The following is a 57671-nucleotide window of genomic DNA, read 5'->3' as shown; positions in this document are numbered from 1 at the left end:
GCGGCGGATACTGCTGCAACCTGCTGAATCGGCGTGACGGATACTCCCTGTCCGAAAGCCGTAGTTGCTTGCTCCACCGGGCCCACTCTCTCAAGCGGGAATAAGATGCCTGTTCCCTCGCCTTGGAGATCAATCCCCGTTTTTTGTCCAAAACCAAAGTCTTTGATATATTTGAAAAGCTTTTCCTTTCCTAAGCGCTCGCCTAATTCAACAAACCCCGGGTTGCAGGAGTTCTGCACAACTTCCAGATACGTCTGCAGCCCGTGCCCGCCTCTTTTCCAGCACCGCAGTCTCGCTCCGTCCACTTCCGCATGCCCTTTATCATAAAATTGATCCCGTTTCAAATTTACTTTTTGCTCTTCAAGGGCTGCTGCAAGTGTAATAATTTTAAAGGTAGATCCCGGTTCATACGTGCTCCATACTGGCAGATTTCGATTGTAGACGGACGGATCAACAGATTGGTAATCAGCAGGGTCGAAGTCAGGCCTGCTAGACATCCCCAAAATTTCTCCGTTTTTGGGATTCATGGCTACAGCAATCATGCCGTCCGGATGATATTTGGCCTCAGCGTTATCAAGCTCTCTTTCCATTATCGTCTGGACCTTTGAATCAACCGTCAGCTTCATATCAAGCCCATCCTTAGGCGGCGTATAGTCATCCGCTTCATCAGGCATCTTCTTCCCCTTGGCATCTGTATAAAACTTAACAGAACCTTTTTCCCCTTTTAAATCATCGTCGTAATAGGCTTCAAGTCCAAGGAGCCCTTGGTTGTCAATTCCTGCAAATCCAAGCACATGAGATAAAAAGCTGCCGAACGGGTAATGACGGATACTGTCCTCCGCAACATACACACCTTTTAAATCAAGCGCTTTGATTTCTTTCGCCTTCTCATTTGAAATTTTTCTCCCTTCAGGAGTAATCTTTTCGATTGACGCTTTTTTTGTCACATGTTTATATACTTTTTCTTCTGACATATTGAGCACCGCCGCAAGCTGCTTGCTCGTTTTCATCGGATTCTGAACTTGGCGCGGCACGACGAATACGGTCGGCGCACTTTTATTTGTTGCGAGCTTCACACCATTCCGATCCAGAATCTCGCCTCTCTCCGGCTCAAACGGCAAGTTCCGGCTCCAGGAATCTTTCGCTAGCGAAGTCAGTTTTTCGCCCATCACAAACTGAACATACCCCAGCCTTGTATCAATGATCAGAAACACGATCACGCCAAAAAGCAAAACAAATAATAAACGTTTTCTAACCGTTACATTCGAGACGCGCAAGAGACCGTTCACTCCTTATTTAGGCTTGTTTCATTTTATGCCTGAATTTGGACAGGTAGAACGATGCTCCTCTGAAGGCATAAAAAAAGAAAGCCTGCATAACGACGGCTTTCTTTTTAATCAGGATTTTTAAACTTAACCTTGATTACGGTTTTGTCTTTGATTTCTTTGTCTTTCTTAACACTTTGGCTGACAGCGTAGCCTTGTCCGCTTACTTCAATATGAATTCCCGCGAGCTCGCCGTACTGCAGAACCTCTCTTCTCGACCAGCCTGTCATATCAGGCATTTTGATTTTGCCGCCCGTTTTCAGGAAGACCTTTTGATTGGTGAGAACTTCCTCATCCGCTTTCGGATACTGTTCTTTTACAGCGACATCACTGCCGATGACAATTGGTGTGAGATTCTCCTCTTTTGCTTTCTTTTGAGCAGCAGCTACCGTTTGATCTGTTAAATCAGGCATTGTCTGCGCTTTTGTTTCTTCCTTATCTGAGTCAGATTTTTCAGTTGGTTCGATGTTTAGGTAGTGCAGGCTATTTTTCATTGTTGGATTGAAGATTTCTGATACTGGATCTGAACTGCTTTGTCCTGCTTTTAGTTGCGGCTGCTGTACAGCAACATAAATTAAAAGCTCAGGATCATCTTTTGGCGCCATACCCATAAAAGAAAAGATATAGTTATCTGTGCCGTCTAAATATCCGCCTTTACCGGCTATTTGCGCAGTACCTGTTTTCCCGGCAACATCAAAACCTTCGATTTTATATGCTTGCCCTGTTCCGATTTTCGACGTAACAACTTCTCCCAATATATCCCGCACCTTTTTCGCTGTGCTTGCAGAAATTGGGGTTCCGGCTGATTCCGGCTTATTTTGATAAATAGTTTTATCTTTATCGGGATCAACGATATGGTCAATCACATAAGGTTTCATCATTTTGCCGTCATTTGCAATTGCCGTTGCGGCCTGAATCTGCTGAATTGGTGTGACCGCAGACGCTTGGCCATATGCAGTTGACGCCTTATCAAATTCATATTTAAAGTTGATTTTGCTGGAGACTTCTCCAGGCAAATCAATACCTGTTTTCTGGTAAAAATTGAATTTGTGCAAATATTGATTGAGGCGGTCATATCCCAGCTTTTCTTTCGCCAGTTTCGCAAAAGCGACATTCGACGACCTTAGGACGCCGTCATGATATGTTGTCGGACCCCAGCCTACACCGTTATTGTGATCCTTAACAGGTGCTCCGCCAACTTCAAATGTCCCTGATTTATATTTTTCGTTCGCATTAAACACGTTTTCCTGCATCGCAGCAGCAAGTGTAAAGATCTTCATCGTGGATCCGGGCTCATACGCATATGAAATCAAATCATTATAGTAGTTTGTCACATCGCGCTTGTTCGGATCAAAGCTTGGGCGCTGTCCCATGGCAAGGACTTTGCCCGTTTTCGGATCAACGACTGCGGCCATGATTTTTTTCGGATTATACTTTTGCGCCACTTTTGTCATGCTGTCTTCCAAAAAGGTTTGAATTTTCTGGTCAATGGTTAAATATACATTGTCACCATTTTTTGGCGCTGTAATTTTATTTTTGCTGTTCGGGAGCTCCCAGCCGGATTTGTCGCTTTCATATGTCACATATCCGTCCCGCTCCTTCAAATACTTATCCAGCACTTTTTCTAACCCCATCGCGCCGGAAATTTCATTTGTGTCTTGATCAACCTCGGCATAGCCGATTAAATTGGATGCAAAAACACCGTTTGGATAATAGCGTTTTGTATCCCGTAAAAATGAAATGCCCGGGAGTTTCAGCTTTTCGATTTTTTGCTTTTGCGAATACGTAATATCCCGGCCAGCTGAGCCAAACTCGACTTGTTTTGCATCCTCCTTATTTAAGATATCAAGGATGTCGGCCTTGTCCAAGTTTATCACTTTAGACAATGCTTCTGCCGTTTTTTCTTTGTTTACAACATGCTGAGGATGCTTGACATCAGTGGTCATTTTTTTATCGAGAATCGCAATCAGTTTATACGTCGCTGTGTCCTCTGCAATGACTTTTCCTTTTCGGTCTAAAATCGAGCCGCGGCTCGCTTCGATGGTCCGTTTCTTTTCATGCTGCTCTGTCGCTTTTGTCGCAAGCACTTCGCCGTTCGCTTTTCCGGTTATTTGAATATATGCCATTCTCCCCAGGATGACAAAGAAAAAGAGAGCGAAACAAATACTTAGAATCGCTGCTCCTCTATTCATAAATTTATTCTTTTTTGGCATTTGAATCATTCCTGTATGTTTTTCACTTTTTTATCTTTTAAATTCAAGCCGTTCTTTTTCGCAATGTCCATAATGCGCTGCGGTTTGCTTAAATCAGCAACGCTTTTTTCGAGGTCACCAATTTGCTTATTTTCGGATGAAATTTGCTCCTCAAGCTTTTGCACCTCAATATTGGTTTGATATGCCGCATACGCCTTCGATACGATCAAAAGCGATACGCTGAGCACCGCCGCAGCAAAGAGGACAAGAAGCACTTTTTCTCCGAGAGTAATGGAAGCCCTTTTCTTGACAATCACTTTTTTCTCAGGACTGATCGCATGCCGCTGCTGTTTCTCTGGTTGGTAAGCTAAATTGCTCATAGGCTGATGACCTCCTTTTAATTTTGCGTTCGCGTTTCGTTATTTTCTTTTTTCAGCAATCCGAAGCTTGGCAGAACGAGCCCGGTTGTTCTCTTCAAGCTCTTCTTGAGATGCCGTAATCGGTTTTCGTGTGATGAGCTTCAGCTCCGGTTCAAACTCTTCCGGTATAACAGGAAGTCCCGGAGGAAGTTCCGGAAGCGACGACTTTTCTTTAAAAGTGGTTTTGCAAATTCTGTCTTCTAGCGAGTGGAAGGTAATGACCGATACCCTGCCCCCTGGCTTCAGAACCTCAATTGCCTGCTCCAAAGCTTCTTCAAACACCCTAAGTTCATCGTTTACGGCAATTCTGATTGCCTGAAACACGCGTTTAGCGGGATGTCCGCCGCTCCTTCTCGCTGGAGCGGGAATCGCGTCTTTTATTAGATCGACCAGTTGGCCCGTAGTTTGAATAGGAGACTTCATTCTTGCCTCCTCAATTTTTCTGGCGATCTGTTTACTGAACTTCTCTTCTCCGTATTTAAAGAAAATACGGACGAGATCCTCATAGCGCCACTCATTAACGACTTCTTTCGCCGTAAGCGTAGCCGACTGGTCCATCCTCATGTCCAACGGTGCGTCATGATGGTAACTGAATCCGCGCTCCGGTGTATCCAACTGCGGAGAGGACACCCCTAAATCAAATAAAACACCGTCTACTTCTGTAATGCCTTGTTCATTCAAACATTCTTTTAAATACCTGAAATTGCTTTTCATCAGAATGAGCTGTCCTTTATAGTCGGACAACACTTCTTTAGCATGCTGTAATGCCGTATCATCTTGGTCAAAAGCGATTAAACGCCCCTTCTCGGATAACTGCTGCAATAAGTATGTACTGTGCCCAGCTCCGCCGAGTGTGCAGTCTACATATGTACCGTCCGGCTTAATATTGAGTCCGTCTACGGTTTCACGAAGAAGTACTGTCTTGTGTTGAAACATATTGTGTTGGTCCCACCTTTTATCAGGATGAATTGAAATTGTTTTTAGAGTGTTATACACGAAGAATCATTATATATCAAACCCAATCATGTTTTCAGCAATTTCAGCAAATGAATCTTCTTGCTCTTCTGTGTATTGTTCCCAAATTACTTTACTCCACAATTCAATTCGATTAGAAACCCCGATAACAACACATTCTTTTTCCAGTTTGGCGTAATTCAATAGAGATGATGCGATATTTACCCTGCCTTGCTTGTCCAGTTCGCATTCAGTCGCCCCTGAAAAGAAGAAACGGGTAAACGCGCGGGCATCTTTCTTTGTGAGAGGAAGAGCTTTTAGTTTTTCTTCAATTTGTTTCCATTCGTGCATAGGGTAGCCGAAGAGACATTGGTCAAGTCCTCTAGTCAGCACAAATTGCTCACCTAGGCCTTCTCTGAATTTAGCGGGTACGATCATGCGGCCTTTCGCATCGATGGTATGCTGATATTCACCCATAAACATGATCTCTTGCCCCACTTTCTCTCCTTAACTCACCACTATTCACCACTTCGCTCCACAACTTCATTTTACACTGTTTACCCATAAAAAAAAACCCTGAACTAGTCGGGGTTCTTTAAAACTTTATTTCAAAGTTTGACAACTTGATGTTGATTTTGAAAAGAAAATGGCAGATTCTTGAATGTCGTGAAGAATTTTGGACCGTACCTGTTCAAATAATACATGATATTCCAAATCCGTTCTTGCGGCGCAAGAAGCGGCTTAATGCTATTTTGAATTCTTTCATAATCCTTCAAGACGTAGCCTTCTTTTTCTTCAATTCGCTTCATCACCGTGCGCTCTAAGAATTGAAGCTGATCCTGTATAAAAGCGGCATTTTTCAGGAGTAAAGGTTCCAAGCTTTGATCAACCTTTAACGCCTCCTGCCGGACCGTTTTGTGAATCGCTTCAATTTGGCTTTTCGCCTGATCCATCACCGCCGTAAACTCTTCCGGAATCTGGCGCTCGAAGTATGTCTCTCTTTGATTCTCCGTTCCGCGCTCAATCGCGTCTTGTAATGAGATATTCCGTTCAACCAGTTTTTTCTCAATATGCCGCTCAAGTATCGTAATGTTCAGCCTTGGCATGACAGGAGGCATTTTGAAGCCCATCACCGCAAATGCCTGTTTGAGCTCGCCCCAATAATTGATTTCCCCAGGCCCTGCAATAAATGCTAAAGTCGGAATGAGAAATTCCTGCATTAACGGTCTCGTTACAACATTGTTGCTGAAACGCTCTGGATGTTCTTCCATATGTGTATGAAGTTCATCCCTCGTCCATCCTAGATCAAGCTCTTTGATGACAAATCGGCCGTTGTCTTTTTCAATTAAAAAACGCTCTTCTTCGTATTCATAAAACAGATTCGCCTGCTCTTTTCCGGACTCGATAATCGGTTTGTAGCCTGCTTGACGCATGAAGGCCTGCTGATCTGATACAGCGCGGGCGAGTTCATCATTTTCTCGAAGAATCTTTTGGAACATGGCCGTTTCCAGCTTTTTAATCCCCGGATCTCCAGAATTTAATAAAACTAAGCCCTCTTCTTGGAACAAATCCGCGATCAGCAGCTCAAAGAAGTCAGTAAACGTAACAGATTCCCTTAAACATCGTTTCACATTGTCGAGAAGTGTATTCGTATGGTCTGTTTCTTCAAAAGCGGCAAAAACATCATCTATCCACGCGGCACACTTTTCCTGATCAAGCGATGTACTCGCTGCTGATGATTTCTTCCAATACGACTGAGGCAGCTTTTTTTTCACAGGCCCATTCTCTTCAGATGTGTGAACAAAATTAATCTCATCCAAATCGTGGTCTTCTCCAGCCACCCAGAAGATTGGTATGACAGGCACTTGCAGTTCCTTTTCTTGTTGCTTTGCTAAAACAATGATTGAAATGATTTTATGTATGGTGTAAAGCGGTCCTGTTAAAAGTCCTGCCTGCTGTCCGCCGACTACAGCGGCACTTGACGGGTCCTTCAGCTTCTCAATAGCAGACTGCATCGCACTTGAACCGAATTTATTATGGTAAGAGGTTAAGTACGCCGCCAATTCCTCTCTTGCGAAAAACCGGGAAGATAAGTCTTCCAGTCTTTCTCGCCACATGTCCTTATGATGAATACTGTAATCAAAAAAAGAAGACATTTCTTCTTTGCCATCTATATAGTGCTGTACAAACACATTCTGATTTTTGATGGAAAGTTCAGTTAGCTGCATCTTCTAGAACTTCCTTTCTCCAATAAATAGTTAGTGATCCGAAATGAGTATAGCATGTTACCGAAAAAGCTCAAAAGACTTTGTTTGTATTTCGCTCCAATGCTTTGATGCTGCCATATAAAAACTCTAGGTGGACTGCATCAAGACCTTGAAGACTTGCTTCCTTCAATAAGTATCCGATAATGGCGTCAGCTTCCGTCTGCCGGCCTCCAATGACGTCAACCAACATGGATGAACGATTCTCTTTCGTTTGCCCACAAACGGCCTGAACCCGCTCCCAAGCCTTTTCTTCGTTTTCAAGTTTTAAAATGCGGCATGCCTCCTGAAATACCAGCTTCATAAAAGCCAGATAAGCTGGCGTTGCCAGCAGTTCTCCATTTTTCACCTGCAATAACGCAGTTAAAGGATTAATACACGCATTTACAATCAGCTTGCCCGTCAGCAGACGGTACCAATCCGTCTCATAATAAATCGGAAAATCCGAATGGTTATGCTGAAACATGATGTTCAGCCGGTCTGGTTCAGCATCGTCGAACGCGCTCCATTTTATCGCACCTAGGCCTGTATGATCAACAGCTGTATCCGATTTTCTTACAGCTCCGTGCTCAACGATTCCAACATAAATGGAATGGCCAACGTGCCAGTCTTTTAGGTCGTGGATATGCCCCATGCCGTTTTGCAAAAATAATATATTCGTCTTCCCGATTCGTTCAAGCGACGAAAAAACAGATTGAAGCTGATGCTGCTTCACTGTCACGACAAGCAGGTCAAAGTCCGAATTGATACTCGTGTCCGCACTGCAATCAGCCCTGAATTCCTCCCCGCCTTTATAAAGCCGGATTCCTTCAGACTGAATGGCCGCAGCCTGTTCTTGCCGCCTCGTCACAACAGTCACGTCGTGATAAAGTGACAAATAATAGGCGCATAAAAGACCGACGGAGCCTCCGCCGATAATTCCAATTTTCATGATGTCACACCCAATTTAGCATTTACGTATTATCATAGCAGAAGTAAGAAGAAATTACTTCTCAAAGATCCCATGTGCTTAAAATTAAAGTTTAAATATTTGGATTTTTTAAATAAAGCGTTTACAATATATGTAGAAACACCAAAGGGGGAGATTTGTTTGACAAAGGTAGAACGTCTGCTTATCAACTATAAAACGCTGGAAGAATTCAAGAAATTCAAAGAATACGGCATTCAGGAGCTTTCAATGCTTGAAGAACTTCAGGATAATATTATTGAAAATGACAGCACCTCGCCTTTTTACGGGATTTATTTTGGCGATAAACTTGTAGCACGAATGAGTCTGTATCAAGTTAACGGCAAATCGAATCCCTATTTTGACAACCGCCAGGATTATTTGGAGCTGTGGAAGCTTGAGGTTCTTCCGGGCTACCAGAACAGGGGATACGGGAGAGCCTTGGTTGAATTTGCAAAATCATTCAAAATGCCGATCCGGACAAATCCGAGAATGAAATCAGCGGAATTTTGGAACAAAATGAACTTTAAAACTGTTAAGTATGATATGGCGAGGGACAAAGGGGAAAACCCGCTCATCTGGCATCCTGATATGGATCACGAAATGACACCAGGAGAGTCTGCATAGAAATCAAAACAACCGGCCTATTCTTACTATAGGGCCGGTTCATTTCAGGCGTTTCTTTACGTTTCTTGAGCCGCTTTTTTCATTCTTCCGTCTTCCTTCGAAACAACCATTTTTCTGGCCCGATCCATGATATCGATCAGTGCCTTGTAATCCTCTTCTGTCATCTCTAGCTGATTCCGCAATGTCTGATTTTCACTCCGCAAATCCTCAAGCTCTTTTTGCAGCGATTGGATTTGCTCCCTCAATTTTTCCCTTTCAAGCTGAAATTCTTGTGCAGACGGCGCTTCTTTGAATTGTTCGAGAAATTGAATAACATCCTGAATGGACAAATCTCGTTTTCCTTCCGACGATGCCGAGGCAGTCTGCTTCATGGAATTCGGCATATTGACCGAATGAACGCCGATTTGCTTTCTCAGTTCTTTCCTTTGCTTTTTTGCAAGCTCTATACCTGACTGGTATTGTTTTCTCACATATGAGTTCCACCTGAAACCACAGGCTGCCGCGGTTCTGGTCAGCGCCCTTCCAACCTCCTCAAAGGCTGAAAGCTGTGTTCCTCCCTCTCGAATATGACGAAGCACCACTTCTGCCAGCAGCAAATCCTCATCCTGAGTCCAAGCATCTTGTCTTGTAATGGTCAAATTCAATCTCCCTCCATGTCAGCTTATTTATCTCATACATATGCCGGTAATAGATTAGATAGACTATTTGCACTCACAAATTTTCCGCAAGCTGACAGGAAGAGAAAAAGAAAAAGCGCAGGGCTTTCACCCCGCGCTTTTCTTATTAGTTACTTTTTACATTTATGTCTTTGCCGTTGTATGATCCGCATGCTTTGCATACACGGTGAGACAACTTCATCTCTCCGCATGACGGACATTCTGTCATACCAGGTACATTAAGTTTGAAATGTGTACGGCGCAATCTTTTCTTCATTTTAGAAGTTCTTCTAAAAGGTACAGCCATTATTCCCACCTCCTTAAAGAGTTAAGATTCATCATCTTGTTTTAAGAGCTTTTCAAGGGCTGCAAGTCTCGGATCAACTTGATTCTTCTTGTCTTCTTCCGAAATAACTTGCCAATCCTTTCCTTCTTGAGGAGCAGCTCCTTTTTCTTGTTCAGATTCACAAAAGATTTGCATAGGGATTTCTAAAAGAATTTCTTCTTTCACGATCGGAGTTAAGTCGATAGTATCGTCCTCAACAATGTGAACGTCATCATCTTCTATATCATCCGTGTGATGAAATATAAACAGTTCTTTTGTTGAAATTTCAAATGGATACGGGACATCAACGAGTGTTCTTGAGCATGGCAAAATCATTTCGCCTGAAATTGTAAAATCAAACGAAACCTGTTTGGATTTGATATCCGCTCTGCCCTTCACCCGGACGGGAGAAATGCGGCGAATGTCAGAATTCAGCTTTGTCAGCTCATTTAACTCAACTGTTTCATCAAACTCAAAACTTTGTTTTGGCATTTGATGCAGCTGATAAATCGTCCATTTCATTTGTATCACCTCAGGAAAGCAACAAACATGATTATAGCTTTTAAGATTGTTTTTGTCAATATTTTTTCTTTACAGCATAATGCTGCCATTGAAGTATCGTTGACAGCGGAATATGCTATGCATACACTTAAAACAAAAATAAGGCGTAAGAGTTTTCATTTGCAAATGTACCATACGTTTTTAAACATAGCAAGAAAGGCGGAAAAAATATGAAAGCTGTCGGATTGGTGGTTGAATATAATCCCTTTCATAACGGTCACCTTTATCATGCCCAAACAGCAAAGCGGCAAACCGGATGTGACACGGCTGTGGCGGTCATGAGCGGGCATTTTTTACAGCGCGGGGAACCCGCTGTTGTATCAAAATGGGCCCGAACAAAAATGGCGCTGCAAAGCGGAGTTGATCTTGTCATTGAGCTGCCTTATCTTTATGCCGTGCAAAAAGCAGACATTTTTGCACGCGGCAGTGTTTCCATCCTGAACGAACTTGAATGTGAGGCGCTGTTTTTCGGGAGTGAAAATGGGGATATCAAGCCTTTTTTAGAAACATCACAGCTTATTGATGAGCATAAACATATATTGAATGACCGAATTAAAGAAGAACTTAAAAAGGGGGCCAGTTACCCAGCAGCGGCGGCTATCGCCTTCAGCTCCATTTTGCATACTGAAAGTGCACTTGACTTGTCAAAACCAAATAACATTTTGGGATACCAGTATGTGACCTCGATTCTAACCGGGGGATATCCTATGAAACCTTATACTACGGCACGAATCTCTTCGGACTATCATGATGCCGATCTCCCTGAAGGCGAAAACCATATAGCAAGTGCCACAAGCATTAGAAAAGCGATGATTGGCCAGAATCTCGAAGCCTGCCTTCGTTTTCTCCCTGCTGCATCTGCACGTGAATTAGCAGCTTACCGCAAATCTTTCGGATTGTGGCATACACCTGAAAGCTACTTTTCTTACTTAAAATACAGCCTTTCAACTGTAACGGCACGGGAATTACAGCAAGTATACGAGGTGGAGGAAGGTTTAGAGCACAGAATTATTCGTTCGATCAGAAAATCCAGCTCCTATCAGGAATTTATGGAACTGCTGAAAACAAAACGCTATACGTGGACAAGGCTCCAGCGGATGAATACACACATTTTAACCAGAACAAAAAAACAGGATATGCAAAAGCTGCTTGACAACGATAAGGCGCCGTATATCAGGCTTCTCGGCATGACGAAAAAAGGACAGGCTTATTTATCCGAAAAGAAAAAAGCACTGTCTGTTCCGCTTGTCAGCAAACTGTCCTCTTTCTCCCATCCAGCTCTCGATCTGGACGTAAAAGCAAGCAGGATTTACAGCCTGCCGATAGAAGAGCCGCTGAGAACTGAGTTTGACCTACAGGAATACGGACATGCACCGATTCGATATGACGAAGATGAACAACACTTTTTAAATGTATAGAAAAAGCACCTGAGAATCAGGTGCTTTTCGCTTTCAGCTTATTCAAATAATCAATCGCATCCTGCATGGTATCAACAGGCACAATCTTCATATTTGAATCAATATCTTTTGCTGTTTTTACTGCGTTCTTATAATCGGAATTGCTGGCGCCGTTTTGATTTGGCGCGAAGAAAATGTCTTTTCCGGCTTTGTCTGCGGCGACGACTTTTTGATCAATGCCGCCGATCGGGCCTACTTTTCCGTCAACATCAATCGTACCTGTTCCCGCAATATCGTAGCCTTTTGTTTCGTCTGGTTTTGTCAGCTGATTATAGATTTCAAGGGACATCATTAACCCTGCTGACGGGCCGCCAATATTTTCGATTTCAAAATCAATATCAGGCTCTACCTTCACGTTTCTGTCTGTATAAAGCGAAACTCCGATTCCTGCCCGATCCGGCTCATCAGGAAATTGTTTTAACGTAAGGGTGACACGCTTTTCTTTTTCTTCTCTTTCGATCTTTAACGTGACTTTATCTCCCGCTTTTTTGCTGCTGATATAATCAATCAGCTTTTCAGCAGACTGATAGTTTTTGCCGTCTGCGCTGATGATTTTATCACCGACTTCTATTTTCCCTTTTGCCGGCATGTTTTCTACAACTGAGCTTGCGTATATGCCGTTAAAGGAATAGCTGACTTTTTTTCCTGCCTTTTGATAGGCGGCTATAACCGCATTTTCTTGCGAGCTTTTCATCATTTGGAGCTGTCTTTTCATATACTCCTTATCTGATTCGCCTTCCTCCTTAATGCTCTCATCAGGAACAATTTCATAATAAGGGTGCATCTTTGCCCACACATATGTAAATGGATTAGCCGGTCCCACTTTAACAGTCATTAAGGACAGACTTCCTTTTTCCGGGTAGCCTCCCTCCACTTTTATCAATGAAGCAAGCTCTGTCGCTTCTCCCGGTTTTGTAATATAGTATGGAAGTTTTATAAATGATAAAACGGCGATCAGTATGAGGATGACGAGCATCCAGCTAAAATGTTTTTTACGTAGCAAATTATGAGCCCTCCCAATTCTCTATTTCTTTTCTTATCTTGCTGATCATTCGGTTTGTCGCCTCTTCGCCTGCCGATATCATTTCTTCAATATTGGCAAACGAGCTTGAGCTGTATGTTTCAAGGGAAGGGCGAATCATGATATCTGCGGCAATTGTTTGATGCCGCACTAATTCATTTTGCAGTATATCCATACTTTGCATAATCACATCAAAAATATGCACTGCTGTTTCAGTTTTTCGAACCCTGGAAACATCCGAAGCGATGATAATATCAGCTCCCATGTCTTTCACAACAGAAACCGGAATTCGATCGACGACCGCGCCGTCTACAAGAAGGCGTCCGTCCAGCCGCTGCGGAATAAAGATACCCGGGATGCTGATGCTGGCCCTCACTGCATCTGACACTGATCCTTTTCGGAACACAATCTTTTCTCCCGTCTGTAGATCACACGCAACAATGCCCAGCGGGATTTGGAGCTCTTCAATCGGTTTTCCGAATGTATAGGCATGCACAAGCTGTCTGACGCGGTCACCTTTTAAAAAACCGAGCTTCGGCACCGTATAATCAGCATAAAGCCTTCGTTTAAAGGCTTTGGCTACTTTTTTCATCGTTGCCACGTCATGTCCGGCGGCATAAAAACTGCCCACCAAAGCGCCCATGCTGCTTCCTGCAATCATATCCACTTCAATTTGGTGCTTATGTAAACTGGAAAGCACACCGAGATGAGCAAGCCCTCTGGCCCCTCCCGATCCTAACGCTAACCCGATTTTAGGTTTGGCCAAAGCGTTAACCTCCTGCCTGAATTCCCTGTATACCGAATTCTATGGTCTAAACTGAACCCCTATGCTCGTATATTAGTACAAAGAATCAAGAGGACAGGTACTGCTTGGCCGTTTTACATCATACATTATTTTATCATGATATACATGTCATTGGGCATTTTTAGCATCGGGGAGGTAAGAATGAACTTGTCGAAGATTAATACACTTTTGATTGCCTCGTTTTTTCTTTTTTTAACAGCGACTGTCATCTCACATCCACAGGCCTCATTCGAAGCCTCTAAAACCGGGCTGTCTATGTGGTGGGAGGTTGTGTTTCCGTCATTGCTGCCATTTTTTATTCTGTCCGAACTCTTAATCGGCTTTGGCATTGTGCGGTTTGTCGGTGTTTTGCTTGAGCCTTTTATGCGGCCGATCTTTCGCGTGCCGGGTGTCGGCGGCTTCGTTCTTGCTATGGGAATGGCATCAGGAAACCCAGCGGGCGCAAAACTCACTGCCCGTCTGCGGCAGGAAAATCAGATTTCAAGAGTAGAGGCAGAACGGCTCGCGTCGTTTACCAATTCTTCAAACCCGCTCTTTATTTTCGGCGCTGTTGCCGTCGGTTTCTTTCAAAACGCATCACTAGGCATTTTATTAGCTTCTGCACACTATTTGGGGAATCTTGCCGTCGGTTTAACAATGCGCTCCTATGGCCGCAAGGAAGAGCAGCATCTCAGAAGAAAGAAAACGATACCTTTCCCTTCAGTCAAAGATGCTTTACACGCTCTTCATACCGCCAGACTTGCAGAAAAACGGCCCTTAGGTAAAATTTTAGGCGACGCCGTGACGTCTTCTGTTCAAACGCTTCTTATGGTAGGCGGCTTTATTATTTTATTTTCTGTCTTCAATCGGCTGTTGTCAGTGGTCCAGCTGACTGATGTTTTGTCTGTTTTCACAAAAGGAGCACTGACTTTGTTTCAGCTTCCGACTCAATTGGACATTCCGCTTTTATCAGGGATGTTTGAAATTACATTAGGCAGCAAGCTTGTCAGCGAGACAGATGTTTCTCTTCTGCAAAAAGCCATTATCGTCAGCTTTATTCTTGGGTTTAGCGGCTTTTCCGTACAAGCTCAGGTGGCAGGTATTTTATCGGAAACCGACATTAGATTTAAACCATTCTTTATCGCACGTTTGCTGCAGGGCGTTTATGCCGCTGTCTTCGTCATGCTTTTATGGAAACCTCTTTACACGGCATGGCATGATCCATATCAGTATGTATTTAAATCTCTTAACAGCAGTGACATGCCAACTGCCTTTATAAATGGCTGGAATCTGCTTGTGCAGATCGGACCTGCTGTCACACTATGCGCGCTGTTTACGTACATTATCATTTTTTCTTACAGACTGACAAACGGAACAAAAAAAGGATGAGTCAAAACCCTCATCCTTGTCTGAATTTTTGCTGAAGCGCCAGCTCTACTTCCGGCGGTACAAACTCTGATACCGAGCCGTTGTATCTCGCCACTTCTTTTACGATGCTTGAACTTAGAAACGAATATTGATTGTTTGTCATCATAAAAAATGTCTCGATGGATTCATCAAGCACACGGTTTACTGACGTCCCCTGCATCTCGTATTCAAAATCAGATACAGCTCTCAAGCCTCTTAAAATCGCTTTCGCATTTTTTCTTTTTGCATAATCAATTAACAGGCCTTGCGATGTTTCAACTGTTATGTTCGGAATGTCTTTTGTCACTTCTCTCAGAAGCTCACACCGTTCTTCCACACTGAACAAAGGCTTTTTTGAAGAATTATTCAGCACACATACATACACTTGTTCAAAAATATGCGCCCCGCGTTTGATGATGTCCAGATGCCCGTAGGTCACCGGATCAAAACTGCCGGGACAGACAGCTATACTCGCCACCTCACTACCCCCTCTTTTTATAAATCGCCACACCTGTTAACCCATAGGTTTCTTTTCTTGTCATCACAAGATCTCCTACGGTTTCGGGAAGCTCGACCTCTCTGTCATGCTCAGCGACGATAAAGCCGTCTTCTTCCAGCATTTGATATTCGTCAATCAGCGTTAAAAGTGCTTTCAGCTTTTGTTCCTTATACGGCGGATCGAGAAAAATTCCGCGAAAGCCGCTTTCTCTTTTAGCAGCAGCGTGCAAAGCACGTTCCGCATCATTGCGGTATACCTGTGCATGTTTTGTAAGCTCCAGCGTTTTCAAATTAGATTTTACCGTTTGAATCGCTTTAAAATCACGGTCAACGAATATACAATGCTCAAACCCGCGTGAAAGCGCTTCGATTCCAAGACCTCCGCTCCCTGCGAATAAGTCAAGTCCCCTGCCCCCGTCAAAATAAGGGCCGATCATATTGAAAATGGATTCCTTCACTTTGTCGGTTGTCGGTCTTGTTGATGTTCCGGGTACAGCCTTTAGTGAACGGCCTTTTTTTGATCCAGAAATTACTCTCATGTTCCACACCACTTTTTCTAAAAGCTATTTTGTTTCTTTATTCGGCCGGACGCCGCTATGTACATAGAAAAAAATCAATCCTATCTTAACATAAAGCATTCTTCCAAACAATGAACGCTAATCTTGATAAACAGGTGTATAGGCAGCATGATCCTTGTCCATACTATAAGCAACAGCATCTAGAGGATGTTGTTGCCAACCGCGGAGAAGACTTACGTTTCCCCATAAGTTCTTCCTCCGGTTTCTCCTCTCCCTTTGCCTTCTCCTTAACATATTAAGGAATAGAAGGACCCCGCAGATGCCTGCGGGGATTTTTTTATAGCTATATGCCGATTTTATAATCGTATTCTTTTGCCTTATCAAGCTTTGACTCGAATTCCAATTTTAAAAACGGTTTATAAGAAGGCTCCACTTTTTTCACAAATGAGTAAGACGCAATCTTGTCCATTGTTTTTTCAATTTGGTTCATATCACAGTACAGTACGACATATTTTAATCGTTTTGATACATAGTGCACATTCCCGAACTTCCTCAGCATTTTGCTCTGCTTTAGGGAGTGCAGATACACAACCATGCCCTGGCGCCTATTCTCCAATACAATCACCTGCCTGTTTTCTCTTATATGTAAAAGACGAGACGGCCAGTCTCGTCAGGACACTTTACATCCGCAGCTTCCGCCTGAACCGCAGCCGCCTCCGCATGAAGACAAACCGTCAAAATAAGGGTTCCCAGTCGGAACTTTCACATGCTCCGAAACAGCTGTCCCAATCTCAACGCTGACCTCATCAAGAATGGACTGGAGCTCATTTTCAGCTCTCTTGAAGTCAGCCACCTTATCGTTCAGGTCCAGCTCACGTTTGATCTCCCTCATTTTCCGGGATATTTCTCTATAGTCAGGATGATATTTGCCAAAACGCTGTACATCCTCATACTGCTCTTTTATTTTAATAAAAGAACGAATAATCCGCCCTGCCTCTTCATCTTCCTGGAGACGCTTGTAACAATTGCGGTAGTTCTCAGCCGTCTCCGACTGCAGAATCATCTCGGCAAGCTGCTGAGCTTCACTTTGAAGCCGCACGGATTCCATCGTCGCATACATAACATGCACCTCCAATTGTTAGTTTACCATGAAACCAGCCAATTGGAAAATGCTTAACCGCAGCCGTATACAAAACCTTATGTCCGCATGAAAAAAGACCCTTTTTCGGGGCCTTTTAATCTTTTGTCCGCATCGCTTGAAACATTTGCATCATCATTTGCGCCATTTGAATCCCGTTCGTAAACTGATTCACCCGATGCGGAATGGTTTTTTCATAAAAATTCATCATTTCAAGCTGAAAGGAGGGCAGATCATCCGGTTTTCTTGAAAGCCTGCGGTACCATATCGGCTGTTCTCTGATGAATCGTTTCCGTTCTTCGTTTGCTAAAATATATTCCTGAACCTCTTTGCGCATATGAGCTCCCCTTTTTTAATCCTTTCGAAAAGAAAAAGGATGCTGTCCAGAGCCTGGCTGAGAATGCTTCTGTCCGCTTCCGGAAAATGTATTAAGAAGGCTTTGCAACGATGAGATCGACTGGCTCATTTTATTGATTTGTTCGTTCATTTGATTGACATCCATCTTTTTCACCGCTGTCACCATTTTCGAGACAAAATCATTTTTTTGCGGTGTTTCAGGCACAGCTTCAGAAGCTTCTTCCGGTTCCCGATATGGATCCCAAATCGGGTCGCTCTCCCCGAAGAGGACCCAATTTTCATATACGTCCTGCCAGCTTCTTTGTTCTTTGCGCACTTCTTTTATCAGCTTGGGATGCTTTTTGACGAATTGTTTAAAGTCATTGATTGAATGATTGGCATGTTGATTCGCCACAATCCTCACCCCCTCCGAAAATCGTTACCTACTACAATGTATCGTTTTGTCGGGCATTGTGTTCGCCTATATTCATTCCCAAATGAATTTTTAGCGATATCCCTATACACTGGTGAAAAAGCCTGACTGAAGGGATGGGAAACGGCCTTATCTGTAAGCTATCAGCACATTCATTCAGACCAGCTTGTATGGAAATAGAAAAAGCCGGGAACCATTCGTCCGCGGCTTTCATTACCATCGCTTAATAAAATTTTGGGTGTAATATTTCCGGTCTACTCCGACACCAAGATGCGTATAATCTGAATTCAGAAGCGCTTTTCGATGGCCTTCGCTATTCAGCCAGCCTTCTACAGCGGCCGGACCGTCCACATAATTGTATGCGATATTTTCTCCCGCTTGCTGAAAGTCAACATGCCCTTCTTCTAAGCGGTCTTTCAGCGAGCCGTATTTTTTAGAGACATGGGAGAAATAATTATTTTCCTTCATATCCTCACTATGCCCAAATGCCACTTCCGCCGTTGGCTGATCCCACTCAAGCTTCGCAAGTCCATGTTTAACGCGTATGACATTCGTCAAATCAAGGATTTGCTTTTCGCTCGTTGTTTGGATCTTTTTCCATTTCTCATCTGAAACAGCTTTCGGTTTAATTAATTCCCCGCGGTACACTACCTCATAAGGTCTTTGCTTTACAAAGGTCTGCGCATCAAACGCCCTGATGCTGGATAGCTTCCCCTCAAATTTGTCCATATACAGCTGGACATACATCTTTCCTACCTTTACAGTCGGTCTTGTATTGATATCTTCTTCAGAAAATTCAAACCGATAGGAATTTCCTTTATACTCTACATTCACAAATGGTGCCACCTGGGTGGTCTTGAATACTTCGCCAGTTGATTCTCCAATTTTGAAAGGCTTGGCGTTAATATCATTACCCGCCGCGAATAATGTGACCACTTTATTGTTTAATACCCCGATTTGGATATATTGATCCTTCCCTTGATTGTATACCCACCAATCGTAATCATAAGCCGAAGGGTCAATACGTTCAGGTTCCCCAAGCTTTTTCGTTACTTCATCGGCGGGCTTGCCCATGAAGGACAATAACCCTGAAGTCGGCATATGTATTCGTTTGCCGCTTTGCGCTTCCTCATTCGACACCTGAGGCTCGCTGTCATTTGATTTCTTTTCAGGAACAGATCCATATTGAATAAACAGAACATAGGTTCCGCAGATAATCAAAAGGATAACCATTGCTCTCAATATATTTTTCAATCTATCACCCCCGTGGCGATTCACAATCTCTTGCTTACATCCCATTACAATACAGCCTATTTAACATGTCAAAGATTTATGTGTTAATGAAAAAAGCCTTCTTCTCTATTATCACCCTCGGAAATATCCGATAAGGCGCTGCCGGCACGTTCATTCGTTTGCTCAGATAAAGAAAGATCACCAAGCGTGACAATTCCAGTCAGTTTTTTATTTTTTGTAACTGGTATCCTTCTGAGCTGATGCGATGCCATCAAATGAAGAACCTCATCGACTGAAGCATCTTCCTCCACACTGACAGGTTTTTCGGTCATCGCGTCAGTGATTTTTTGCGAGTTCGGTTTTTTGATGGCGATTCCTCTTAATACGAGATCGCGGTCGGTTACGATGCCGACCAATGTTTCCCCGTCCTCATCAACTACCGGAATCGCTCCTACATTTGCGTCCTTCATCTTTACTGCAGCTTCATATACATTATCTAATACCGTGCAATATTGCAAGTCGGCTGTCATCAGATCTTTTATTTTTGTCATCCGTTTAACCTCCTTTAGTCTAGTGCTATTGTCGTCAAAATTTAATTTTTGCATACTTTCAAAAGAAGAAGATTCATTGAAAGTTTAACGCTTTCATACTATGATTGTCAGGAAAGGTAATTTTTATAAGGAGGGGTCAGTGTTGAAGTTTACTGAAAGCGGACTTGAAGGGGTTAAGGCTGAGCTCAGCTGGCTAGACGACTTAATGGAAAGCAAAGGTCTCATCAGAGCGGGTCAATGGGATTACGAGAGAGTCACCTATGACAAGAAGTTTTCGACGATTGAGGGTACGTTTTACCTGCGGATACAAGGCATTGCGGCAGAAGGCGATGTCGGAAGCGGGCGCGCCGTGATTCAATTAATGTCCCCTCTCCTAGGAAAGCATTACTACCCTCATGGAGTAGAATATGGAGAAACGGAAGAGTTTCCCGTACAGGTTGTGACAAAAAGCAAGGCACTGATTCAGGACATAGCCAACATGTTAAAAACAGTTCAAATGTAACGAAAAGGTACAGCATATTTCGCTGTACCTTTTATGATATCGTCTGCTGAATATACGGCGGCTCCTCCTGCCCGTCCTTTTCCCTTTCTTTCTTCACCCATTGGAAAAAAATAATGGCCAAAAAAGTACCGTACACAATTTCCTGAATGATTTTCATCATGACGGCTCCGAGCTGCTGATCCTCTAACAAAGGCAGTGTATTCAACATCTCTGGCCCTGTTAATGGGACCTGCCCCATCATATCCGCTGGCACACAAAGCCTCATTGCCTCAGCCCATACAGCCGGATCTGTATAGGTGGCGTATAACGGTGCACCGCTGAACATGATCAAGGCGCAAGCAGGTGTGAGCAGCATACCGTCTGCCATAATATAACCCAGCTTCATCAAGCCGCTGAGCTGCCGTAGACGCTCAACCTTATGAACAAGCGGCCACCACATGAAGAACGCAAGCACAAAGATAAGCCAAGTGATTAATGTATGGTAAAACGGATCCGTTTTGACAGTATCAAATATAAGCGGTACATGATATAAAGAAAAAATGCCGTTAAACAAAAGCAAAGCAATTAAAGGCGTCGTAAAAAAGGAAAAAAACGGTTTGATTGAAGGCCTGAAAATGATTTTTTCCCAGAGCCATGCAGGAATTCCCGCGATTAACAGCGGCGGGACAACCAAATACAGGACGGCCATCTGCACCATATGTGCGCTGAACATAATATGTCCGAGCAGATCAACCGGGCTTCCCTCGGCTGCATATAAAAACAGCATCGCCGACAGAAAGCATACCATCTCTTTACCAGTTATTCGATTTGGCTTTGAAGACATTCGCCTGTAAAAATAGAGATAAAGCGCCGTAATGCCTAACAGGATACAAAAAAGATAAGGGCTCCACATCGCGCGAAACCCGAATATCTCCAACTGATTCATTTCTTCACCTCCGGCGGCTGTTTCAAATTACCACCATATAATTGTCACAAACGCAAGCACAGTGATAAACGCGACAAACACCCCTGAATACAAAAACAGTGCCGGCGCCTCATGCCCTTTCTGATTCATATGCATGAAATAATACAGCTGAAAAATGACTTGAATTGCAGCTAGCAAAATAATGAAAGGAATCGTAAACCAGCTGCCGACACCGTCCGTGGCCACAGTCAGAAATGCAACAATCGTAAGACCGATCATTAAACCAAAAGACAGGACTTGATATTTCATCTCCCGGGCATGCTTTTTTTTCTTAAATTCAAGGTCGCTATTAATATGCCCTCTGCTTTTTTTATCGACCATGTTTATCCCACCATCCCCATTAAATATACAACGGTAAAGATGAAGACCCACACGACATCAATAAAGTGCCAATAAAGGCTGGCAACGTAAAACTTAGGCGCCGTATACAGATTCAGCCCTCTCTTGGCATTGCGGATCATAAGCGTGCTGATCCACATAAGCCCAAATGCCACGTGGGCGCCGTGTGTACCGACAAGCGTGTAAAACGCAGAACCGAGGGCAGAGCTTGTGATGGTAAAGCCAAATTCATGGGTGTAATGCTTGAACTCATAGATTTCCAGTCCTAAAAAGCCCGCCCCCAATAAAATCGTAATTCCCAGCCAAAGCTGCATCTTGCCGAAGGAAAAGTTCTTCATGTGGTACATCGCGTATACACTCGTTAAACTGCTCGTTAATAGAAGCATTGTGGCAATGAATACAAGTGTCACATCGAACATTTCCGTCGTAGGCGGATCACCGGCATTTGAATTCCGGAGCGCAAGAAACGTGGCGAAGAGAGACGCAAACAGAACAGTCTCTCCGCCAAGAAAAAGCCAAAAGCCTAAAAATTTATTTTTCCCTTCCAGGGTTACTTTTTCAGGAGATGCTGGAAAGGTTTCTGCGGTGAATTTTTCTTGAACTTGCATTATGCCTTCACCCCTTTATCATCGTTCGGCAGTTCCTCTTTATGAATATGATAGCCGTGATCATCAATTACTGAACGAAGCAGCATCGTAATAAATGTGATGCCGAGCCCGATAAAGATCACCGGCAGGCCCCAAGCGTAATCACTTCTGTACAGCAGCCCGAACGCTGCGACAAAAAGGCCGAAGGAAATGATGAGCGGCAGGATTGAGCCGTTTGGCATATGAATATCATCAACCGGTTCCGCCGGCGTCATTGATTTGTGCCCTGCCTGCTTCTCGATCCAAAGCGGATCAAGTCCTCTGACAAAAGGAAGCTGTTTAAAGTTATACTCCGGCGGCGGTGAAGAAACGGTCCATTCCAGCGTACGTCCGTCATGCCATGGATCAGCACCTACATATTCACCTTTTACCGATGTCCATATGACATTGACCAGCAGAAGAATAACAGCTGCCGCCATAAAAAACGCCCCGATTGTACTGATCAAGTTGCCGGTTTCCAGACCCTGTCCTGGCAAAAACGTATAAACCCGGCGCGGCATCCCCATTAAGCCGACAAAATGCTGAATGAAAAACGTGAGGTGAAAGCCGATAAAAAACAATACAAATGAAATTTTCCCCATCGTTTCATGCAGAATTTTACCGAACATTTTCGGCCACCAGAAATGAACACCGGCTAAAAGGCCGAATACAACGCCGCCAATAATGACGTAGTGGAAGTGCGCAACCACAAAATACGTATCATGAAACTGATAATCAGCCGCAGCAGCTGCCAGCATGACTCCCGTCACACCGCCGAGCACAAAGGATGGAATAAATGAGACAGCATACAGCATAGCGGTTGTATACTTCACATTTCCTCCCCAAATCGTCAACAGCCAGTTAAAAATCTTAATCCCGGTCGGAATCGCGATAGCCATTGTTGCAACCGCAAAAATCGCATTTGCAATCGGGCCGAGACCAGTCGTGAACATGTGGTGCACCCAAACCATAAAGCCCAGAAAGCCGATGAGCACGATTGCAAAAACCATTGAAGAATAGCCAAACAAACGCTTTCTGGCGAACACAGGGATGACCTCAGAAAAAATACCGAATGCAGGCAAAATTAAGATATAAACCTCCGGGTGGCCGAAGATCCAAAATAAATGTTCCCAAATGACCGTATTTCCGCCAAGCTCCGGATTAAAGAAATTGGTTCCGAACAGCCGATCCAGCATCATGAGAGCCAATCCGACCGTAAGCGGCGGAAACGCAAACAAAATCAATGCCGAAGCCACAAATGTCGTCCATGTAAACAAAGGCAGCCTCATATACGTCATGCCCGGAGCCCTCATGTTGATAATCGTGGCCAAAAAGTTAATCCCGGCTATCAGCGTCCCGAGCCCCGATATTTGGAGTCCGAGGACGAAAAAGTCTATGCCGTGCCCTTTAGAATGAAGCGAAAGTGAGGCATATGACGTCCAGCCCGCATCTGGCGCTCCGCCCAAAAACCAGCTTAGATTTAAGAAAATGCCCCCGAAAAAGAAGAGCCAAAAACCAAGCGCGTTTAAAAATGGAAACGAAACGTCCCGAGCCCCGATCTGCAAAGGCACAACCGCATTCATCAAGGCAAATAAGAGCGGCATCGCAGCCAGAAAGATCATCGTCGTTCCGTGCATAGTCATTACTTCATTGTATGCTTGAGCACTGAGAAACGCATTTTCCGGCTTTGCAAGCTGAATTCTGATAAACATCGCTTCAATTCCCCCGACAAGAAAGAAGAATCCCCCTGCCACTAAATAAAGAATCGCGATTTTTTTATGGTCCACCGTCGTCAAATAATCCCAAAGCATAGATCCGCGCGTCCGCTTTTCTGTAAGCGCATTCAACATATGTGACCTCCCCCAATATCTCCCTTTCTTCCCTACTTGCTTTCCGCTTTTAAGCCTTTTAAGTATTCATAAAGCGCATTTGTTTCGCTGTCTGAGAGCTTTGGATATGTGCCTGTCATTTTGTTCCCCGGCTTTATGCTGTCAGGGTCCTTCAGCCAAGCCTTCACATTTTCTTTGTTGGCCTCTTTCACCCCTGCCACTTTTGTCCTTTCACCGAAGGTCGCCAAGTTAGGTGCCGTTCTAGCGGCTTCTGCACGCTTATCATTCGGCTCTACCGCATGGCAGCTCAGGCAGTTTTTCTCTTTAAACAGTTCTTCACCCTGCTTAGCCAAATCGCTCTCTGCTGTAGACTTATAGTTCTTCATTTCTTTTGTCCAGCCCTGAAATTCTTTTGCAGACATCGTCTTCACCTTAAAATCCATCAGCGCATGTGAAGGGCCGCAAAGCTCTGCACACTTCCCAAAAAACATATCTCCTGCCTCTTTGCTTCGTTTTGAATCAAATGTCAGGAAGAACTTATTTTCATTATCCGTATTCGTATCAAGTTTTCCTCCAACTGAAGGAATCCAGAAGGAATGTTTTACATCAGAGGCTTTTAAATTAAAATATACACGCTGATCTGTCGGTACAATCAGCTCCTGGCTTGTGATAATGCCGTAATCAGGGTACTCAAACTCCCACCAGTATAAATTTGCCCTAACATTGACTACAAGAGCATCCTCAGCTTTGCGGCCTTTTTTATCCATTGGTGATGTGTCCGCTAGCTCCAGCGTATATAATACAACAGGAATCACAAGAATAATGAGCAGCAAAATCGGGATCACGGTCCATGTGATTTCTAAAAATTTATTCCCCTCTACCTGTTTCGGTATCGTGTTCTCACCGACCCGTGATCTTCTGAATCTCACAATCACATAAAAGAAGATAACAGATACTACTGCAACAACAACCACCATAATCAATGTGCTGAGCACTGTCAGGTCATACTGTTTATCAGCCACCTCGCCAGCAGGCTTGAGCGTGGATAAAAAAGGTTTTCCACATCCGCTTAATAGAAGCGGCACTAAGGCTAATAATAAAATAAGACGCCAATGCTTTACCATTTCACCCAACCCCTTTTCTGGTCAATACAAAGGCGGAAAGCGGATCGAAATCTATCGCCATCCAACCTATCACCAATAAAGCACTTACATTTCCTCTTCTCTTAAATTATGAGTTTTTTTACTCAAAATGCCATCTATGTATAAAAGTAAAGCCGCCTGATTAAACAAGAGGTCAAGGCGGCATTTACTAGTTGTCATCGTTTATTTTGAAGCGATAAAACAAGCATCATATCTATTTTTTAGAAAAGCGTCAAGACAACCATGGCAACGAAATAGATTGTCATGTAGTTAAGCGAGTAAACGAACATCTGCGTTGCCCACTTCATGATATTCTTGGAGCGGAATCCCATTAAGCCAAGAATCAGCCAGCCGATATTTAACAGCAAGCCGAGAATGACAATCGGAAGACCCAGGCTACCAAGGAAAAACGGAAGCGGCATCAGGCACGCAACCCACACAATAATTTGTCTTTTTGTCACTTCAAATCCGTATACGACAGGAAGCATCGGAATATTTGCAGCTCTGTAATCCTCAGTTTTCTTAATAGCCAATGCTAAGAAGTGAGGAATCTGCCAAATAAATAAAATCATGAATAACACCCATGCTACGACACCGATATTCCCTTCCACTGCCGTCCATCCAATAAGCGGCGGCACTGCACCGGAAACGCTTCCTACTACTGTGTTAATCGTATAGCGGCGTTTCGTCCACATTGTGTACAATACAACATACGTAAAGACTCCGATAAAACCGATAACAGCAGCCATGACAGTTGTCATCAGCAGCATGATCAATCCTAAAGCAACCAGCAAAATTCCAGACCATAACGCCTGACTCGGCTGAATTTTACCCGTAACCGTCGGTCTTACTTTCGTACGCTCCATAAGATGGTCAATGTCCCGGTCATACCAGTTATTGATCGCGCAGGAGCCCGCAATAATCAGTGAAGACCCGATTAACGTAAGAAGAACGGTGTTTATATTGCCTAAAAAACTTAAACCGGATATATGCAGTGCAAGCCACATTCCAGTGAAAGTCGTGATGAGGTTAGAATTGACGATCCCTATTTTAATAAGGGACAGAAAATCTTTCCATGCCGTTGTTTCTTCAATTTGTCCGTCTATAGCTGTATCATTTAAGATTCTGGAGTTAGCCATAACGTAAACCTCCCTTACAAACCTAACGCAGGAGAATAAAATAACCTGCAACTCTATCATACAAGATAACATCTTGTAAAAAAACATCCTATTAAATATTAAACGACAAACAGGAATTTATTTGTGAACTTTTTATGAATTTTACCAAAGATGAAGGCAATCTCCAAATCGGCATTGCGTTTACCTTATTTCTATCAGACCCGGCATGAATAATCAAGTGTACATTTTCCAGAAGCCGTCATTCTATTATATTTTTGTGAACAAAAGGCTCTGGGAATTGCCACAAAACACATATTCGCTTACACTTGGAACGTATATAAAATTGCAGCAGTATGTTGAGAAGGTGAATATTGTATGAATAAAGCATTAAAAGCTCTCGGTGTTCTGACGACATTTGTCATGCTAATTGTTTTAATCGGGGGTGCCCTCGTTACAAAAACAGGTTCCGGCCAAGGATGCGGCAGACAGTGGCCGCTGTGTCACGGCCGTTTTTTCCCTGAACTGAATCCGGCTTCAATTATTGAATGGAGCCACCGATTCGCAAGCGGAATCTCTATTATCCTTGTGCTAAGCCTTGCGTTTTGGTCATGGAGAAAAATCACGCCGATTTTCCGTGAAACAACGTTTCTCGCGATCATGTCAATTATCTTTTTATTTCTTCAGGCATTGCTTGGCGCATTGGCTGTCGTATTCGGTTCGAACGCGCTGATTATGGCGCTTCACTTCGGCATCTCATTAATTTCTTTTGCTTCAGTGCTTATTTTAACATTGCTCATATTTGAAGCTGATAAATCAGTCAGAACACTGGTTAAGCCGCTTCAAATCGGCAAAAAGATGCAATTTCACATGATAGGAATTTTAATATATTCCTATATCGTTGTGTATACAGGCGCATATGTAAGACACACTGAATCAAGCCTGGCATGTCCTGATGTGCCGCTGTGCAGCCCGCTGAACAATGGACTTCCGACCCAATTCCATGAATGGGTGCAAATGGGCCACAGAGCAGCAGCCTTACTTTTATTTGTATGGATTATTGTTGCCGCTGTTCATGCTATTACTTCCTATAAAGATCAAAAACAGATCTTTTGGGGATGGATCTCATGTCTTATTTTCATTACATTACAGGCACTGTCCGGTATTATGATCGTATACTCTGAACTGGCTCTGGGCTTTGCACTTGCCCACTCGTTCTTTATTGCCTGTCTGTTTGGCGTTCTATGCTACTTCTTATTATTGATTGCTCGTTTCCGTTATGAATCCAGGCAATCATAAGGACTCAAGACCAAAGCCTTAGGCGGCTTTGGTCTTTTTTATGTCTTGTTTTTTGGCGCTTTATGCGTTTCAATCGCCAGCCTTCGCCGAACTTGATGATCAGTGAGCGGCTCACTTCGGTCTGTCCCCTTTCTCATCGTGATTATAGAAATTTCATATGGATCTATAGCTCGCGAACATAAGTATTAAAGCCTTTTAAATCAGATAGTGCTTAAAGAAATATGCACGGCATACTACAAAGCATCTAAAATATTGGCTGTATAAGCCTCTTTTTATTTTGGGCTTGTGACAGTACTCTATAATCTCTGAAGTCCCCTTATATCTCTTCTAACCATCTGTTTCACTCCACATTTTCTATATAAAAAACAAGAGTGTATATCATTGATATACACTCTTTGTTTTTTATGCTTTTTCAATTTCAAGGAGCAGATCTCCCGTTTGGATCGGCTCACCATTTTTCACATGAACCTGCTTGATTGTTCCTGAGAAAGGCGCCTGAACCGTTGTTTCCATTTTCATCGCTTCATTAATCATCAAATGATCACCTTTATTGACTTTTGTGCCTGCTTCAGCCAATACCTTAATAACTGTTCCAGGCATGGAAGCTGCGATGTGGCTTGGATTTGTCCGGTCTGCTTTCAGCCTTTCCTGAACGGAAGACTTAATGCTTTCATCTTTAATGACTACTTCACGCGGCTGCCCGTTGAGTTCGAAATAAACGACGCGGGTGGCATCAGGCTGAGGCTCACCGATTGAAATCAGCTTAACGATCAGCGTTTTGCCGCGCTCAATTTCAACTTCTATCTCTTCACCTAATGTCATACCGTAGAAGAATGTCGGTGTATCTAATACCGAGATGTCTCCATAGCTTTCTGTCGTTTTCACATAATCAGTGAAGACTTTAGGATAAAGGGCATATGCCACAGCATCCTGATCTGAAATTTCCAAGTTATGCTGCTCTTTAAATTCCTGTTTGATCGCTTCAAATGACACCGGCTCAAGCAGTTCGCCCGGTCTGACTGTAATCGGCTCCTGCCCTTTTAAGATCAGCTTTTGCAGTTTTTCTGGGAATCCGCCATGAGGCTGGCCGATATTTCCTTTAAAAAGCTCCACGACAGAATCAGGGAAATCTAAAGATTCACCTTTTTCGTAAACGTCTTTTTCAGTCAGATTGTTTTGCACCATGTAGAGTGCCATATCTCCGACTACTTTTGAGGAAGGCGTTACCTTGACGATGTCACCGAACATATCGTTCACGCGTCTGTACATTTCCTTGACTTCGTTCCAGCGGTCGCCAAGGCCTACTCCCTTGGCTTGCTGCTGCAGGTTGCTGTATTGGCCCCCTGGCATTTCGTGTTCATAAATTTCAGTATGCGGAGACTTCATTCCGCTTTCAAATTCACTATAATATTTACGCACCGACTCCCAATATTGGGACAGCAATTCAACGCCTTGGACATTCATTTCCGGACGGCGGTCGTTGCCTTCCATCGCATGATAAAATCCGCTCGCGCTAGGCTGTGACGTTAATCCCGCCATTGAGCTGACCGCCACGTCTATGATATCAACGCCGGCTTCAACAGCTTTCGCATACATATAAATACCGTTTCCGCTCGTATCATGCGTATGAAGGTGAACCGGAATGTCGATCGTTTCTTTCAACGCAGAAACGAGCTCATATGCAGCCTGCGGTTTTAACAGCCCTGCCATATCTTTAATCCCGAGAATATGGGCTCCGGCCGCCTCAAGCTCCTTCGCCATCGATGTATAATATGCAAGGTCGTACTTCGTCCGGTTCTTGTCAAGGATATCTCCCGTATAACAAATCGCAGCTTCTGCCACTTTGCCGGTATCCCTAACAGCATCAATGGCTAACGTCATCCCTTTTACCCAGTTTAAGCTGTCGAAAATACGAAACACATCAATACCGGATTGAGCTGATTGCTTCACAAATTCTTTAATCACATTGTCCGGATAATTCGTATAGCCGACCGCATTTGATGAGCGAAGCAACATCTGGAATAAGGTATTCGGCACTTCTTTGCGAAGATCTTCCAAACGTTTCCACGGATCTTCTTTCAGGAATCGGTAGGCTACATCGAAGGTCGCGCCTCCCCACATTTCCATACTGAATAGTTCAGGCCATAACGCAGCCGTCGGATTTGCGATTTTTTTCAAATCATGCGATCTGATTCTAGTTGCCAATAACGATTGGTGGGCATCCCTGAATGTCGTATCAGTTAAAAGGACAGATTTCTGCTCCTTAACCCAATTTGCAAGCCCTTCTGCACCTTTTTCATCGAGAATTTGCTTTGTTCCTCTGGCAGGCTGCTGATCAACGTCTACCTTTACGCTTAACGGTTTGTCAAACGCCGGTTTTTCTTTTTTCCCGATTCCAGGGAAGCCGTTCACTGTCACATTGCCGATGTAAGTGAGCATTTTCGTTCCGCGGTCTTTTTGTTTAGGGAAATTAAATAATTCAGGCGTTGTATCAATGAAAGATGTATCATATTGCCCTGTCAGGAACTTCTCATGCTTTGCAACGTTCTCAAGGAACGGAATGTTCGTTTTTATGCCTCTGATTCTAAACTCCTGAAGGTTTCGCACCATTTTGGCAGCTGCCTGTTCAAACGTTAAAGCCCAAGTTGAAAGCTTAACGAGAAGTGAATCATAGTATGGTGTGATCACGGCGCCCTGGAAGCTGTTTCCGGTATCAAGACGGACACCAAAACCGCCGCCTGAGCGGTAAGCCATGATTTTTCCTGTATCAGGCATGAAATCATTTTGCGGATCCTCAGTCGTAACCCGTGACTGAATGGCATAGCCGATTGTAAAAATGTCCTTTTGCTCAGGAATATTTACTTTTTTGCTGTGAAGGCTGTGCCCTTGGGCAACAAGGATCTGAGTTTGAACAATATCGACACCAGTAATCATTTCTGTTATCGTGTGTTCAACTTGTACGCGAGGATTTACTTCAATAAAGTAGAACTCGTTGTTTGCAACAAGGAATTCGACCGTCCCCGCATTTATATAGTTTACATTTTTGGCAAGCGCAACTGCAGCCTCACAAATTTGGTCCCTTAATTCAGGTGACAGCGAGACACTCGGCGCCACTTCAATGACTTTTTGATGGCGTCTTTGAACGGAGCAATCCCTCTCAAAAAGATGGACGACATTGCCCTGCTTGTCTCCAATGACCTGAACCTCAATATGTTTCGGATTCTCAATTAATTTTTCTACATAAACTTCATCATTGCCAAAGGCTGCTTTCGCCTCTGATTTAGCACGCTCATATGCTTCTTTAACTTCACTTTCAGATCTGACAATCCGCATACCGCGGCCGCCGCCGCCAAGCGAGGCTTTAATGATGATCGGATAACCGTTAGCTTGTCCAAATTGTTCGACGGCTTCAAGCGTTTCGGCAGGACCGTCGCTTCCCGGAATCACGGGGATTCCCGCTTTTTCTGCCTGCTCACGCGCTTTTACCTTGTCACCAAACATATCGAGATGCTCGGATTTTGGCCCTATGAATACGATGCCTTCTTCTTCACATCGTCTCGCAAAATGAATATTTTCAGATAAGAAACCGTATCCCGGATGAATTGCATCGACTTTGTTTCTTTTCGCAATATCAATGATACCTTCAATATCCAGGTAAGCATCAATCGGTTTTTTCCCTTCACCGACCAAGTATGCTTCATCCGCTTTGTACCGATGGTAGGAACCGGAATCTTCTTTTGAATAGACCGCAACTGTACGAATATTCAACTCGGTACACGCCCGGAATATTCGGATTGCAATTTCTCCCCTGTTTGCTACTAATACTTTTTGTATCGATTGCTGAGACAAACTTTTCTCCCCCTTACCCGAATGGAATATAATCTATCATAGCGGAATATCCTTCCCCTGTACACACTTGTTTTTTACAGATAAACAGTTTTTTTGAGCTGTTTCTTTTTCATTCCCTTCGGCGCCAAGGGCTCTTTCTTTTTCTTATTCTCTGAATATTTCACAAACATGCTGATATTCGCTAATATCCCCATACTCCCCAGCAGCAGCACCAAAGAAGAGCCCCCGTAACTGATAAATGGCAGCGTAACCCCTGTAATCGGAATTAATCCGCTGACACCGCCAAGGTTAATAAACGACTGGATGGCAATCATGCTTGAAATGCCGATCGCCAGAAGACTTCCAAACGGGTCCTCGCATTTTCTGGCAATATAAAAACCTTTTATGACGACAAAACCCAATAAGAAAATCACAAACAATACCCCAAAAATGCCGAGCTCTTCAGCAATGACAGCCATAATAAAGTCAGTGTGTGATTCAGGCAGATATCCGTATTTTTGGATACTTTCACCGAGCCCCAGGCCGAAAATGCCGCCTGAGCTGATCGCATAATAAGAATTGATCACTTGCAAACCTGATGAATTTGCATACTTAAATGGGTCTTCAAGACTCTCAAAACGCGCTAAACGGCCTTCAGTTAAAATTTTGTCCTGATTCAAATAGATAATAGGGCTGACTAAAATGAAAACAATTCCGCCCAGTATCACAAGCCTCACCAGCGTCTTTCCGCTGAAGCCGGAGCACAAGATCATGCACGTCGCAATTAACCCTATAATCATGGCTGTACCGAAATCTGGCTGCATGGCAATTAACCCACAAATTATAAGCGTCATGACTACCGGAGGGGCTACTCCCGTTAACAGATGGTCGATATAACTTTGTTTTTTTGCATATACGGCTGCAAGGTATAAAATCACGACCAGTTTCACAAACTCCCCCGGCTGAATACTCATTCCGCCGATTTTAAACCAGCTCTGCGCGTTTCCGGCAACATGCCCGAAAACAAACAGTGAGATAAGCGCAAGAACAGATACAAGCAGTATCCCCTTCTGAAACTTTTGATGGGCCAGTGCTTTATAAGGAAACAACGCCATGAGAATAAATAGAGCGCCACCCGCAATTAAAGCAAACAGCTGCCGCATGAAGAAAAAATTACTGCTTACTCCATACCGGGAGACAGCCGTAATCATGCTTGAGCTGTATACCATCACTAAACCGAATCCGCATAATAAAACGATTGCGAATATCAGTGAGTAATCATAAGATTTTAGCATTTTTTTTAACATAACATCCTCTTCCCTGCTTCTAACTTCCATTATCTATGGTTTTTATGTATTTATCTTTTTTATTTTACTACAATTTATCAAACGAGACGAAGAATCTCTATACGATTCGGAAGGAATGTGTAAAAAAAGACCGTCTTTTATGAGATGAGAGAAAAATAGCGGTTATAAAAAAACCCAAACTGTTAATAAGTTTGAGTTTTATCATTTATTTAGCTGTAAACGCGTCATGCAAAGCAGACAATTCGCGCTCCAATGTGTATAAAAGGTCTTTACCGTCTTTTTCATCAACCAATCCCAGGCGGACAGCAAAATCGATTTCCCTCGAAAGCCCGAACATTTGAGTATCTAAAACCTCTTCATATAGAGGACATTGAGGCATCGTTAAGTTATCCATTTGTACTCGGATCAGCTTCAAAATCTTCTCAGCGTCCACTTTTAAGAGTTCAAAAGCTTTTTGCCGATGGTCAACTATCATCTCTGAAGCCAAAAGTATCCCTCCGTTCCCCAGGCGAGTACCTAATTCTTCTATTTATCATAAAGGGTATCAACAGAAAATGCAAGAGGATTTAAGCATATGACATAAATTAAAAAATACTCAGCCTGTACATCTCAGACATTATTTCCAAAAGCTTTACACCTGCAATGCTGTTCCCTTTTTCGTCTAATGCGGGGCCGAATATGCCGATCCCGAAATCGTAAGGCGAAATGCCCATTATCCCGCCGGATACGCCGCTTTTCGCAGGAATTCCGACCTTAATTGCGAATTCCCCGCTTGCATTGTACATTCCGCACGTCACCATAAACGTTTTGCAAATTCTAGCGACATCTTTTGAGATGACCTGCTCCCCAGTCTCTGGATGTCTGCCGTTCAATGCGAATACAGATCCGATTTTCGCTAAATCCAAGCTGTTCATCTCAATCGCGCATTGCTTCGTATATAAATCCATTACTGCCTCTACATCATCTTCAAAAATGCCGTACTGCTTCATATAATAACACATCGCCCGATTAATCATTGAAGTGCTGTATTCAGATTCAGCCACTTCCCGGCAGTATGTAATCTCTTGGTTGTTTGTCAGCCTTCTGATAAAAGAAAGCAAATAATCAAGTCTCTCTTTTACCGTTCTTCCCCTTATCAGACTTGTCACTACCAATGCCCCGGCATTAATCATAGGGTTTAACGGCTTGCTCGGATTCACTGTTTCGAGCTTGATAATTGAATTAAACGGATCACCGGTCGGCTCCTGTCCAACATAACTGAAGACCTTATCTTTGCCGTATTCCATTAACACCAAAGCAAGGGAAAGGACTTTCGATATACTTTGAAGCGTAAATGTTTTTTCTACGTCACCTGCTGACAGACAAACATTATTGGAATAATAAATCGCCACTGACAGGTCGTGTTTATCAGCTTTTGCCAAGGCGGGAATATAGCTGGCTACCTCCCCCTTGTCCGTTACTTTTTTCGCCTTTTTCACTAAGGCTTCAAGCTCATCATTATGCTGGCATACCATGCAAACACCCTCGTTCCCTCAGCATTTCAATACACATAATTTGTACACAAAGTGACAATTCATGCGAAAACTTTTATAATTTTGAGAGAAGGGGGTCATATCATGAGCGTTATCCAAGTAAAAGGCAATGTTACATATCCAATTACCATTGATCCAAGCGTATGGATTTTTGATGATCGCAAATTTTCGTTTGACCGCAAAGGGGACAGTCAAGACACATATTTACAATCAGCCGGGGATGAATCCGACCTTGATCCGGAACGCGTCATCAGAGAGGGGCGAATCGCGCCGCCTACATTAAAGACGGAAAAGCAATATGAGAAGCAAAAACTGATGAACGGCAGTTTCGCAATGAGACTTGGGACTGTCCTGAAAAATGCTGAGCCGAACAGCTCTGCGACACAATGTGTATTTGTCACAAGTTCGGGAAAGGCCGCCGTTTCTCTGGAAACCGCTCTGAACAGTATTGTCCATTTCAGTGAGGCAGGCAAGCCGATTCAAGAAGGCGGCCCCGTGCATATTTACTTTGAAGACCCGGTTCATCACAAACAGCCGATTACCGATGTAAAAGAGATCGAAATCATTTAAGTGTTACAGCAAATCAGCTGCAAGCTGGGCGAGACCTGATCTCTCACCTTTTAACAGCTTCACGCTGCCTGAGATGGGTTGTCCTTTAAACCGCTCAACCACATAGGCCAAACCATTGTTCAGACTGTCTAAATATGGGTGATCAATTTGTTCAGGGTCGCCCATTAAGACAATTTTACTGCCCTCACCGACTCTCGTCAGCAACGTTTTCACCTCATGCCTGGTCAAATTTTGCGCTTCATCAATGATAATAAATTGATCTGGAATGCTTCTCCCTCTGATATAAGTCAGCGCCTCTACCTGAATTGAGCCAATTCCCGCCAAAATAGCATCAAGCTCCCCTGGTTTTTTCGCATTAAACAGAAACTCTAAGTTGTCAAAAATCGGCTGCATCCAAGGCTTTAGCTTTTCCTCTTTTTCGCCTGGCAAATACCCGATGTCCTTGCCAACAGGAACAATCGGCCTTGCGACGACCAGCTTTTTATATATTCCCAAGTCTTCTGTCTGTAATAGCCCTGCCGCCAAAGCTAAGAGCGTTTTGCCGGTTCCCGCTTTGCCGATCAGGGTGACAAGCGGAATATCTTCCCGCAGCAAAAGCTCTAATGCCATTGTCTGCTGTACATTTTTCGGCCTGATTCCCCATATATGTTCATCATCAAATACGAGTCTTTTTAATACCGTTCCGGTTTTGTCTGCAATTCCGACTGCCGAGGAGGACCCTCCTAGCTCATCCTTCATTAAAGCAAACTGATTCGGATAAAACGCATGCTGTTTCACATCGTTTACTGAAATTTGATTTTTCCCGTAAAAAGAGCTGAACAGCTGCTGGCTGATATATAAATCTTTATAGCCGCTGTACATTTCATCATTGTCCACAACCCGGTCATTCAAGAAATCTTCAGCAAGCAGTCCGATTGCGTCGGCTTTAACCCTGACCAGTACATCCTTACTGACAAGGATAACCGGCCTGCCATTTTCCTTGGTTTCTTCCTCGAGGCTTAAGTTTTTCGCAACGGCTAATATGCGATTATCGTTCGTCTTTTCAATAAAGATCTCTTGCAGCTGGTGAAACGAACGATGATTCAGTTCAATTCTCAGTGTGCCGCCGGTGTCAAGCGGTACATGCTCATGCAGCCTGCCCTTTTGTCTTAGCGCATCGATTAGCTTAGATACGTGCCTTGCATTCCTCCCAACTTCGTCCATATACCGTTTTTTTGAATCAACCTCTTCTAAAACGACAGCAGGGATGACAACCTCATTTTCTTCAAAAGAAAATATCGCGTTAGGATCCTGTAATAACACATTCGTATCTAACACATAAATTTTACTCAAGTCTCAGCCTCCTGATATAAGGGTCAAAGTTCTTCCTGCTTCTCTTTTGATGAAAAAGGTGAATGCCTGCTAAAATATATGTTTTTGTGCATAAAGATAGAAGGTTAATTCAACAATAAAATTAATGAAAGCATTTTAAGGAGGGAACCCGCAAGTGCGAATTCTTTTCATTATCATACAGCTGACACTTATCCTGTCCGCTTGTGCCTATCAACAAGGAAAACAGGGCCAGAATGTTGAAAAAGAATCAACAAGACAGCAGGAGACTAAACCGATTCACGTAAAGGACACAACTCAAGAAACAAAAGACAATGGAACAAGAACGGATATTGCCAAGCATCTTGTCAGCGTTGCTGAAAAAAACCCCGACGTCAAGGATGCAACAGCCGTTGTGCTGGGAGGCTATGCTGTTGTTGGGATTGATGTCGATGATACTTTGGACAGAAGCAAAGTGGAAACCATTAAATATTCTGTAGCTCAGGCGCTAAAGAATGATCGATATGGCGCCAACGCAGTAGTCATTGCTGATCCCGATACGGTCAGCCGCCTTCGCGAAATGAGCAGAGAAATCAGCGAGGGCCATCCGGTAACAGGTATACTGGATGAATTAGCTGCAATTGTCGGCCGAGTGCTTCCCGAAGTGCCTAACGATGTGATTGACAATGAAGATGAACCGCAAACAAAGCAGCAAAATGACCAATTAAATAGAAAACAGCAACAGGAAATGGAGAAGGAACAAAACGATCAATCTGATCATCATATGAAAAAGAACAACAATGACTAAGCTATAGCCTTGCGCTTTAGCTTTTTCTTATTTTGGACAGCTTCTGATCCGTGGTATAATACATGTTAGTGAAAGAGGTGATATGATGAGGGTCAAATGTTCTATTTGCGATAAAATTGAAACAATTGATGATGATACCCTGATCGCGAAACGGCTTCGAAACCGCCCGATCCATACATATATGTGCCAGGAATGCCACGATCGGATTGCCAAAAAAACAGAGGAACGGCTGAAAACGGGAAAATTTACTTTTCACCCGGGACAGCAGAAAAAAGAAAAAGTCAAAAAATAAAGCGGCCGCTTAACCATACAGAACACAAAAAAGACTCAGCTTTCAGCTGAGTCTTTTATGATTTTGCAGACTGTCCTTTTTTCGACTGATACAGCCGGATTTTGTAAATGATTAAAATCAGCGCAGCGACGACCAATCCTTCTGCCACGGGCAAAAACACCCCTAAAAAAGTCAAAACAGTGCAGCCCAAAGCCAAAAATACATACACCACTGCAGATTTTAATACAGGAAGCCGTTTAGCAAATCCAAGCTTAAATACAATAACGGCCAACACAAAAATCGTGCCGTACAGCAGCCACATGCCTGCCGCAGGCTGCCGGTCTACTTGATATAGAGCGGCGAAGAACGACAGGCGTTCGCTTACGTCATTCAAAAAGATTCCCTCCCCTGTAAACGTACGGGTTCTATCTTTTCAAATTCTGCACGAGATTAAGACAATCCTGCTGTTTTTTTCTTTTTAGCTGCTTTTTCACGTTCGTTCTTATTGAGGATCTTCTTTCTTAAACGGATGGATTCAGGTGTTACTTCACAATATTCATCTTCGTTTAAGTACTCTAGAGACTCCTCAAGAGACATGATGCGCGCTTTTTTAATTGTAGTTGTCTGATCCTTTGTCGCAGAACGGACGTTTGTTTGCTGTTTCATTTTGCTGACGTTAACAACAAGGTCGTTGTCACGGTTATGCTCTCCAACGATCATTCCTTCGTATACTTCAGTACCCGGCTCAACGAAGATGACACCGCGGTCTTCAATTCCTTGAATACCGTATGATGTTGCTTTTCCGTTTTCCATTGACACAAGTACACCTTGACGGCGTCCGCCGACTTGGCCTGCCTGCATCGGCTGGTAGCTGTCAAACGTATGGTTCAAAATACCGAATCCGCGTGTTAATGATAGGAATTCTGTAGAGTAACCGATCAATCCGCGGGAAGGAACTGTAAAGATGAGACGGACTTGGCCGTTTCCGTTGTTGATCATATCAACCATTTCGCCTTTGCGGGCACCCATTGATTCCATTACAGAGCCAGTATGCTCTTCAGGAACATCAATTTGCACACGTTCAACAGGCTCACAGCGTACGCCGTCGATTTCTTTGATAATAACTTCAGGTTTTGACACTTGAAGCTCATAGCCCTCACGACGCATATTTTCAATTAAAATTGACAAGTGCAGCTCACCGCGTCCTGAAACAACCCAAGCATCAGGAGAAGCTGTTGGCTCAACACGCAAGCTCACATCCGTCTGAAGCTGTGATTGAAGACGCTCTTCGATTTTGCGGGCCGTTACATATTTGCCTTCACGGCCTGCAAACGGACTGTTATTCACGACAAATGTCATTTGAAGTGTCGGCTCATCAATGCGAAGGACCGGAAGCGGATCTTGATGGTCTACAGGACATACCGTTTCACCAACGTTGATATCTTCCATCCCGGAAACCGCAACGAGGTCTCCCGCTTTTGCTTCTTCAATTTCCACACGCTTTAAGCCTTGGAAACCAAAAATCTTTGTAACACGGAATGACTTTGCCGTTCCGTCAAGCTTCATAAGAGAAACCTGCTGTCCGACTTTCATTGTGCCGCGGAATACGCGTCCGATTCCGATACGGCCTACATAGTCGTTGTAGTCAAGAAGGGCAACTTGGAATTGAAGCGGCTCCTCTGCATTATCAACAGGTGCCGGAACATGCTTAATAATGGTTTCATATAAAGCTTCCATGTTTTCATCCTGTTGTTTCGGATCAAGACTCGCTGTTCCATTAATCGCGGAAGCATATACCACTGGGAACTCGAGCTGCTCTTCATTGGCATCAAGCTCAATGAACAGATCCAGAACTTCATCGATAACTTCCTCTGGACGAGCAAAGTCACGGTCAATTTTGTTTACAACAACAACAGGGTTCAGGTTTTGCTCAAGAGCTTTTTTCAGAACAAAACGAGTTTGAGGCATACAGCCTTCATATGCGTCAACGACAAGCACTACGCCGTCAACCATTTTCATAATCCGTTCTACTTCTCCCCCAAAGTCTGCATGTCCAGGGGTGTCCAAAATATTGATACGTGTATCTTTATAGTTAATCGCAGTATTTTTCGCCAATATTGTAATGCCGCGTTCGCGTTCAAGATCATTAGAGTCCATTGCGCGTTCAGCAACCTGTTCGTTGGCACGGAACGTACCAGCCTGATGTAAAAGCTGATCGACTAGAGTCGTTTTCCCATGGTCAACGTGGGCAATAATCGCGATGTTGCGAAGATCATTTCGAAGTTTCACTTTTTCATCTCCTAAAAAAATTAGATAACTTTCATATTATATCACACATCCTCTTTAAAAGCGTCACGTTTTTCTGTAAACTTAATATAAGACGTAAAAGGGGATGGAATTTATGAAAAAAATGAATTGGCTTTTACTATTATTTGCATTTGCAGCGGTTTTCAGCATTATGCTGATCGGCGTCTTTATCGCTGAAAAAAGCCCTGCAGGCATTATCGCCAGCATTGTACTTGTTTGCGCTGTCATGGGCGGCGGATTTACATTAAAAAAGAAAATGCGCGAACAAGGCTTGCTTGATTAAAAGCATTGCCCCGCCGGCGACATTGTAATCAAAAAACACCGCAAAGAAAGCGGTGTTTTTCATTTCTTTAAGCCTTATCTCCCCTGTTTCTTAGTCAGGAAGATGCAAAACAGCCTTCATACATAGACAATCGTTCTAACGATCACACGTGCAGCCTTCAAAAAGTAGTTCGGCAACGATACACATAAAATACCATAGCGCCTATTCCTCCACCGGAAACTACTCCCTATAATGGAATTTGTAGCACAATTCATAAAAGGGAGAGAAGAAACATGAAGAAAACATTTGTAAAAAAAGCTATGTTAACGACTGCCGCAATGACCTCAGCTGCTCTATTAACGTTCGGTCCTGATGCAGCCAGCGCAAAAACACCGGTTGATAACACTGCTGTTCAACTCCAGCATCAGGCGAGCACTAACGAAGATCTCAATACATTCATTGATATATTAAATCAATGTATATACGAACAAGACGGTGTATATTATTTTGACAGCGAAAAAGCTGTCGAGTTAGGAATGACAAAAGAAGAGGCTCAGGTAATTGCTACACTCTGGGAATCGACATCAGAATTTTTCAGCATTGTTTCACAATGTGTGTATCTCGAGGATGGAAATTACAAATTTGATACAGAAAAAGCAGTTGAACTTGGCTTCACAGAAAAAGAAGCACTTGCACTTGAACAATTTTTCTCCGCTGTTTCTCTCAAGATTCACATTCTTCAAGCAGCCATTGTGCTACAAGATGATGTGTACAGCTATGATAAAGACGCAGCGCTACAAGCAGGTGCAACGCCACTGCAAGCTGACGTTTATGAAAAACTCTTCAGTGCCCTGTCACAAGAACAGCTTGCCGCTATTTACGATATGATTCATCCCCAGGCTTAATGTAAAAAAGCGCTTGCCGGAATCGGACAAGCGCTTTTTTTATATCAGCAGTTTGATGATCAGCATCATGGCAACCGCCGCTCCAAACCAGCAGGCAGCTTTCATGATCAGTAATCCATAGTACCTCTGTTTAAAACGCAGTTCTTCTTCCGGCAGATAAGCCTCCTCAACGGCCTGTTCGCTTTCCAATTCAAATGGCTCAGCCATCGTGTCATACATGTCTCTGCAGCTGCTGCACATTTTTAAATGCTCTTCTATAACGTGTTCCGTTTCTCTTTTACAATCACCTTCAAGATACAGAGGAAGCAGGTCTCTTACTAGAAAGCAGGTCATATCCGCTCCTCCTCTCTACTTTTCGTCATGTTTTTCTTTAGCTCTAATCTAGCCCGGTGCAATGTGGTATTCACCTTAGAAAGACTCCATCCTAATATCTCAGCGATTTCTTCATAAGAAAGCTCTTGGAATTCTCTTAAAATCAAAACGGATTGATGCTGATCTTTTAACTTCAGGAGCTCCTGCCGCAGTGTTTCGCTTTTCACCGTCCGTGACAGATACTGTTCAGGCTGGTCATAAGTTGTTTGCGTTAACCCTTCATTTTTGCTGATTTCAGTAAATTGGTATTTGACATCCCTTCGGTACCAATTGATAAAGGTATGATGCGCAATGGTGTAGAGCCATGTTCTGATGGAAGAATGCCCCCTAAACGAAGCCAGACCGTTAAGAGCTTTTACAAACGTGTCCTGCGCTAAGTCCTTGGCTGTTTCAAGATGATGAGTCCTTCTGAATAAATAATTTAAAATTTCTTGATAATACTGCCGATACAAGTCCTCAATGGAATCCCTATGCTTCATTAAAAATAAAACCACACCGTCATCCAAATGGCCAATAAAATGAAACAGATATACATGGAAGACAGGTATACTTTCATATATCTGATTTGGCTTTCTTCTTCAGCACCGGGACTTCTCTTTAAACAAGTTTTACTCTTTAAGTCTTCCGCATTCTTTTGAAATAGGGATTCATGCTGTTTCATCCATTCCATTGATTCATCCTCTAGCTCTCCTTCTTTATACAGGTCGTATAAGTCTACAAAAACAGACTCTTTTTCTTTATGATTCATAAAGACTTTTCACCTCTTGTGTTTCTCCATCCACTACATAGGCATCATGGCGATTTGAACCAAACGGCTGAATAATGATCAGCCATGCATAATGCCGTTCATCCCCTCTTTGAACGATAATCGGACGCATACGCTTTTTGTAAATGACATCCTGATATAGAGAAGCTACTTTTTCGTAAGCCAATGTTCCATTACGATACGTATAGGGGAATGACTGATCAGGTGTATCGCTGTATACATAAACGTTTAGCTGACCTTGAGCTTCAACAAACTCATATGTTTTAGAAGAATCAGTATACATCACCATGTCACCCTGACTGCTTTTTTTCTTCTTTTCTGATCCACGAGCATCGAAGATCGATAATATCTGATGCTGCAGCCGGCTGTTAGCCATTGAGATATTCTTTTTCATCGGAAGCGAAAGACTATGTAAACAACCTGATTCGCCCTCAAATTCCAAAACAATTCCAACTTTTGTTTCAACTCTCACCATGCTTCCAAGCAGGCTGTCGCTTTCAATATCAGTGATCTGATAAGGCTGTTTTGATATGTTCAGCGCTGTAAACATTTGTTCCACTTTGTCGTGAATGTCTTGTTCCGTTATATGAACATGCAGAAGAGAGTCAAGCTGATAAATCGAAGGATCTTCACTAAACCCCATTAAGGTTTCCTTTTCCCAATAAAATACCGCGCCATCATCAGCATGATCTTTTTTATGAAGTTGATTTTTCAGGTAAATACGTACGACTGTCTGGCCGTCTTCTTGAGATACCTTTGTTTCGATATGATCCTTATGTAACACACGTCCGTGTCGCTCAAGGAAAGCGATGGACTTTCGCTTGTACTCCTGATTCGTTAGCTTTTTCCCATGTGCTTTTTGTAAGTATTCATAATTACGAATTAGCTGCGATACTTCATCTACCTCAGCTTTGTAACCTTTGCTTTCAAATGAGTAGAAATAATGCACATCCATGTTTGTATCGTGCAAATAAAGTGTTTCATCCGTAGGAAAAAATGACTTTAGTATCTGTTCCGCTTTTTCTGATGAAATGTGCTCCCCGACAAAATTGAATGAATCATGGACATTTGCTGGCTTTGATACAGCGAAAGCAGCCGTTCCTATGTTATATATCGGATTTAACAGCAGGACAAAAAACACCATGACAGCCATCGTCACCCACTTATTCACACGCACATAAACCTTTCCTGACTTTTGGAACAGATGATAGCTCATCAAAAATCCCGCCATTGCCAAATAAATCGTATATGGCATTACTGCACCATAATCTTTTGAGATTTGATTGGGATATGGCGCAAGCAGCAAGACAAGCAGTCCGATAATCAGCGTATAAAATAAGCCTAGTAAGATCTTATCCGTTCTCCAATACAGCTTGAAAAACACTACATTCAACGCAATGGGAAGAGTGATGATGAAAAACAGAAACACGAATGCAATCGGCTCCATCCCATCCGGGTATTCCTTCCAATACGAAAAGAAACTAAAAATCATTTGTACGATCGGCAAACTGACAACAGCAAGGTCGAACGTATAAAACTTACCCTTTCCGCCATGATCACGCGGCATCAGCATATAGTGAAAAGCCGTCAGCAGCACATATCCGTATAACAAAAAATGCAGCAGCGGCAGCAGTTCTTTTCCGTCCTCTCTTAAGTAAGCGCTGGTGAAGTTTGTTGATTGCACCTGGTGAATAAGTTCAACAGACACTCCCGCCAGCAGCACAATCCGCAATATAACACCCGCCAAGAACATTGTGCGCTGCCGGTTTATTTTGGGATGATGCACCAAAAGATATAAGCCCGCCAGAACAACAATTGACCATTGAATCAGCAGGGTGCTTTGTCTGCTTAATATAAAATAACGTTCGAAATGCAATACATAATGACTGAATAACTCCAACACGAACAACAATCCTTTACTTCTTATTAAGGCCTCATTCGGTTAGACAGCGGACTTTTCAAAAAGTTTCAAGATGAAACAAAAATATCTCATCTTCCCCTTGATATGTAAAAAACATAACTCTTGAATGAACCACCACATGACACTTGACTCATCTTGATATTATTCAACAAAAACAAACACAGGACAATACTATCAATTTTGTCTAGTTATGTTAGTTTTTGTTGAGTATTCCAGAATGCTAGTTTAATATAACAATATAAAGTTTTCAGTATTTTCAAAAAGGGGGATTTATTGTGGGTTTAGGTAAGAAATTGTCTGTTGCTGTCGCTGCTTCGTTTATGAGTTTATCAATCAGCCTGCCAGGTGTTCAGGCTGCTGAAGGTCATCAGCTTAAAGAGAATCAAACAAATTTCCTCTCCAAAAACGCGATTGCGCAATCAGAACTCTCTGCACCAAATGACAAGGCTGTCAAGCAGTTTTTGAAAAAGAACAGCAACATTTTTAAAGGTGACCCTTCCAAAAGGCTGAAGCTTGTTGAAAGCACGACTGATGCCCTTGGATACAAGCACTTTCGATATGCGCCTGTCGTTAACGGAGTGCCAATTAAAGATTCGCAAGTGATCGTTCACGTCGATAAATCCGATAATGTCTATGCGGTCAATGGTGAATTACACAATCAATCTGCTGCAAAAACAGATAACAGCCAAAAAGTCTCTTCTGAAAAAGCGCTGGCACTCGCTTTCAAAGCTATCGGCAAATCACCAGACGCTGTTTCTAACGGAGCGGCCAAAAACAGCAATAAAGCCGAATTAAAAGCGATAGAAACAAAAGACGGCAGCTATCGTCTTGCTTACGACGTGACGATTCGCTATGTCGAGCCTGAACCTGCAAACTGGGAAGTCTTAGTTGACGCCGAAACAGGCAGCATTTTAAAACAGCAAAATAAAGTAGAACATGCCGCCGCCACTGGAAGCGGAACAACGCTAAAGGGCGCAACTGTTCCTTTGAACATCTCTTATGAAGGCGGAAAATATGTTCTAAGAGATCTTTCAAAACCAACAGGCACCCAAATCATCACATATGATTTGCAAAACAGACAAAGCCGCCTTCCGGGCACGCTTGTCTCAAGCACAACGAAAACATTTACATCTTCATCACAGCGGGCAGCCGTTGACGCACACTATAACCTCGGTAAAGTGTACGATTATTTTTATTCAAACTTTAAACGAAACAGCTATGATAACAAAGGCAGTAAAATCGTTTCTTCCGTTCACTACGGCACTCAATACAATAACGCTGCATGGACAGGAGACCAGATGATTTACGGTGATGGCGACGGTTCATTCTTCTCTCCGCTTTCCGGCTCATTAGATGTGACAGCGCATGAAATGACACATGGCGTCACCCAAGAAACAGCCAACTTGATTTATGAAAATCAGCCAGGTGCATTAAACGAGTCTTTCTCTGACGTATTCGGGTATTTTAACGATACAGAAGACTGGGACATCGGTGAAGACATTACGGTCAGCCAGCCTGCTCTTCGCAGCCTGTCCAACCCTACAAAATACAACCAGCCTGACAATTACGCCAATTACCGAAACCTTCCAAACACAGATGAAGGCGATTATGGCGGTGTACACACAAACAGCGGAATTCCAAACAAAGCCGCTTACAACACCATCACAAAACTTGGTGTATCTAAATCACAGCAAATCTATTACCGTGCGTTAACAACGTACCTCACGCCTTCTTCCACGTTCAAAGATGCCAAGGCAGCTCTCATTCAGTCTGCCCGTGACCTCTACGGATCAACTGATGCCGCTAAAGTTGAAGCAGCCTGGAATGCTGTTGGATTGTAATATTAGGAAAAGCCTGAGATCCCTCAGGCTTTTATTGTTACATATCTTGATTTCTCTCTCAGCTGAAACGACGAAAAGATGCTGCCATGAGACAGAAAACCGCTCCTGATTTGCATAAAGAGGGATGCAGCCGCAAGTGCGCATTTTATAAAAGCTAATGATTCAGTCCACATAATTGATAGACGAATTCTGCTACAGGTCACGTGGCTATGTGAAGGATCGCGCGTCCAGTTAAGAGCAAAAACATTGACAAAAAAATTTATTTATGCTAAAATTTACTATTAATATATTTGTATGTATAATAAGATTCTCCTGGCCAGGGGAATCTTATTTTTTGTGGAGGATCATTTCATGAGGAAAAATGAGTCCAGCTTAACGTCTCTAATTTCAGCTTTTGCCCGTGCATATCACAGCCGATATGACACACCTCTTATTTTTGATGATTTTATCGCAAAAGATCTCATTAACGAAAAAGAGTTTATCGACATCAGTAAAAATATGATTCAAGAAATATCGTTTTTCAACAAAGAGATCGCCGAACGTCTTCAAAATGATCCTGAAAAAATATTAAAATGGGTTGCACAAATCCAGCTGTCTCCAACGCCCCTAGCACGTGCTTCTTATTGTGAAAAAGTCTTGCACAACGAATTAATCCTGGGGGCAAAACAGTATGTCATTCTTGGAGCGGGACTGGATACTTTCTGCTTTCGGCATCCAGAATTAGAAAACAGCTTACAGGTTTTCGAGGTTGATCATCCGGCCACACAGCAATTGAAAAAAAATAAGCTGAAGGATGCAAATCTGACAATTCCGGGTCATCTTCATTTTGTTCCTATGGATTTCACCAAAACGTTTTCGTATGATCCTCTCTTAGATGAAGGATTTAAAAACACAAAAACATTCTTCAGCCTTCTCGGAGTGTCTTATTATGTAACACGGGAAGAAAATGCAAGCTTGATCAGCAATTTATTTTCTCATGTCCCGCCTGGAAGCTCTATTGTTTTTGATTATGCGGACGAAACACTTTTTACAGCAAAAGGGACGTCGAATCGAGTTGAACATATGGTGAAGATGGCTGCCGCAAGCGGGGAACCGATGAAATCATGTTTCACTTATCAAGAGATTGAACATCTGTTAGAGTCATCTGGTTTACTGATCTATGAACATCTATCACCAGACGACATCAATGACCTTTTCTTTAGTAATCGAAAAGACAATTTGTCAGCGTTTGAAACGATTCATTATATTCATGCGGTAAAAAAATAATTTTCAAATCATCAGAAGCCTCTCAATGTTTGAGAGGCTTTTTATTGAACCCGCATGCAGCAAATAAGCTGCCATTATCATACGGCAGCTTCTGCTAAAGGCTTCACCAAGATCATAAATGATTTGCCTTTCTCATCTTTTTCCGTTTTCAGCTGTTCAAAGCCGCATTGGCTTAAAAACAGTATCCATTCCCTGCGCTCAATGGGAACTCCCGCAAACATCGCTTTATGTTTCGCTCTAAGCAATTTGCTGATCTGTTCAATGATCATCTTCGCATGTCCCTTTTTTTCTTCAGCCGGGTCAATCAGGACCGTTCCGAGCCACGGCTTACCGTTTGAAGGAGACCACTCGAGATGGTAGCTGACGGCAACAGGCATACCGTCTTTTTCCCATACAAGCCATGAACCGTTGTACATGGAGTAGGAAATGATATAGTCTTCTGCATCTTTATCTCCAAACTCCTCCTCTTTCCATACAGGATGAGCCTCCGCGAGCTTTTCTAACAAGCTGAGATCATCCTGCTCAAATGGCCTACTTCCGAGCATGAAGATACTCTTCAAATATCGTTTTATGTATAGATGGGTTTCCGGCTAGCACACTGTGGTTTTCTAAAAAGGTAAACGGCTCTCCTTCAATGGTCGTATAGGTGCCTCCTACTTCATTTAACAGCACACAGCCGGCTGCGTAGTCCCATGGCGCAAGCCGCATCGTGATGTAAGCATCTATTCTTCCTGCCGCGACATTTGCCAGCTCTAAAGCGGCAGAACCGTAGGAGCGTGTGCCTCTGACTCTTTTCACAAGTGGCGCTAACACACTTTGATCAATTCTTCTGTTTTCCGTTACCCATGTTGCATTAATGGCAAGAATCGCTTCTTCAATGACGGTTTCTTTTAATGGAGCCAGCTTCGTTTCATTCATATAAGCTCCTCTGCCGCTAAATGCGTGATACAACTCATCGTGCACCACATCATAAATTAAACCGATTTTACCTTCACCGTTTTCAAAAATCCCAATGGAAATCGCAAAATTTCTTTGCTGGTGCACAAAATTCATCGTCCCATCAATCGGATCAATAATCCATACGACTCCCTCAAGTGAGTGGATTTTGTCTCCTTGCCCCTCTTCACCGAGTATCCGATGTCCCGGAAATGTTTCTTGAATTCGATCAATGAAAAACTTTTCGGTTTCTTTGTCAATATTGGTGACTAAATCATTCGGATTTGATTTCGTTTCAATTGTCAGGCTTTCATGCATGGATTGTGTAATTCTCGCGCCTGCTTCTCTTATCCATTTCTTTGCAATCTCATCGATTTCCGTCCAATTTGTCATTCGTTCGTACCTCTCTTCTATGTAGACCTTTTATTTTATAGGATACTGATAACGGCAATGAAAAAGCAAGGAAAATGAAAAATATCCCTTCTCACGTAAAAACGAACCATTCATGCGGTTCGTTTTCACTATCGCTTTTTTACCCGTTAAGACGAATCCATTCTTTTCTAAGTCGCTCAAGTTTGTTTTTGCTTTGTTCAATCTGCTCTTCATTTTCTTTCTGCATTGCTTCATATAGGGTTGCCAATTCATAATCAACCTCTAGTCTCCAGACAGCAACACGATTGTTTTTCTCTTCCTTAAATCCCTCTTTTACAACTTGCCTCATTGTCTTTCGCCCCTTCCAGAGATCATTTGTTTGTAAAAAAGCATCCCATTTTGCCATTCAACAATGATTACTTCTTATATCGTATGATTGTTCTATTTACGCGCAACATGATTCTGAAAATTGTGTGTTTACCTACTCGTTTATTACCACATTTCTCCTTACTTCAAACGCGCTCAATCTTTTTGAAGCTCGTATGAACTGTGATAAAATATGTATACTTAGCATGAAGGAGGAAAATCATGACACAAATGCGTTTCACTGAAGAAGACTTTAACACATTTACAATAGAAGGCTTAGACGCGCGCATGGAAGTATTAAAAGAGACGGTCCGTCCGAAGCTTACAGCTCTAGGCGAACATTTTGCCCCAACTTTATCAGCTTTAACCGGAGATGAAATGTTTCCGCATGTGGCAAAGCACGCAAGAAGATCCGTCAATCCCCCGGCTGACAGCTGGGTGGCGTTCGCAAACAGCAAAAGAGGCTATAAAAAACTGCCGCATTTCCAAATTGGTTTATGGGAAAGCCACGTCTTTGTATGGTTCGCGATTATTTATGAATCCCCTATCAAAGAAGAATACGGCAAATTGCTTGAAGTGAACCAAGAAACCATTACGAAAAATATCCCTGACAGCTTCGTTTGGTCTGCAGATCACACAAAACCGGGAGTACATAAACAGTCTGAAATGGACAAGGAACAGCTGAAGACACTGTTTGAGCGTTTGCAGACTGTAAAGAAAGCCGAGCTGTTATGCGGCATCCAGCTCCAAAAAGAAGAAGTGCTGAATATGAATAACCAGGAATTCCTTCAGCGTATCGACGATGCCTTTAAACAGCTTGCTTTTCTGTACCGTCTCACCCAAAAAGTAACACAAGCATAAAAAAGAGCCGGGATATCCCCCGGCTCTTTTTCTTACATCTTAATCTTCGCGTGATCAGATTCTCTCGCCTGTTTGACCGTGCGATAAGGAGAATATGTACTTTGTTCCTCAAACTCGCCGCATAGCTTTTTTTCTTCGGCCTTCCCCGGTACAATTTCCTTGAAACGGCGGTAAGCTTTAAGCAGTTCTTCACGATCCGCCCCTTTTTCATATGCAAGCTCAACCTGCTGGAAAAATGCAATCACATCCACTGCTTCTTCGGTTGTCCAATCTTCATTCATCGGATATTGATACTCCATTTTCTTCACTCCTTGTAGATTTACTTCCCTTAAGAGAAAGCATCTTCATTTGATCATAAATTGTTCTTTACATTCTTTCAAGTTCATAATATAATTCATTTGTTTTACGTCTAAAAAACGGTTGAGAAACTGATTTTAATACACACTATTATGCATAGGTATGATTACAAAGGTGGGAAAACAATTGTCGCAACATGAAACACCCTTATACACAGGACTGAAAAAGCATGCAAGCAGACAGCCTGTTCAATTCCACATTCCCGGCCATAAAAAAGGGGCAGGAATGGACCCAGAATTCAGACAATTTATCGGTGAAAACGCGTTAAGCATAGATTTGATTAATATTGAACCATTAGACGATCTGCACGCGCCAAAAGGCATTATTAAACAAGCACAAGATCTGGCTGCTGAAGCATTTGGAGCGGATCATACATTTTTTTCTGTTCAAGGAACAAGCGGCGCCATTATGACAATGGTAATGGCTGTTTGCGGACCTGGTGATAAAATTATTATTCCAAGAAATGTTCATAAATCAATTATGACAGCTATTGTATTTTCCGGAGCGGTTCCAATTTTTATTCATCCTGAAATTGACAATGAATTGGGCATCTCCCACGGAATTACACTTGAATCTGCTAAACGGGCGCTTACCGAGCATCCGGATGCAAAAGGGCTTCTCGTCATCAACCCGACATATTTCGGTGTTGCAGCCGACTTAAAAAGCATCGTAGAACTCGCTCATTCGTTTGATGTGCCAGTGCTTGTGGATGAAGCACACGGCGTTCACATTCATTTTCACGACGAATTGCCGCTATCGGCTATGCAGGCAGGAGCGGACATAGCAGCGACAAGTGTACACAAGCTGGGCGGATCACTGACACAAAGCTCTATTTTAAACATGAGAGAAGGCCTTGTATCTAAAGACAGAGTGCAATCCATCCTGAGCATGCTGACAACTACGTCAACTTCTTACTTGCTTCTCGCTTCTTTGGATGTTGCCAGAAAACGCCTTGCAACAGAAGGCCGCCAGCTTGCTGAGGAAACACTCAAGCTTGCCAATCAGACGAGAGATCGCCTCAATCAGATTGAAGGCATTTATTGTGTCGGTTCTGAGATTCTTGGGTCGAAAGCAGCTTACAGCTATGATCCGACAAAATTGATTATCTCTGTGAAAAGTCTTGGCCTGACAGGACATGACGTGGAAAAATGGCTTCGTGAATCCTTTAATATTGAGGTGGAGCTTTCTGATCTGTACAATATTTTGTGTATTTTCACTCCTGGTGACAGCCAAAATGATGCAGACCGGCTTGTAGAGGCTTTAACTGAGATCGCACAGCAAATGTCAGAACAAGATGTAACACATCAGCAAACTGAGGTTCTGCTTCCAGAAATACCTTTATTGGCAATGACTCCGCGTGATGCTTTCTATGCAAATACGGAAGTCATCCCATTAAAAGAAGCATCCGGACGGATTATTGCTGAATTTGTCATGGTATATCCGCCTGGTATTCCAATCTTCATCCCAGGAGAAATTATTACAGAAGAAAACATCAGCTACATTTTTAAAAACCTTGACGCAGGCCTCCCTGTTCAAGGACCTGAGGACTCGACTTTACATATGATCCGGGTCATCAAAGAACAAAAAGCAATTCAATAAAAAATAAAAAGCATGCGGCTTTAAGCCGCATGCTTTTTTTTACTCTTCATCAACAGGACATTGACATTGTCCGCAGCAAGTTCCATATAATGTTGTCACTTTCTCATCTTCAAAGTAATGAATGGCTTCGTTGCAATCTTGGCAAACAATCGTACCCATCTCTTATTCCCCATTTCTTTGAAATTTGAAAACGCTTAATTTCTTTTGTTGTTATTATATTAATATGTCACATTTAAAATGTCAACAACAAACTGTATAACACATTTTATTTCATATCATCATATTCACCTTGTTTTTCCATTTTCCATCATACAATATCTTCTTCATACAGAAGCTTTACTCGATATATATGCCACAGCACATAATGTAATTGCACGTTTTCTTGAACTTTCATCCAAGAATGCAGCAAAAAATTCAATATACCCCAGGTTGCTATTTTAAACGATTGATATAATATGTAATCTCACTTTAAAAACGGTTTCAATTATATAACAATTAGGTAACAAGAAGCAGATTAAGCCGTCTCTCGTGATAAACTAAAGCTAGTTAACTACTGTTTATACAGAGGAGAAGATAGATGCGATATCGCGCGGTATTCCCCATGCTGATAATAGTATTTGCTTTATCGGGCTGTACGCTTTCCACCATCAATCCGATGAAAAAAAGCCGGATTGACAACATTCATCATACACAAATCCTGTTTTTTTCTGATGAGAACCAAATAGACCAGGAAGCGCCTTATTACGATGCACTGCTTGATTTAGAAAAAGATTATCCCGAGCAAATAGATAAAATGAAGGTCTATGATAAAAAAGAAGGCTGGGAAGATGAGATTGAAACTGTCCCTACCCTTATGGTTGTTGATCAGCGCCATGTCGTGGTGAAAATCGAGGGATGTGTGAAAAAGAAAGAAGACATCATTAAACCATTACAGCATGTGCTGTCAAAATAAAAAAACAGCCCTCGCTCAAAGCGGGGCTGTTTTTGATATGAAAATTATTTTACGATGTGAATCGGACTTCCGATTGCCACTTCAGCAGCTTCCATTGTGATTTCGCCCAATGTTGGGTGAGCGTGAATTGTCATTGCGATATCTTCAGCAGTCATGCCGCCTTCAATCGCTAAGCTTAATTCAGAAATCATATCAGAAGCACTTGCTCCGGCGATTTGCGCACCGATCACAAGACCGTCCTCTTTACGAGTGATCAGCTTCATGAAGCCGTCTGTTTCGTTAAGAGAAAGCGCGCGGCCGTTTGCTGCAAATGGGAATTTAGCAGCAACAATGTCAAGACCTTCTTCTTTCGCCTGTGCTTCAGTGTAACCAACTGATGCAAGTTCAGGCTCAGAGAAAACAACCGCAGGAATACCAAGGTAATCGATTTCTGCAGGCTCTCCAGCGATAGCTTCTGCAGCGATTTTACCTTCGTAAGATGCTTTATGAGCAAGCGGCGGTCCTTCGATGATATCACCGATTGCATAAATGTTAGGTACGTTTGTGCGGCACTGTTTGTCAGTTTTCACGATACCGCGGTCCGTCATTTCGATACCGACTTGCTCAAGACCAAGCTCATCAGTGTTTGGACGGCGTCCTACTGTAATCAATACGTAATCAGCATCAACAGTTTTTTCTTCGCCTTTTACTTCGAAAGTAACTGTTACGCCGTCTGGTCTTTCTTCAACGCCTTTAGCCATCGCGTTTGTATGGATTTCAACGTTGCCTTTTTTCTTCAGTCTGCGTGTAACGAGAGAACTCATTTGTTTTTCGAAGCCAGGAAGAATTTCATCTCCGCCTTCAAGAATAACAAGTTCAGTACCGAAGTTAGCATACGCAGTTCCAAGTTCAGTTCCGATGTATCCGCCGCCGATAACAACGAGCTTTTTAGGAATTTCTTTAAGAGCCAAAGCGCCAGTTGAATTCAGGACACGCTCACTATATTTGAAGTTTGGCAATTCGATAGGACGAGAACCAGTAGCAATGATTGCGTTTTTAAACGTGTATGTTTGAGCAGAGTTCTCATCCATAACACGAACTGAATTGCTGTCTACAAAGTAAGCTTCACCTTTTACAACATCTACTTTGTTGCCTTTAAGAAGACCTGCTACACCGCCAGTAAGCTTGTTGACAACAGAAGCTTTCCATTCTTGAACTTTTGTGAAATCAACTGTTACATTCTCAGCAGTGATTCCCATGTCATCAGAATGTTTTGCATTCTCATAACGGTGACCTGCATTGATCAGCGCTTTTGAAGGGATACATCCAACGTTCAGACAAACGCCTCCAAGAGTTGCTTTTTCAACGACTGTTACTTTTTGTCCAAGCTGTGCAGCGCGGATGGCAGCTACATAGCCGCCAGGTCCCGCACCAATTACAAGAGTATCTGTTTCAATAGGGAAATCTCCTACTACCATAACATTACGCCTCCATTAAAATTAATTGTGGATCGTTCAGTAAACGCTTGATGTGATTTAATGCATTTTGCGCAGTTGCTCCGTCGATCATACGGTGGTCGAAGCTGAGAGAAAGAGCTAAGACTGGAGCTGCTACGATTTCGCCATCACGAACAATCGCTTTTTCTGCAATGCGTCCGATACCAAGAATCGCAACTTCTGGATGGTTGATAACCGGAGTGAACCATTGTCCGCCGGCAGAACCGATGTTTGTAATTGTGCAAGATGCGCCTTTCATTTCAGCTGGAGCAAGCTTGCCTTCACGAGCTTTTGTTGCAAGGCCATTGATTTCATCAGAAATTTCAAAGACAGATTTACGATCTGCATTTTTCACAACCGGTACAAGCAAGCCTTTTTCAGTGTCAGCAGCGATACCGATGTTGAAGTAATGTTTTTGGATGACTTCATCTGTTTTATCGTCAATTGACGTGTTTAAAACAGGGAATTTTTTCAGTGCAGATGTAAGAGCTTTTACAACGTAAGGCAAGTAAGTCAGCTTGATTCCTTGATCAGCAGCAACCTGTTTGAACTGTTTACGATGTGCAACAAGGTTTGTTACGTCCACTTCGTCCATTAACGTTACGTGAGGAGCAGTGTGTTTAGAGTTAACCATCGCTTTTGCAATTGCTTTACGGATACCGCTCATTTTTTCGCGTGTTTCTGGGAATTCGCCCTCTGGAGCTGGTGCAGCAGCCGGTTTAGCAGCTGTTTCTTGTGGTGCAGCTGTTTCTTGCGGTGCAGCTTCTTGCGCTCCTCCGTTTACAAAGCTGTCGATATCTTCTTTTACAACACGTCCGTTGTTGCCTGAACCAGTAACCTTACGGATGTCTACACCTTTTTCACGTGCATATTTACGTACGGAAGGCATAGCGATCACGCGTTTGTTCGGGTCAACTTCAGCTTGATCCTGCTGTCCTGCGCCAGTAGCTTTTGCAGGCTCTTGAGCTTGCTCTTCTTTCGCAACGTCTTGTCCAGCTTCTGCAGTTGACTGAACTTGTGCTTCAGTTTTCGCATCGTCAGACTCGTCGCTGCCTTTAAATTGAAGATCTTCGTAACCAGGTGCATCAAACGTAATAATCGTTTGTCCAACAGTTGCAACCGTTCCCTCTTCAACTTTTAATTCTAATACTTTTCCTTTAACAGGTGAAGGAATTTCTACTACTGCTTTATCATTTTGGACTTCAGCCAGTACATCATCTTCGTCTACCTCGTCGTTAGGCTTGACAAACCATTTTACGATTTCGCCTTCGTGGATACCTTCCCCGATATCTGGAAGTTTAAATTCAAATGCCACAGTTCTCGACCTCCTAGTTTGATTAAGCAATTTTAAAGTTTACATCGTAAGCATTGAAAACAGATATATAATAGAGGGAAAACGTTCATCTTCCCTCTCGATTATGCAGTTTGATTAAAATTCAAGCACTTTTCTTGCTGTTTCAAGAACGTCTTTATGGTTTGGAAGCCATACGCTCTCCGCTTGAGAGAAAGGAAATACTGTATCTGGCGCTGCAACGCGAAGTACAGGTGCTTCCAAGCTCAGGATCGCACGGTCATTAATTTCTGCTACTACGTTTGCAGCAATACCGGCTTGTTTTTGTGCCTCTTGAACGACAATCGCGCGTCCTGTTTTTTCTACAGAGGCGATAATTGTATCGATATCAAGTGGGCTTACTGTACGAAGGTCGACAACTTCAGCAGAAATGCCGTCTTTTTCAAGCTCATCAGCAGCTTTTAATGATTCATGAACCATTGCGCCGTAAGTGATGATTGAAAGATCAGTACCTTCACGTTTCACGTCAGCTTTTCCAAGCTCAATTGTGTATTCTTCTTCAGGAACTTCCTGACGGAAAGAACGGTAAAGCTTCATATGCTCTAAGAAGACAACAGGATCATTGTCTCTGATCGCAGAAATTAAAAGTCCTTTGGCATCGTAAGGAGTTGATGGAATAACAACTTTGATACCAGGCTGTTGTGCAACAAGACCTTCCAAGCTGTCAGCGTGAAGTTCAGGAGTATGAACACCGCCGCCGAATGGAGAACGAATTGTTACAGGTGAAGTCCAGCGTCCGCCAGAACGGTAGCGCATACGAGCCATTTGGCCAGAAACTGAATCCATTACTTCATAAACAAATCCGAAGAATTGGATTTCCATTACCGGACGGAAGCCGTTTAAGCCTAAACCAAGGCAAGACCGCCGATACCAGATTCAGCAAGTGGCGTGTCAAACACACGGTCTTCACCGAATTCTTTTTGCAATCCTTCTGTCGCACGGAATACGCCGCCGTTTACACCAACGTCTTCTCCGAAAACTAAGACATTTTCGTCATTTTTCAGTTCTGTGCGTAACGCATCCGTGATTGCTTGAATCATTGTCATTTGCGCCATGGCTTACTTCGACTCCTTCTGTGTATAAATTTCAAATTGCTCCTCAAGGTTGTGAGGCATTTTTTCGTACATGATTTTCATTAAATCAGTTACTTTTTGCTTCGGTTCAGCATCAGCTTTTTTGATCGCTTGCTTAATTTCTTCTTTCGCATCCTCAATCACTTTTGCTTCTTCTTCTTCAGACCATAAGCCTTTGTTTTCAAGGAACGCACGGAAACGTACAAGCGGATCTTTTTGTTCCCACTCATTTTCGATTTCTTTTGTACGATATTTAGTAGGATCGTCACCAGCCATTGTGTGCGGGCCATAACGGAATGTAAGTGTTTCAATTAGTGTTGGACCTTCGCCGTTGATTGCGCGCTCGCGTGCTTCAGCAGTTGCTGCGTATACAGCAAGCGGATCCATTCCGTCTACTTGTACGCCGACAATACCGGCAGCTACAGCTTTTTGTGCAATTGTTTCAGCTGCAGATTGTTTTTCAACAGGAGTTGAAATCGCGTAACGGTTGTTTTGCACCACGAAGATTGCAGGTGCTTTATAAGCTCCGGCAAAGTTAATTCCTTCGTAGAAGTCCCCTTGAGAAGCTCGCCCGTCACCAGTGTAAGTGATTGCGACAGCTTTCTTACCGCGTTTTTTAAGACCTAGCGCAACACCGGCAGTTTGAATGTATTGAGCACCGATAATGATTTGTGGAGAAAGGGCATTCACATCATCAGGCATTTGTGTTCCTCTGAAATGTCCGCGAGAGAAAGAAAACGCTTGATATAATGGAAGGCCGTGCCAAATTAACTGAGGCACATCACGGTATCCAGGAAGAACAAAGTCTTCTTTTTCAAGCGCGAAATGCGTTGCAATCTGAGAAGCTTCTTGACCCGCAGTAGGAGCGTAAAATCCGAGACGTCCTTGACGGTTTAATGAGATAGAGCGTTGGTCAAGCACACGCGTAAATACCATGCGGCGCATTAGCTCTTTTAATTGATCATCAGTTAAATCAGGCATCGCCGCTTCATTCACGACTTCTCCCTTTTCATTTAAAATTTGGAACGTTTCGAACTGCTTTTTAATGGCATCAAATTGCTTCTTACTGTCAACGATAGCTTTTTTCGTTTTTTGCAGCCATACTAAGTCACCTCTTCCTTTCTTTTAAACAGTCATTAGACGTGCATTCCTTTTATACATACAAACTTAGGGTACCCTAAAGTATCAGCAGTAAGTCGTATTATATTTTAGCCGATCCCAGTTTGCCAAAACCTTTTATGTAGGATAGTTACACTCTGCTTTGAACTGTATTATTTCGAAGTTGTAAAAAACTAATACAACACCGCTTAACATGGATTAGTTTACACCAAATAAAGAAGAACCGTCAATCGTTTTCATCGCTGATTTTCAATAAATGTATTCGCTTTACATTTTCATCAAAAAAACAGATGCCAACCGCACCCAAAACTGTACTAGTATACCTTACTATGCTGTACTACAATAGAAATGAAAATTTTTGAACGAAATCCGAATCGCATTTCATTCAAAAAAAGAGCTGATCGAGTCAGCTCTTTTTCACACGATAGCCTGCAGCGTCATATAAATCTTCCCGGGCTTTATTATATTTTTCGGTTTGTTCATTA

61 protein-coding genes and 2 pseudogenes (2 of these 63 only partly in view) are annotated in these 57671 nt (G+C 42.9%); 16 read left to right on the top strand and 47 right to left on the bottom strand.

Annotation, left to right across the window (positions count from 1 at the left end):
- The 7 genes from bslm_RS07945 to bslm_RS07915 all read right to left on the bottom strand — a co-directional run.
- Nucleotides 1–1277, bottom strand: partial view of a stage V sporulation protein D gene (locus bslm_RS07945; protein WP_003245048.1) — the 5' portion only. 664 nt of this gene lie to the left of the window's left edge; 1277 of the gene's 1941 nt are visible here — the first part of the coding sequence; its start codon is at nt 1275–1277; the stop codon falls past the left edge of the window.
- Between the two features lie 116 nt (nt 1278–1393).
- Entirely contained in the window at nt 1394–3538 is a 2145-nt protein-coding gene (gene pbpB / locus bslm_RS07940) for a penicillin-binding protein 2B (protein WP_038828392.1), read from the bottom strand.
- 5 nt (nt 3539–3543) lie between these two features.
- Entirely contained in the window at nt 3544–3897 is a 354-nt protein-coding gene (ftsL, locus tag bslm_RS07935) for a cell division protein FtsL (protein WP_003232200.1), read from the bottom strand.
- Nucleotides 3898–3936: 39 nt separating this feature from the next.
- Complete coding sequence (gene rsmH / locus bslm_RS07930) at nt 3937–4872, bottom strand: 16S rRNA (cytosine(1402)-N(4))-methyltransferase RsmH (protein ID WP_029317766.1); 936 nt, start codon at nt 4870–4872, stop codon at nt 3937–3939.
- Nucleotides 4873–4941: 69 nt separating this feature from the next.
- Entirely contained in the window at nt 4942–5373 is a 432-nt protein-coding gene (gene mraZ, locus bslm_RS07925; protein WP_003221402.1) for a division/cell wall cluster transcriptional repressor MraZ, read from the bottom strand.
- A gap of 125 nt (nt 5374–5498) precedes the next feature.
- Nucleotides 5499–7118, bottom strand: coding sequence for a bacillithiol biosynthesis cysteine-adding enzyme BshC (bshC, locus tag bslm_RS07920; protein WP_046381003.1), 1620 nt, complete (start codon nt 7116–7118; stop codon nt 5499–5501).
- A gap of 70 nt (nt 7119–7188) precedes the next feature.
- Nucleotides 7189–8085: a 2-dehydropantoate 2-reductase gene (locus tag bslm_RS07915; RefSeq protein ID WP_046381002.1), complete on the bottom strand. Its 897-nt coding sequence runs from the start codon at nt 8083–8085 to the stop codon at nt 7189–7191.
- A 159-nt stretch (nt 8086–8244) separates the two neighbouring features.
- Here bslm_RS07915 and bslm_RS07910 point away from each other — a divergent pair, with 159 nt between their 5' ends.
- A complete protein-coding gene (locus bslm_RS07910) occupies nt 8245–8727 on the top strand; it encodes an N-acetyltransferase (RefSeq protein WP_014476736.1) in 483 nt (160 codons plus the stop codon).
- Nucleotides 8728–8783: 56 nt separating this feature from the next.
- On the opposite strand, the gene gerR is transcribed toward bslm_RS07910, so the two are convergent.
- The 3 genes from gerR to bslm_RS07900 form a co-directional block, all read right to left on the bottom strand.
- Entirely contained in the window at nt 8784–9365 is a 582-nt protein-coding gene (gene gerR / locus bslm_RS07905) for a sporulation-specific transcriptional regulator GerR (protein ID WP_015715842.1), read from the bottom strand.
- A gap of 145 nt (nt 9366–9510) precedes the next feature.
- Nucleotides 9511–9690: a 50S ribosomal protein L32 gene (rpmF, locus tag bslm_RS20635; protein WP_003154457.1), complete on the bottom strand. Its 180-nt coding sequence runs from the start codon at nt 9688–9690 to the stop codon at nt 9511–9513.
- Nucleotides 9691–9711: 21 nt separating this feature from the next.
- Nucleotides 9712–10230 (bottom strand): YceD family protein, encoded by a 519-nt coding sequence (locus bslm_RS07900; protein ID WP_014479718.1) that lies wholly within the window; start codon nt 10228–10230, stop codon nt 9712–9714.
- A gap of 27 nt (nt 10231–10257) precedes the next feature.
- Between bslm_RS07900 and bslm_RS07895 the strand changes: the two genes are divergently transcribed.
- Entirely contained in the window at nt 10258–10443 is a 186-nt protein-coding gene (locus tag bslm_RS07895; protein ID WP_003232215.1) for a hypothetical protein, read from the top strand.
- On the top strand, nt 10440–11687 hold the full coding sequence (locus tag bslm_RS07890) for a nucleotidyltransferase (RefSeq protein ID WP_046381001.1): 1248 nt from the start codon (nt 10440–10442) through the stop codon (nt 11685–11687). The genes bslm_RS07895 and bslm_RS07890 overlap by 4 nt, the downstream gene beginning before the upstream one ends.
- A 16-nt stretch (nt 11688–11703) precedes the next feature.
- Here bslm_RS07890 and ddcP read toward each other — a convergent pair whose 3' ends face one another.
- Both ddcP and bslm_RS07880 read right to left on the bottom strand, forming a co-directional pair.
- The gene (gene ddcP, locus bslm_RS07885) at nt 11704–12729 is read right to left on the bottom strand and encodes a protease DdcP (RefSeq protein ID WP_003245451.1); all 1026 of its coding nucleotides are present in this window, start codon (nt 12727–12729) and stop codon (nt 11704–11706) included.
- Nucleotide 12730: 1 nt separating this feature from the next.
- Complete coding sequence (locus bslm_RS07880; RefSeq protein WP_003232221.1) at nt 12731–13513, bottom strand: patatin family protein; 783 nt, start codon at nt 13511–13513, stop codon at nt 12731–12733.
- A 180-nt stretch (nt 13514–13693) separates the two neighbouring features.
- On the opposite strand from bslm_RS07880, the gene spoVV reads away from it, so the two are divergent.
- A complete protein-coding gene (gene spoVV, locus bslm_RS07875; RefSeq protein ID WP_015252149.1) occupies nt 13694–14920 on the top strand; it encodes a dipicolinic acid transporter SpoVV in 1227 nt (408 codons plus the stop codon).
- A gap of 10 nt (nt 14921–14930) precedes the next feature.
- Here spoVV and coaD read toward each other — a convergent pair whose 3' ends face one another.
- The 8 genes from coaD to bslm_RS07835 all read right to left on the bottom strand — a co-directional run bounded on the left by coaD (nt 14931) and on the right by bslm_RS07835 (nt 19645).
- Entirely contained in the window at nt 14931–15416 is a 486-nt protein-coding gene (gene coaD / locus bslm_RS07870) for a pantetheine-phosphate adenylyltransferase (protein WP_003245283.1), read from the bottom strand.
- A gap of 4 nt (nt 15417–15420) precedes the next feature.
- Nucleotides 15421–15975, bottom strand: coding sequence for a 16S rRNA (guanine(966)-N(2))-methyltransferase RsmD (gene rsmD / locus bslm_RS07865; RefSeq protein ID WP_029317761.1), 555 nt, complete (start codon nt 15973–15975; stop codon nt 15421–15423).
- A 322-nt stretch (nt 15976–16297) separates the two neighbouring features.
- On the bottom strand, nt 16298–16570 hold the full coding sequence (locus tag bslm_RS07860; RefSeq protein WP_015715839.1) for a YlbG family protein: 273 nt from the start codon (nt 16568–16570) through the stop codon (nt 16298–16300).
- Nucleotides 16571–16624: 54 nt separating this feature from the next.
- The gene (gene ricF, locus bslm_RS07855; protein WP_003221370.1) at nt 16625–17074 is read right to left on the bottom strand and encodes a regulatory iron-sulfur-containing complex subunit RicF; all 450 of its coding nucleotides are present in this window, start codon (nt 17072–17074) and stop codon (nt 16625–16627) included.
- 115 nt (nt 17075–17189) lie between these two features.
- The gene (locus bslm_RS07850; RefSeq protein WP_046381000.1) at nt 17190–17429 is read right to left on the bottom strand and encodes a YlbE-like family protein; all 240 of its coding nucleotides are present in this window, start codon (nt 17427–17429) and stop codon (nt 17190–17192) included.
- 15 nt (nt 17430–17444) lie between these two features.
- Complete coding sequence (gene ylbD / locus bslm_RS07845) at nt 17445–17843, bottom strand: YlbD family protein (RefSeq protein ID WP_003232233.1); 399 nt, start codon at nt 17841–17843, stop codon at nt 17445–17447.
- A gap of 231 nt (nt 17844–18074) precedes the next feature.
- On the bottom strand, nt 18075–19115 hold the full coding sequence (locus bslm_RS07840) for a CAP domain-containing protein (RefSeq protein ID WP_015483195.1): 1041 nt from the start codon (nt 19113–19115) through the stop codon (nt 18075–18077).
- 83 nt (nt 19116–19198) lie between these two features.
- Entirely contained in the window at nt 19199–19645 is a 447-nt protein-coding gene (locus bslm_RS07835; RefSeq protein ID WP_003221362.1) for a CBS domain-containing protein, read from the bottom strand.
- Between the two features lie 139 nt (nt 19646–19784).
- Here bslm_RS07835 and bslm_RS07830 point away from each other — a divergent pair, with 139 nt between their 5' ends.
- On the top strand, nt 19785–20147 hold the full coding sequence (locus bslm_RS07830; RefSeq protein WP_003232238.1) for a YugN family protein: 363 nt from the start codon (nt 19785–19787) through the stop codon (nt 20145–20147).
- A gap of 31 nt (nt 20148–20178) precedes the next feature.
- On the opposite strand, the gene ctaG is transcribed toward bslm_RS07830, so the two are convergent.
- The 6 genes from ctaG to cyoE all read right to left on the bottom strand — a co-directional run bounded on the left by ctaG (nt 20179) and on the right by cyoE (nt 26186).
- Nucleotides 20179–21072: a cytochrome c oxidase assembly factor CtaG gene (ctaG, locus tag bslm_RS07825; RefSeq protein WP_046380999.1), complete on the bottom strand. Its 894-nt coding sequence runs from the start codon at nt 21070–21072 to the stop codon at nt 20179–20181.
- Nucleotides 21073–21099: 27 nt separating this feature from the next.
- Nucleotides 21100–21432, bottom strand: coding sequence for a cytochrome c oxidase subunit IVB (gene ctaF / locus bslm_RS07820; RefSeq protein ID WP_003232242.1), 333 nt, complete (start codon nt 21430–21432; stop codon nt 21100–21102).
- Between the two features lie 2 nt (nt 21433–21434).
- Nucleotides 21435–22058 (bottom strand): cytochrome c oxidase subunit III, encoded by a 624-nt coding sequence (gene ctaE / locus bslm_RS07815; RefSeq protein WP_003232244.1) that lies wholly within the window; start codon nt 22056–22058, stop codon nt 21435–21437.
- Entirely contained in the window at nt 22058–23926 is a 1869-nt protein-coding gene (gene ctaD / locus bslm_RS07810; RefSeq protein WP_003232245.1) for a cytochrome c oxidase subunit I, read from the bottom strand. Before ctaD ends, ctaE begins: the two co-directional genes overlap by 1 nt.
- Nucleotides 23927–23958: 32 nt before the next feature.
- Nucleotides 23959–25029 carry a cytochrome c oxidase subunit II gene (coxB, locus tag bslm_RS07805; RefSeq protein WP_003232248.1) on the bottom strand — a complete coding sequence of 357 codons (1071 nt, stop codon included), beginning with the start codon at nt 25027–25029 and terminating at the stop codon, nt 23959–23961.
- Nucleotides 25030–25268: 239 nt separating this feature from the next.
- Nucleotides 25269–26186 (bottom strand): heme o synthase, encoded by a 918-nt coding sequence (gene cyoE, locus bslm_RS07800; protein ID WP_003232250.1) that lies wholly within the window; start codon nt 26184–26186, stop codon nt 25269–25271.
- Between the two features lie 354 nt (nt 26187–26540).
- Here cyoE and ctaA point away from each other — a divergent pair, with 354 nt between their 5' ends.
- A complete protein-coding gene (gene ctaA, locus bslm_RS07795) occupies nt 26541–27461 on the top strand; it encodes a heme A synthase CtaA (protein WP_015483190.1) in 921 nt (306 codons plus the stop codon).
- 402 nt (nt 27462–27863) lie between these two features.
- On the opposite strand, the gene pyc is transcribed toward ctaA, so the two are convergent.
- The 4 genes from pyc to glsA form a co-directional block, all read right to left on the bottom strand.
- A complete protein-coding gene (gene pyc, locus bslm_RS07790) occupies nt 27864–31310 on the bottom strand; it encodes a pyruvate carboxylase (protein ID WP_019712514.1) in 3447 nt (1148 codons plus the stop codon).
- 74 nt (nt 31311–31384) lie between these two features.
- A complete protein-coding gene (gene ftsW / locus bslm_RS07785) occupies nt 31385–32596 on the bottom strand; it encodes a cell division protein FtsW (protein ID WP_009967159.1) in 1212 nt (403 codons plus the stop codon).
- Between the two features lie 205 nt (nt 32597–32801).
- A complete protein-coding gene (locus tag bslm_RS07780) occupies nt 32802–33083 on the bottom strand; it encodes an Fpa/YlaN family protein (RefSeq protein WP_003245286.1) in 282 nt (93 codons plus the stop codon).
- Nucleotides 33084–33180: 97 nt separating this feature from the next.
- Nucleotides 33181–34110, bottom strand: a complete 930-nt coding sequence (glsA, locus tag bslm_RS07775) for a glutaminase A (protein WP_003245206.1) — start codon at nt 34108–34110, stop codon at nt 33181–33183.
- Between the two features lie 102 nt (nt 34111–34212).
- Here glsA and bslm_RS07770 point away from each other — a divergent pair, with 102 nt between their 5' ends.
- Nucleotides 34213–34698: a hypothetical protein gene (locus bslm_RS07770; RefSeq protein WP_003245279.1), complete on the top strand. Its 486-nt coding sequence runs from the start codon at nt 34213–34215 to the stop codon at nt 34696–34698.
- Nucleotides 34699–34701: 3 nt separating this feature from the next.
- On the opposite strand, the gene bslm_RS07765 is transcribed toward bslm_RS07770, so the two are convergent.
- Nucleotides 34702–36030, bottom strand: a complete 1329-nt coding sequence (locus tag bslm_RS07765; RefSeq protein WP_003245272.1) for a PhoH family protein — start codon at nt 36028–36030, stop codon at nt 34702–34704.
- Nucleotides 36031–36184: 154 nt separating this feature from the next.
- Here bslm_RS07765 and bslm_RS07760 point away from each other — a divergent pair, with 154 nt between their 5' ends.
- Together bslm_RS07760 and bslm_RS07755 are read left to right on the top strand one after the other, a co-directional pair.
- The gene (locus bslm_RS07760) at nt 36185–36814 is read left to right on the top strand and encodes a YhcN/YlaJ family sporulation lipoprotein (RefSeq protein WP_003232269.1); all 630 of its coding nucleotides are present in this window, start codon (nt 36185–36187) and stop codon (nt 36812–36814) included.
- Between the two features lie 82 nt (nt 36815–36896).
- A complete protein-coding gene (locus bslm_RS07755) occupies nt 36897–37106 on the top strand; it encodes a YlaI family protein (protein WP_003232271.1) in 210 nt (69 codons plus the stop codon).
- A gap of 55 nt (nt 37107–37161) precedes the next feature.
- Here bslm_RS07755 and bslm_RS07750 read toward each other — a convergent pair whose 3' ends face one another.
- Together bslm_RS07750 and typA are read right to left on the bottom strand one after the other, a co-directional pair.
- The gene (locus bslm_RS07750) at nt 37162–37479 is read right to left on the bottom strand and encodes a YlaH-like family protein (protein ID WP_003232274.1); all 318 of its coding nucleotides are present in this window, start codon (nt 37477–37479) and stop codon (nt 37162–37164) included.
- 56 nt (nt 37480–37535) lie between these two features.
- Nucleotides 37536–39374, bottom strand: coding sequence for a translational GTPase TypA (gene typA, locus bslm_RS07745; protein WP_003232278.1), 1839 nt, complete (start codon nt 39372–39374; stop codon nt 37536–37538).
- A gap of 112 nt (nt 39375–39486) precedes the next feature.
- On the opposite strand from typA, the gene bslm_RS07740 reads away from it, so the two are divergent.
- The gene (locus bslm_RS07740; protein WP_003245500.1) at nt 39487–39675 is read left to right on the top strand and encodes a YlaF family protein; all 189 of its coding nucleotides are present in this window, start codon (nt 39487–39489) and stop codon (nt 39673–39675) included.
- Between the two features lie 272 nt (nt 39676–39947).
- On the top strand, nt 39948–40559 hold the full coding sequence (locus tag bslm_RS07735) for a hypothetical protein (protein ID WP_003232282.1): 612 nt from the start codon (nt 39948–39950) through the stop codon (nt 40557–40559).
- A gap of 39 nt (nt 40560–40598) precedes the next feature.
- Here bslm_RS07735 and sigQ read toward each other — a convergent pair whose 3' ends face one another.
- The 4 genes from sigQ to bslm_RS07715 are packed head-to-tail and all read right to left on the bottom strand — an operon-like array spanning nt 40599 to nt 43609.
- A complete protein-coding gene (gene sigQ / locus bslm_RS07730; protein ID WP_003232283.1) occupies nt 40599–40892 on the bottom strand; it encodes an anti-YlaC sigma factor ylaD in 294 nt (97 codons plus the stop codon).
- The gene (gene ylaC / locus bslm_RS07725) at nt 40889–41410 is read right to left on the bottom strand and encodes an RNA polymerase sigma factor YlaC (protein WP_003245485.1); all 522 of its coding nucleotides are present in this window, start codon (nt 41408–41410) and stop codon (nt 40889–40891) included. The genes sigQ and ylaC overlap by 4 nt, the downstream gene beginning before the upstream one ends.
- Nucleotides 41410–41679, bottom strand: coding sequence for a hypothetical protein (locus bslm_RS07720; RefSeq protein ID WP_003232287.1), 270 nt, complete (start codon nt 41677–41679; stop codon nt 41410–41412). The genes ylaC and bslm_RS07720 overlap by 1 nt, the downstream gene beginning before the upstream one ends.
- Nucleotides 41669–43609: a hypothetical protein gene (locus tag bslm_RS07715; protein WP_010886503.1), complete on the bottom strand. Its 1941-nt coding sequence runs from the start codon at nt 43607–43609 to the stop codon at nt 41669–41671. Before bslm_RS07715 ends, bslm_RS07720 begins: the two co-directional genes overlap by 11 nt.
- A gap of 284 nt (nt 43610–43893) precedes the next feature.
- Between bslm_RS07715 and nprE the strand changes: the two genes are divergently transcribed.
- Nucleotides 43894–45459: a neutral metalloprotease NprE gene (gene nprE, locus bslm_RS07710; protein ID WP_003245026.1), complete on the top strand. Its 1566-nt coding sequence runs from the start codon at nt 43894–43896 to the stop codon at nt 45457–45459.
- A gap of 351 nt (nt 45460–45810) precedes the next feature.
- Nucleotides 45811–46725 (top strand): class I SAM-dependent methyltransferase, encoded by a 915-nt coding sequence (locus bslm_RS07705; RefSeq protein WP_003245561.1) that lies wholly within the window; start codon nt 45811–45813, stop codon nt 46723–46725.
- A 77-nt stretch (nt 46726–46802) separates the two neighbouring features.
- On the opposite strand, the gene bslm_RS07700 is transcribed toward bslm_RS07705, so the two are convergent.
- The 3 genes from bslm_RS07700 to bslm_RS07690 all read right to left on the bottom strand — a co-directional run bounded on the left by bslm_RS07700 (nt 46803) and on the right by bslm_RS07690 (nt 48382).
- Complete coding sequence (locus bslm_RS07700; RefSeq protein WP_003232296.1) at nt 46803–47231, bottom strand: GNAT family N-acetyltransferase; 429 nt, start codon at nt 47229–47231, stop codon at nt 46803–46805.
- Nucleotides 47232–47256: 25 nt separating this feature from the next.
- Nucleotides 47257–48054 carry an inositol-1-monophosphatase gene (gene suhB, locus bslm_RS07695; protein ID WP_003232297.1) on the bottom strand — a complete coding sequence of 266 codons (798 nt, stop codon included), beginning with the start codon at nt 48052–48054 and terminating at the stop codon, nt 47257–47259.
- 139 nt (nt 48055–48193) lie between these two features.
- Nucleotides 48194–48382 (bottom strand): hypothetical protein, encoded by a 189-nt coding sequence (locus bslm_RS07690; protein WP_009967148.1) that lies wholly within the window; start codon nt 48380–48382, stop codon nt 48194–48196.
- 239 nt (nt 48383–48621) lie between these two features.
- Here bslm_RS07690 and bslm_RS07685 point away from each other — a divergent pair, with 239 nt between their 5' ends.
- Nucleotides 48622–49260 carry a YktB family protein gene (locus tag bslm_RS07685; protein ID WP_003232300.1) on the top strand — a complete coding sequence of 213 codons (639 nt, stop codon included), beginning with the start codon at nt 48622–48624 and terminating at the stop codon, nt 49258–49260.
- A 32-nt stretch (nt 49261–49292) separates the two neighbouring features.
- Here the strand turns inward: bslm_RS07685 and bslm_RS07680 are convergent, their stop codons facing one another.
- Nucleotides 49293–49559 carry a UPF0223 family protein gene (locus tag bslm_RS07680; protein WP_003245382.1) on the bottom strand — a complete coding sequence of 89 codons (267 nt, stop codon included), beginning with the start codon at nt 49557–49559 and terminating at the stop codon, nt 49293–49295.
- 184 nt (nt 49560–49743) lie between these two features.
- Between bslm_RS07680 and speA the strand changes: the two genes are divergently transcribed.
- Nucleotides 49744–51216, top strand: coding sequence for an arginine decarboxylase (gene speA / locus bslm_RS07675; RefSeq protein ID WP_003244780.1), 1473 nt, complete (start codon nt 49744–49746; stop codon nt 51214–51216).
- 39 nt (nt 51217–51255) lie between these two features.
- Here the strand turns inward: speA and bslm_RS20630 are convergent, their stop codons facing one another.
- Entirely contained in the window at nt 51256–51375 is a 120-nt protein-coding gene (locus tag bslm_RS20630) for a GapA-binding peptide SR1P (RefSeq protein ID WP_003232305.1), read from the bottom strand.
- A gap of 418 nt (nt 51376–51793) precedes the next feature.
- Here bslm_RS20630 and slp point away from each other — a divergent pair, with 418 nt between their 5' ends.
- A complete protein-coding gene (gene slp, locus bslm_RS07670; protein WP_003245672.1) occupies nt 51794–52168 on the top strand; it encodes a peptidoglycan-associated lipoprotein Slp in 375 nt (124 codons plus the stop codon).
- Between the two features lie 44 nt (nt 52169–52212).
- Here slp and lpdA read toward each other — a convergent pair whose 3' ends face one another.
- The 5 genes and pseudogenes from lpdA to bslm_RS07645 form a co-directional block, all read right to left on the bottom strand.
- A complete protein-coding gene (gene lpdA, locus bslm_RS07665) occupies nt 52213–53625 on the bottom strand; it encodes a dihydrolipoyl dehydrogenase (RefSeq protein ID WP_003232309.1) in 1413 nt (470 codons plus the stop codon).
- A 4-nt stretch (nt 53626–53629) separates the two neighbouring features.
- The gene (pdhC, locus tag bslm_RS07660; protein WP_003232311.1) at nt 53630–54958 is read right to left on the bottom strand and encodes a pyruvate dehydrogenase complex dihydrolipoyllysine-residue acetyltransferase; all 1329 of its coding nucleotides are present in this window, start codon (nt 54956–54958) and stop codon (nt 53630–53632) included.
- 114 nt (nt 54959–55072) lie between these two features.
- Nucleotides 55073–56049, bottom strand: a pseudogene (gene pdhB / locus bslm_RS07655) (pyruvate dehydrogenase complex E1 component subunit beta).
- Between the two features lie 3 nt (nt 56050–56052).
- Entirely contained in the window at nt 56053–57165 is a 1113-nt protein-coding gene (gene pdhA / locus bslm_RS07650; protein WP_046380998.1) for a pyruvate dehydrogenase (acetyl-transferring) E1 component subunit alpha, read from the bottom strand.
- Between the two features lie 427 nt (nt 57166–57592).
- A pseudogene (locus tag bslm_RS07645) lies at nt 57593–57671 on the bottom strand (YkyA family protein); it runs 594 nt beyond the window's last position.

Origin of the sequence: Bacillus sp. LM 4-2 (assembly GCF_000978495.1) — a bacterium.
Lineage (GTDB): Bacteria > Bacillota > Bacilli > Bacillales > Bacillaceae > Bacillus > Bacillus subtilis.
This window is presented reverse-complemented; position numbering and strand designations above follow the sequence as displayed.

Coding starts and splice junctions, on each gene's coding strand:
- bslm_RS07835 (WP_003221362.1), bottom strand. CDS start 19,645: ATGACAAAAATAAAAGATCTGATGACAGCCGACTTGCAATATTGCACG.
- bslm_RS07740 (WP_003245500.1), top strand. CDS start 39,487: ATGAAAAAAATGAATTGGCTTTTACTATTATTTGCATTTGCAGCGGTT.
- ctaF (WP_003232242.1), bottom strand. CDS start 21,432: ATGGTCGATAAAAAAAGCAGAGGGCATATTAATAGCGACCTTGAATTT.
- bshC (WP_046381003.1), bottom strand. CDS start 7,118: ATGCAGCTAACTGAACTTTCCATCAAAAATCAGAATGTGTTTGTACAG.
- ricF (WP_003221370.1), bottom strand. CDS start 17,074: ATGTATGCGACGATGGAATCCGTGCGGCTTCAAAGTGAAGCTCAGCAG.
- ylaC (WP_003245485.1), bottom strand. CDS start 41,410: ATGAAGCATAGGGATTCCATTGAGGACTTGTATCGGCAGTATTATCAA.
- ctaD (WP_003232245.1), bottom strand. CDS start 23,926: ATGTTGAATGCGCTTACAGAAAAGCGGACGCGCGGATCTATGCTTTGG.
- bslm_RS07685 (WP_003232300.1), top strand. CDS start 48,622: ATGACACAAATGCGTTTCACTGAAGAAGACTTTAACACATTTACAATA.
- bslm_RS07770 (WP_003245279.1), top strand. CDS start 34,213: ATGAGCGTTATCCAAGTAAAAGGCAATGTTACATATCCAATTACCATT.
- glsA (WP_003245206.1), bottom strand. CDS start 34,110: ATGGTATGCCAGCATAATGATGAGCTTGAAGCCTTAGTGAAAAAGGCG.
- suhB (WP_003232297.1), bottom strand. CDS start 48,054: ATGACAAATTGGACGGAAATCGATGAGATTGCAAAGAAATGGATAAGA.
- bslm_RS07850 (WP_046381000.1), bottom strand. CDS start 17,429: ATGCGCAAAGAGGTTCAGGAATATATTTTAGCAAACGAAGAACGGAAA.
- bslm_RS07915 (WP_046381002.1), bottom strand. CDS start 8,085: ATGAAAATTGGAATTATCGGCGGAGGCTCCGTCGGTCTTTTATGCGCC.
- bslm_RS20630 (WP_003232305.1), bottom strand. CDS start 51,375: ATGGGTACGATTGTTTGCCAAGATTGCAACGAAGCCATTCATTACTTT.
- bslm_RS07720 (WP_003232287.1), bottom strand. CDS start 41,679: ATGAATCATAAAGAAAAAGAGTCTGTTTTTGTAGACTTATACGACCTG.
- spoVV (WP_015252149.1), top strand. CDS start 13,694: ATGAACTTGTCGAAGATTAATACACTTTTGATTGCCTCGTTTTTTCTT.
- bslm_RS07735 (WP_003232282.1), top strand. CDS start 39,948: ATGAAGAAAACATTTGTAAAAAAAGCTATGTTAACGACTGCCGCAATG.
- cyoE (WP_003232250.1), bottom strand. CDS start 26,186: ATGGCTAACTCCAGAATCTTAAATGATACAGCTATAGACGGACAAATT.
- bslm_RS07890 (WP_046381001.1), top strand. CDS start 10,440: ATGAAAGCTGTCGGATTGGTGGTTGAATATAATCCCTTTCATAACGGT.
- mraZ (WP_003221402.1), bottom strand. CDS start 5,373: ATGTTTATGGGTGAATATCAGCATACCATCGATGCGAAAGGCCGCATG.
- bslm_RS07705 (WP_003245561.1), top strand. CDS start 45,811: ATGAGGAAAAATGAGTCCAGCTTAACGTCTCTAATTTCAGCTTTTGCC.
- slp (WP_003245672.1), top strand. CDS start 51,794: ATGCGATATCGCGCGGTATTCCCCATGCTGATAATAGTATTTGCTTTA.
- rsmD (WP_029317761.1), bottom strand. CDS start 15,975: ATGAGAGTAATTTCTGGATCAAAAAAAGGCCGTTCACTAAAGGCTGTA.
- ftsW (WP_009967159.1), bottom strand. CDS start 32,596: ATGTTAAAAAAAATGCTAAAATCTTATGATTACTCACTGATATTCGCA.
- coxB (WP_003232248.1), bottom strand. CDS start 25,029: ATGGTAAAGCATTGGCGTCTTATTTTATTATTAGCCTTAGTGCCGCTT.
- bslm_RS07900 (WP_014479718.1), bottom strand. CDS start 10,230: ATGAAATGGACGATTTATCAGCTGCATCAAATGCCAAAACAAAGTTTT.
- bslm_RS07895 (WP_003232215.1), top strand. CDS start 10,258: ATGATTATAGCTTTTAAGATTGTTTTTGTCAATATTTTTTCTTTACAG.
- ctaE (WP_003232244.1), bottom strand. CDS start 22,058: ATGCAAGTTCAAGAAAAATTCACCGCAGAAACCTTTCCAGCATCTCCT.
- bslm_RS07690 (WP_009967148.1), bottom strand. CDS start 48,382: ATGAGGCAAGTTGTAAAAGAGGGATTTAAGGAAGAGAAAAACAATCGT.
- lpdA (WP_003232309.1), bottom strand. CDS start 53,625: ATGGTAGTAGGAGATTTCCCTATTGAAACAGATACTCTTGTAATTGGT.
- sigQ (WP_003232283.1), bottom strand. CDS start 40,892: ATGACCTGCTTTCTAGTAAGAGACCTGCTTCCTCTGTATCTTGAAGGT.
- ctaG (WP_046380999.1), bottom strand. CDS start 21,072: ATGAATCAGTTGGAGATATTCGGGTTTCGCGCGATGTGGAGCCCTTAT.
- rpmF (WP_003154457.1), bottom strand. CDS start 9,690: ATGGCTGTACCTTTTAGAAGAACTTCTAAAATGAAGAAAAGATTGCGC.
- ctaA (WP_015483190.1), top strand. CDS start 26,541: ATGAATAAAGCATTAAAAGCTCTCGGTGTTCTGACGACATTTGTCATG.
- bslm_RS07755 (WP_003232271.1), top strand. CDS start 36,897: ATGATGAGGGTCAAATGTTCTATTTGCGATAAAATTGAAACAATTGAT.
- bslm_RS07680 (WP_003245382.1), bottom strand. CDS start 49,559: ATGGAGTATCAATATCCGATGAATGAAGATTGGACAACCGAAGAAGCA.
- ftsL (WP_003232200.1), bottom strand. CDS start 3,897: ATGAGCAATTTAGCTTACCAACCAGAGAAACAGCAGCGGCATGCGATC.
- pbpB (WP_038828392.1), bottom strand. CDS start 3,538: ATGCCAAAAAAGAATAAATTTATGAATAGAGGAGCAGCGATTCTAAGT.
- rsmH (WP_029317766.1), bottom strand. CDS start 4,872: ATGTTTCAACACAAGACAGTACTTCTTCGTGAAACCGTAGACGGACTC.